General features: G+C 41.5%; 46 protein-coding genes and 1 pseudogene (2 of these 47 cut by a window edge). 22 read left to right on the forward strand and 25 right to left on the reverse strand.

The features are described 5' to 3' along the window. Positions 1 to 714 carry the 5' portion of a sugar MFS transporter gene (locus PAARA_RS05460; protein WP_062568040.1) on the reverse strand. The gene continues 558 nt to the left of window position 1, outside the view, so 714 of the gene's 1272 nt are visible here — the first part of the coding sequence; it begins with the start codon at positions 712 to 714; its stop codon lies beyond the left edge, outside the window. Positions 715 to 852: 138 nt separating this feature from the next. Here PAARA_RS05460 and PAARA_RS05465 point away from each other — a divergent pair, with 138 nt between their 5' ends. Both PAARA_RS05465 and PAARA_RS05470 read left to right on the forward strand, forming a co-directional pair. Beyond that, positions 853 to 2073, forward strand: coding sequence for an AGE family epimerase/isomerase (locus PAARA_RS05465; RefSeq protein WP_062568182.1), 1221 nt, complete (start codon positions 853 to 855; stop codon positions 2071 to 2073). Beyond that, positions 2070 to 3023 carry a carbohydrate kinase family protein gene (locus tag PAARA_RS05470; RefSeq protein WP_062568041.1) on the forward strand — a complete coding sequence of 318 codons (954 nt, stop codon included), beginning with the start codon at positions 2070 to 2072 and terminating at the stop codon, positions 3021 to 3023. The genes PAARA_RS05465 and PAARA_RS05470 overlap by 4 nt, the downstream gene beginning before the upstream one ends. 61 nt (positions 3024 to 3084) lie before the next feature. On the opposite strand, the gene PAARA_RS05475 is transcribed toward PAARA_RS05470, so the two are convergent. Next, entirely contained in the window at positions 3085 to 3684 is a 600-nt protein-coding gene (locus tag PAARA_RS05475) for a hypothetical protein (RefSeq protein ID WP_062568042.1), read from the reverse strand. A 399-nt stretch (positions 3685 to 4083) separates the two neighbouring features. After that, positions 4084 to 5769 (reverse strand): M1 family metallopeptidase, encoded by a 1686-nt coding sequence (locus PAARA_RS05480; protein ID WP_062568043.1) that lies wholly within the window; start codon positions 5767 to 5769, stop codon positions 4084 to 4086. A 204-nt stretch (positions 5770 to 5973) separates the two neighbouring features. Here PAARA_RS05480 and PAARA_RS05485 point away from each other — a divergent pair, with 204 nt between their 5' ends. The 3 genes and pseudogenes from PAARA_RS05485 to PAARA_RS20350 all read left to right on the forward strand — a co-directional run bounded on the left by PAARA_RS05485 (position 5974) and on the right by PAARA_RS20350 (position 8445). Further along, positions 5974 to 7710, forward strand: coding sequence for a hypothetical protein (locus PAARA_RS05485; RefSeq protein WP_062568044.1), 1737 nt, complete (start codon positions 5974 to 5976; stop codon positions 7708 to 7710). A 217-nt stretch (positions 7711 to 7927) separates the two neighbouring features. After that, positions 7928 to 8182 carry a type II toxin-antitoxin system Phd/YefM family antitoxin gene (locus PAARA_RS05490; RefSeq protein ID WP_062568045.1) on the forward strand — a complete coding sequence of 85 codons (255 nt, stop codon included), beginning with the start codon at positions 7928 to 7930 and terminating at the stop codon, positions 8180 to 8182. After that, a pseudogene (locus tag PAARA_RS20350) lies at positions 8175 to 8445 on the forward strand (Txe/YoeB family addiction module toxin). Before PAARA_RS05490 ends, PAARA_RS20350 begins: the two are co-directional and overlap by 8 nt. 30 nt (positions 8446 to 8475) lie before the next feature. Here PAARA_RS20350 and PAARA_RS05495 read toward each other — a convergent pair. The 3 genes from PAARA_RS05495 to PAARA_RS05505 form a co-directional block, all read right to left on the reverse strand. Next, positions 8476 to 9012 (reverse strand): RNA methyltransferase, encoded by a 537-nt coding sequence (locus tag PAARA_RS05495; RefSeq protein WP_062568046.1) that lies wholly within the window; start codon positions 9010 to 9012, stop codon positions 8476 to 8478. After that, entirely contained in the window at positions 9012 to 9509 is a 498-nt protein-coding gene (locus PAARA_RS05500; RefSeq protein ID WP_062568047.1) for a YcgN family cysteine cluster protein, read from the reverse strand. The genes PAARA_RS05495 and PAARA_RS05500 overlap by 1 nt, the downstream gene beginning before the upstream one ends. 343 nt (positions 9510 to 9852) lie before the next feature. Beyond that, the gene (locus PAARA_RS05505) at positions 9853 to 11676 is read right to left on the reverse strand and encodes a DUF885 domain-containing protein (protein ID WP_062568048.1); all 1824 of its coding nucleotides are present in this window, start codon (positions 11674 to 11676) and stop codon (positions 9853 to 9855) included. A gap of 147 nt (positions 11677 to 11823) precedes the next feature. Here PAARA_RS05505 and PAARA_RS05510 point away from each other — a divergent pair, with 147 nt between their 5' ends. Both PAARA_RS05510 and PAARA_RS05515 read left to right on the forward strand, forming a co-directional pair. Next, on the forward strand, positions 11824 to 13092 hold the full coding sequence (locus PAARA_RS05510; protein WP_062568049.1) for a Xaa-Pro dipeptidase: 1269 nt from the start codon (positions 11824 to 11826) through the stop codon (positions 13090 to 13092). Between the two features lie 198 nt (positions 13093 to 13290). Beyond that, a complete protein-coding gene (locus PAARA_RS05515; RefSeq protein WP_062568050.1) occupies positions 13291 to 15699 on the forward strand; it encodes a TonB-dependent receptor in 2409 nt (802 codons plus the stop codon). Positions 15700 to 15846: 147 nt separating this feature from the next. Here PAARA_RS05515 and PAARA_RS05520 read toward each other — a convergent pair whose 3' ends face one another. From PAARA_RS05520 to adhP, 3 genes are all read right to left on the reverse strand, one after another. Continuing rightward, positions 15847 to 16272, reverse strand: coding sequence for a hypothetical protein (locus PAARA_RS05520; protein ID WP_062568051.1), 426 nt, complete (start codon positions 16270 to 16272; stop codon positions 15847 to 15849). Positions 16273 to 16365: 93 nt separating this feature from the next. Then, the gene (locus PAARA_RS20970; protein WP_420806950.1) at positions 16366 to 17010 is read right to left on the reverse strand and encodes a potassium channel family protein; all 645 of its coding nucleotides are present in this window, start codon (positions 17008 to 17010) and stop codon (positions 16366 to 16368) included. A gap of 508 nt (positions 17011 to 17518) precedes the next feature. Further along, positions 17519 to 18529, reverse strand: coding sequence for an alcohol dehydrogenase AdhP (gene adhP, locus PAARA_RS05530; RefSeq protein WP_062568053.1), 1011 nt, complete (start codon positions 18527 to 18529; stop codon positions 17519 to 17521). A gap of 258 nt (positions 18530 to 18787) precedes the next feature. Between adhP and PAARA_RS05535 the strand changes: the two genes are divergently transcribed. Next, positions 18788 to 19342, forward strand: coding sequence for a GbsR/MarR family transcriptional regulator (locus tag PAARA_RS05535; protein WP_062568054.1), 555 nt, complete (start codon positions 18788 to 18790; stop codon positions 19340 to 19342). A gap of 172 nt (positions 19343 to 19514) precedes the next feature. Here the strand turns inward: PAARA_RS05535 and PAARA_RS05540 are convergent, their stop codons facing one another. Both PAARA_RS05540 and PAARA_RS05545 read right to left on the reverse strand, forming a co-directional pair. Continuing rightward, entirely contained in the window at positions 19515 to 20540 is a 1026-nt protein-coding gene (locus PAARA_RS05540; protein WP_062568055.1) for a lytic murein transglycosylase, read from the reverse strand. Next, the gene (locus tag PAARA_RS05545; protein WP_062568056.1) at positions 20533 to 20814 is read right to left on the reverse strand and encodes a YcgL domain-containing protein; all 282 of its coding nucleotides are present in this window, start codon (positions 20812 to 20814) and stop codon (positions 20533 to 20535) included. Before PAARA_RS05545 ends, PAARA_RS05540 begins: the two co-directional genes overlap by 8 nt. Before the next feature lie 155 nt (positions 20815 to 20969). Here PAARA_RS05545 and minC point away from each other — a divergent pair, with 155 nt between their 5' ends. Genes minC through minE form a run of 3 tightly spaced genes read left to right on the forward strand, consistent with a single transcriptional unit; the run spans position 20970 to position 22754 of the window. Beyond that, on the forward strand, positions 20970 to 21674 hold the full coding sequence (gene minC, locus PAARA_RS05550) for a septum site-determining protein MinC (protein WP_062568057.1): 705 nt from the start codon (positions 20970 to 20972) through the stop codon (positions 21672 to 21674). 5 nt (positions 21675 to 21679) lie between these two features. Continuing rightward, the gene (gene minD / locus PAARA_RS05555; protein WP_062568058.1) at positions 21680 to 22489 is read left to right on the forward strand and encodes a septum site-determining protein MinD; all 810 of its coding nucleotides are present in this window, start codon (positions 21680 to 21682) and stop codon (positions 22487 to 22489) included. 1 nt (position 22490) lies between these two features. Next, entirely contained in the window at positions 22491 to 22754 is a 264-nt protein-coding gene (gene minE, locus PAARA_RS05560; RefSeq protein WP_062568059.1) for a cell division topological specificity factor MinE, read from the forward strand. A gap of 40 nt (positions 22755 to 22794) precedes the next feature. Here the strand turns inward: minE and PAARA_RS05565 are convergent, their stop codons facing one another. Beyond that, positions 22795 to 23211: a GNAT family N-acetyltransferase gene (locus PAARA_RS05565; protein ID WP_062568060.1), complete on the reverse strand. Its 417-nt coding sequence runs from the start codon at positions 23209 to 23211 to the stop codon at positions 22795 to 22797. A 70-nt stretch (positions 23212 to 23281) separates the two neighbouring features. Then, the gene (locus tag PAARA_RS05570) at positions 23282 to 26071 is read right to left on the reverse strand and encodes a TonB-dependent receptor (RefSeq protein WP_062568061.1); all 2790 of its coding nucleotides are present in this window, start codon (positions 26069 to 26071) and stop codon (positions 23282 to 23284) included. Between the two features lie 387 nt (positions 26072 to 26458). Here PAARA_RS05570 and PAARA_RS05575 point away from each other — a divergent pair, with 387 nt between their 5' ends. Both PAARA_RS05575 and PAARA_RS05580 read left to right on the forward strand, forming a co-directional pair. After that, positions 26459 to 27187: a copper homeostasis protein CutC gene (locus PAARA_RS05575; RefSeq protein WP_062568062.1), complete on the forward strand. Its 729-nt coding sequence runs from the start codon at positions 26459 to 26461 to the stop codon at positions 27185 to 27187. A 2-nt stretch (positions 27188 to 27189) separates the two neighbouring features. Next, positions 27190 to 28059 carry a glucosamine kinase nucleotide-binding domain-containing protein gene (locus tag PAARA_RS05580; protein WP_062568063.1) on the forward strand — a complete coding sequence of 290 codons (870 nt, stop codon included), beginning with the start codon at positions 27190 to 27192 and terminating at the stop codon, positions 28057 to 28059. Here PAARA_RS05580 and PAARA_RS05585 read toward each other — a convergent pair. Beyond that, on the reverse strand, positions 28056 to 28781 hold the full coding sequence (locus PAARA_RS05585) for an AraC family transcriptional regulator (RefSeq protein WP_062568064.1): 726 nt from the start codon (positions 28779 to 28781) through the stop codon (positions 28056 to 28058). The genes PAARA_RS05580 and PAARA_RS05585 overlap by 4 nt on opposite strands. Before the next feature lie 162 nt (positions 28782 to 28943). On the opposite strand from PAARA_RS05585, the gene PAARA_RS05590 reads away from it, so the two are divergent. The 7 genes from PAARA_RS05590 (at position 28944) to PAARA_RS05620 (ending at position 36479) form a co-directional block, all read left to right on the forward strand. Next, positions 28944 to 30104: a Gfo/Idh/MocA family protein gene (locus PAARA_RS05590; RefSeq protein WP_062568065.1), complete on the forward strand. Its 1161-nt coding sequence runs from the start codon at positions 28944 to 28946 to the stop codon at positions 30102 to 30104. Between the two features lie 6 nt (positions 30105 to 30110). Next, on the forward strand, positions 30111 to 31163 hold the full coding sequence (locus tag PAARA_RS05595; protein WP_062568066.1) for a sugar phosphate isomerase/epimerase family protein: 1053 nt from the start codon (positions 30111 to 30113) through the stop codon (positions 31161 to 31163). A gap of 34 nt (positions 31164 to 31197) precedes the next feature. Continuing rightward, on the forward strand, positions 31198 to 32418 hold the full coding sequence (locus tag PAARA_RS05600) for an MFS transporter (protein ID WP_062568067.1): 1221 nt from the start codon (positions 31198 to 31200) through the stop codon (positions 32416 to 32418). A 24-nt stretch (positions 32419 to 32442) separates the two neighbouring features. After that, positions 32443 to 33135 (forward strand): 3-keto-disaccharide hydrolase, encoded by a 693-nt coding sequence (locus PAARA_RS05605; RefSeq protein ID WP_062568068.1) that lies wholly within the window; start codon positions 32443 to 32445, stop codon positions 33133 to 33135. 1 nt (position 33136) lies between these two features. Continuing rightward, entirely contained in the window at positions 33137 to 34816 is a 1680-nt protein-coding gene (locus tag PAARA_RS05610) for a GMC family oxidoreductase (RefSeq protein WP_062568069.1), read from the forward strand. Positions 34817 to 34818: 2 nt separating this feature from the next. Further along, positions 34819 to 35574 (forward strand): gluconate 2-dehydrogenase subunit 3 family protein, encoded by a 756-nt coding sequence (locus tag PAARA_RS05615; RefSeq protein WP_062568070.1) that lies wholly within the window; start codon positions 34819 to 34821, stop codon positions 35572 to 35574. Between the two features lie 74 nt (positions 35575 to 35648). Further along, positions 35649 to 36479: a sugar phosphate isomerase/epimerase family protein gene (locus tag PAARA_RS05620; RefSeq protein WP_062568071.1), complete on the forward strand. Its 831-nt coding sequence runs from the start codon at positions 35649 to 35651 to the stop codon at positions 36477 to 36479. A 131-nt stretch (positions 36480 to 36610) separates the two neighbouring features. Here PAARA_RS05620 and PAARA_RS05625 read toward each other — a convergent pair whose 3' ends face one another. The 5 genes from PAARA_RS05625 to PAARA_RS05645 all read right to left on the reverse strand — a co-directional run bounded on the left by PAARA_RS05625 (position 36611) and on the right by PAARA_RS05645 (position 48890). Further along, a complete protein-coding gene (locus PAARA_RS05625; RefSeq protein WP_062568072.1) occupies positions 36611 to 45148 on the reverse strand; it encodes an Ig-like domain-containing protein in 8538 nt (2845 codons plus the stop codon). 168 nt (positions 45149 to 45316) lie between these two features. Next, positions 45317 to 45928, reverse strand: coding sequence for a phage tail protein (locus PAARA_RS05630; RefSeq protein ID WP_062568073.1), 612 nt, complete (start codon positions 45926 to 45928; stop codon positions 45317 to 45319). A 131-nt stretch (positions 45929 to 46059) separates the two neighbouring features. Continuing rightward, the gene (locus tag PAARA_RS05635) at positions 46060 to 46545 is read right to left on the reverse strand and encodes a hypothetical protein (protein WP_062568074.1); all 486 of its coding nucleotides are present in this window, start codon (positions 46543 to 46545) and stop codon (positions 46060 to 46062) included. 136 nt (positions 46546 to 46681) lie between these two features. Then, positions 46682 to 47638 carry a formyltransferase family protein gene (locus PAARA_RS05640; protein WP_062568075.1) on the reverse strand — a complete coding sequence of 319 codons (957 nt, stop codon included), beginning with the start codon at positions 47636 to 47638 and terminating at the stop codon, positions 46682 to 46684. A 10-nt stretch (positions 47639 to 47648) separates the two neighbouring features. Further along, positions 47649 to 48890 (reverse strand): SAM-dependent methyltransferase, encoded by a 1242-nt coding sequence (locus PAARA_RS05645; RefSeq protein WP_062568076.1) that lies wholly within the window; start codon positions 48888 to 48890, stop codon positions 47649 to 47651. A 483-nt stretch (positions 48891 to 49373) separates the two neighbouring features. On the opposite strand from PAARA_RS05645, the gene PAARA_RS05650 reads away from it, so the two are divergent. Continuing rightward, positions 49374 to 49889 carry a hypothetical protein gene (locus PAARA_RS05650; RefSeq protein WP_062568077.1) on the forward strand — a complete coding sequence of 172 codons (516 nt, stop codon included), beginning with the start codon at positions 49374 to 49376 and terminating at the stop codon, positions 49887 to 49889. Positions 49890 to 50022: 133 nt separating this feature from the next. Here PAARA_RS05650 and rnd read toward each other — a convergent pair whose 3' ends face one another. The 3 genes from rnd to PAARA_RS05665 form a co-directional block, all read right to left on the reverse strand. Beyond that, positions 50023 to 51153, reverse strand: a complete 1131-nt coding sequence (rnd, locus tag PAARA_RS05655) for a ribonuclease D (RefSeq protein ID WP_062568078.1) — start codon at positions 51151 to 51153, stop codon at positions 50023 to 50025. A 48-nt stretch (positions 51154 to 51201) separates the two neighbouring features. Then, positions 51202 to 52863, reverse strand: a complete 1662-nt coding sequence (gene fadD / locus PAARA_RS05660) for a long-chain-fatty-acid--CoA ligase FadD (RefSeq protein ID WP_062568079.1) — start codon at positions 52861 to 52863, stop codon at positions 51202 to 51204. 117 nt (positions 52864 to 52980) lie between these two features. Beyond that, positions 52981 to 53832 (reverse strand): alpha/beta fold hydrolase, encoded by an 852-nt coding sequence (locus PAARA_RS05665; RefSeq protein ID WP_062568080.1) that lies wholly within the window; start codon positions 53830 to 53832, stop codon positions 52981 to 52983. Positions 53833 to 53942: 110 nt separating this feature from the next. Here PAARA_RS05665 and PAARA_RS05670 point away from each other — a divergent pair, with 110 nt between their 5' ends. Continuing rightward, entirely contained in the window at positions 53943 to 55232 is a 1290-nt protein-coding gene (locus PAARA_RS05670; protein WP_062568081.1) for an alkaline phosphatase, read from the forward strand. A gap of 68 nt (positions 55233 to 55300) precedes the next feature. On the opposite strand, the gene PAARA_RS05675 is transcribed toward PAARA_RS05670, so the two are convergent. From PAARA_RS05675 to PAARA_RS05685, 3 genes are all read right to left on the reverse strand, one after another. Then, entirely contained in the window at positions 55301 to 55624 is a 324-nt protein-coding gene (locus tag PAARA_RS05675; protein WP_062568082.1) for a hypothetical protein, read from the reverse strand. Positions 55625 to 55700: 76 nt separating this feature from the next. Continuing rightward, positions 55701 to 56393 carry a tRNA (adenosine(37)-N6)-threonylcarbamoyltransferase complex dimerization subunit type 1 TsaB gene (gene tsaB, locus PAARA_RS05680; protein ID WP_062568083.1) on the reverse strand — a complete coding sequence of 231 codons (693 nt, stop codon included), beginning with the start codon at positions 56391 to 56393 and terminating at the stop codon, positions 55701 to 55703. Positions 56394 to 56403: 10 nt separating this feature from the next. Then, positions 56404 to 57671 carry the 3' portion of a DNA repair helicase YoaA gene (locus tag PAARA_RS05685; protein WP_062568084.1) on the reverse strand. 649 nt of this gene lie beyond the right edge of the window, so only the last 1268 of its 1917 coding nucleotides appear in the window; the start codon falls outside the window, past its right edge; the stop codon is at positions 56404 to 56406.

Here is a 57671-nt window from a genome sequence, read left to right on the forward strand (position 1 = left end):
ATGTGGCGCTTCTTTAAGGCTGTGATTTTTTGCTTTGCAGTCTTGCTCTTCTGAATGCTCAGAAATCACTGGTAATTTAAAAAATGCAAATACTACTGCAATTGTTAAAAGCGCTGCAGCTAACATCAGATATGGGACTTTTACAGACTCAGCTGTTGCAGCATTCGCAGCTAATGTGCCCGCTGTACCGAAGAATAAAATCCCCCCTACATAAGGGCCAACAGTGGTACCTAATGAGTTAAGCGCTTGTGCTAAATTTAGACGTGATGACGCGGTTTTTTCTGGACCTAGCGCAACAACATAAGGGTTAGCTGATACTTGTAATACCGTAATACCCGAGGCTAACACAAATAATGCACCTAAAAATAACCAGTACTCATGCACAACGACTGCTGGGTAAAATAACATACAGCCAATTGAGGCCACCACAAGGCCTGTTAGTACGCCATTTTTATAACCAAGCTTTTTCACCAACATACCCGCAGGTAATGACACAATAAAATAAGCACCAAAAAAGCAAAACTGAACCAGCATCGCTTCTGTATAAGTTAAGTCGAACACCCCTTTTAAGCGTGGGATCAACACATCATTTAGAACTGTGATAAAGCCCCATAAAAAGAACAGGGTTGTCATTGCCGTCAGTGGTAGCAGATAGTTTTTATTTTGCTGCGAGCCATCGGCGACAAACGATTGGTTTGTATTAATTTCACTCACGTGGTTTTCACTCCGTTAACAAGTTGCGTTCGATTCTACACATTGATGTAAAAATAGCACAAGGATTTAATAGGAACGTTCCAATTATTAAATTTCCTGCTATGATTGTATTATCTTAAATATTTAGCTGGAGAAGATGTGCAAACCGTCAACTTCAAATCGCTGCCTTTTTTACAACAGCACATAAAAGATACGCTTGCTTTTTATCATCCTCATTGTGTTGATCACGCTTCAAACGGTGCGGGTGGCTTTTACCAGTATTTTAAAAATGATGGTGAGGTTTATAACAAACACACTCGCCATTTAGTATCTAGTACTCGCTTTGTGTTCAACTATGCAATGGCTTATATCGAGTTTAAAAACCCAGACTACCTAACACTGACAAAACATGGTCTAGATCATCTTGAAAATGTTCATAAACAACTCTCGGGTGGCTACGCATGGCTGTTAGAACAAGACGATGCCGGTTGCATCACTATTTTAGATGATACTAACCACTGTTATGGACTTGCATTTGTGTTACTTGCTAATGCAGTTGCTCTAAAGGCAGGAATATCTGAATGTGAGCAAACAATATCGCGAGTTTGGGATTTACTCGAAAAACATTACTTTGAACAACATCACAACGCGTATTTAGACGAGCGAACAGGTGACTTGAGTCAAGCAGATAGCTACCGTGGTCAAAACGCCAATATGCATTTATGCGAAGCTTTTTTGATGTGTTTTGAAGCAACGAATAACGCCCGCTATTTAGCACGAGCCAAGCTACTTGCAGAAACCTTTACAGTTAAACTGGCTGGAAATAGCCGACAATTTATTTGGGAGCATTATTCTCACGACTGGCAACTCGATCTTGATTATAACAAGAATGATCCTAAACACTTATTTAGGCCGTGGGGATTTCAGCCAGGTCATCAAACTGAATGGGCTAAACTGTTACTGATTTTAAATCGCCACATTGATGAGCCTTGGCTCGTTGAACGTGCCAAAAGTTTGTTTGATAAAACACTTACTGTTGCATGGGATAATCAGTATGGTGGTATATTTTATGGTTTTTCTCCAGATAAACAAATTTGTGATAGCGATAAATATTTTTGGGTTCAAGCCGAGTCGTTAGCCGCAGCAGCCCTACTCGCTGATGCCACAAATGATGAAACCTATTGGCAATGGTACGAAAAGATTTGGCAGTACAGCTGGCAACATATGGTCGACCATAAGTACGGTGCTTGGTATCGAATTTTATCTGTCGATAACCGACCTTTTAGCGATGAAAAATCCCCCGCAGGTAAAACCGACTATCATACAATGGGTGCCTGTTACGAAGTTTTAAGAACGATTAGATTGAGGAATGCAAAATGAGTTTAGTGTGTTTTGGCGAAGCATTAATTGACTTTCTATCAGATGGCAAACAGCCTGAGTCATTTACCAAATACGCCGGTGGTGCCCCTGCAAACGTGTCGGTGGCTGCTGCTAAACTCGGTTTAAAAACAAGCTTTTGTGGTATGTTAGGCGATGACATGTTCGGCCATTTTATAAAAGATGAACTGACTCAACATGGCGTAAATACCCAGTATTGCCAATTTACCGATGCAGCAAAAACAGCCCTTGCATTTGTTTCATTAGATGAAAGCGGTGAACGCTCGTTTAGTTTCTACAGGCCCCCTGCCGCAGACTTGCTCTATCGGGTTGATGATTTTGAACATAGCATGTTTTCTGAACACGCCATCATGCATGTATGCAGCAATAGCTTAACGGAACATAACATCTATCAAACAACTATTTATGGCCTAACACAAGCCAAAAAAGCGGGTGCTATTTGTAGCTTTGATATGAACCTACGTGAGAATTTATGGCCAAGCATGCGTCATACACTTGATCGTATTTGGCATGTCATATCGCTCTCAGATATTGTGAAACTTTCACATGAAGAACTGGAATTTTTAAATAACCGCAGTCACAAAGACCAACCATTCGAGCACACTATTAAAACCATTTTAAAAGCTGGGGTTAGCTGTTTGTTGGTGACCAATGGTGGCGAAGCTATTCGATATTACCATGCTGATTTTACAGGTGAAGTCACTCCACCAGCCACCAAGGTTGTTGATACCACAGCCGCAGGCGATGCATTTATTGGTGGTATGCTGGCTAAAATTGGCCAGTATTGCCCCAATAAACAGAGTTTTAAAGAATACTGTCAAACCCAAAGCAATATCGAAGAGACGATTGCTTACGCAGCTAAAGCAGGTGCTTTTGCAGTCAGTCGCTATGGCGCATTTGCGTCATTGCCAAGTGCTCAAGATTTAATCTAACCTAGTATAATGCACGGTATTAATTACTTAATACCGTGTTCAAAACATAACCTTTAGCTAATTATTTAACACCTATTTCTACTGTCATTGTACTTTCTTCAGATTGGCCAACATAATAAAAAACATAATCCTGCCATGCAGCATCAGAACGCAATTGCTCTGCAATCAGAATCGCTTGCTCAATTGATTCTGAGTCTTGCTCTGCCGTCAAATCTAAGTGGCAAAGTGTTTCTCTACACTCTACATTTATAAGGTCCAATTTGGCTAGTTGCTCATTTGAAGAGAAAAGGTCATTTAATTTAAATGTCATTTCATCAGCCCATTCATAGTTCACCTCTTGCTCGTCAAAAGGGACTTTCTCAATGTTCTTAGGGCTTTTATCTATAACAATATCACTGCTGGTAATGACTGGTTGCTCTCTTTTTTCAGTGCTATTGCTATCCAACGGCGTTGTCGTTTTCATATTAGTTGATTCTAACTTGCCATCATTATTTATGTTTGTAAGTTTTTTACTTTTAGCAGCTACATCTTTATGTTCAACTAAAACTGAGTTTTCATCTTTTTTATTTTCCTTTAACTTAGTGACTTCATCTGTTTGCCCAATAAAATAGATACATGTGAGTACTATCACCAGAAATACAATGACTAATTTAATTTTCATATCTCTCCCAGCCAACTCAAAATAAAGTTTTCACAATATATGATGTATTGATGTAAATTTTGTATGTTATTACTTTTATAATGAGTAATCTAAAAAGTCTTATTTAATACACTAACACCAATTAAAAAAGATAGTTACAAAATTATACGATAAAAGATCTTAGTGTAACCTTTTCAGTAGGATAGGCTTTCATTAAGAAAGCTTTTCTTAATGGTATTTATAAACATCATATTGTATTGAAACTTAGCTTCTATAAGCTACCTACGGAACACTGATTACAGTAATTACTTATCATTTCAGCCTAAAAATGTAAGCATTGGTATTTATTTTAGGGGTGAAAATAAAACGAATACCGTAAAGAAAAAGGGTATTAATTTATTTAATACCCTTTAAAGTTAATTAATCATCGTTTTTACATTTATCAATGATAGGTAGATAACGCAGTACTTTCATGTTTGGGTCAATAACGACATGATCACCTTCTTTTAATGTGATACGCAGCTCTCCTTTATCCATTTGGTATATTTTCTCTATGCCATTTATCGAAATAGGAACGGGCATTGGGAAACGTTCAGCTGCAATTTGTGGATGTTGCCAGCTCAATATTAACGTATCGCCGTTATATGTTTCTTTTAATACAGGTAATTCAGCCTGCTTAAGATACATATTAAAAAACCATTGATTGTCTTTTTTGGTTAAACGATTAATTATGGCAATAAACTCGTTTGTATTACGATAACGAGGAGCAATTGGGTATGTTAACGACGCTGTGTTATTCACACCATAAAGAAGCTCTCGTGTTGCTTGCCAAAATATGTCTTCACCCACAAGCCAGCGAAGAGTGTGTAATGTCCAACCGCCTTTGCCATATATATCGGAGTTAAACGCTTGGTCTGATGTAATTTGTCCATCAAGTACCACTGGTTCACAGTTTTTCAGCCCAAGGTAAGCTGAGTACATGCTGTGGTTATACGCTGCGTCACCAAATTTATATAAGCTGTAACTGGGTTGCATGTAAAAACCAAACCCCTCATGCAGCCATGCATCATTGAGCTTTTCATGGGTCATTAAGTTGCCAAACCATTCATGAGCCAGCTCATGTTGCAGTAACCAATCATAACCATTTGGATCACGCTTGTATTTTTTACCATACGCGTTGACTGTTTGGTGTTCCATGCCTAAGTGTGGCGTCTCAACAAAACCTAACTTTTCACCGCCCCATGGGTATGGACCAAGCATCTTTTCAAAAAACGTAACCTGCTGGCGTAAATCATTTTCGATAAGCTCTCGTGCTTTTTGCTCATTTTTTTTGAGAGACCAGAATTCGATAGGTACAGTCGCGCCATTCACACTGGTGTAATCCGTTTGAATACGCGTGTAAGGGCCAATATTAAGTGCAATGTTATAATCACTGGCAGGCACCGATAACAGCCAATCAAACTGTTGTTTATTGCCCCCAACTGGCTTCACTTCTTGTAATACGCCATTAGTCACCGCACTCAGCCCTTGCGGTACTGTTAGACGAATGCGCATACTGTCTGCTTTGTCTGCAAAATGGTCTTTACACGGCCAGAATAAGTCGCAACCTTCTCCTTGCACAGCGGTTGCTATCCAAGGTTCACCTTGCTCTGTTTTTGAAAATACGAACCCGCCATCCCAAGGGGCATTTTTAGCTATATGAGGAAACCCTTGATAGGCTACAGCAACACTTACCATGCTACCTTTTGCTTGTTGCTCACCTAAGTCAACACGAATTACACCGCCATCTCGCTCATATTTGAGAACCTCGCCTTTTGAGCTCACCTCATTAATTGTAAAACGGCTATCCAATTTTAATTCTACAAATTGAGTGGCTGCCAGCAGTTTAAACTCTGTTGTAGCAATACCTTTAATACGTTTATTATCAGGAAATACCTCAAGTGCCAAATCGTAGTGTTTAACATCACTTTTAAGTGCAATCGCCGATAAAGCTTGCCCTGTATCACCAATAACAGGATCTAATGCAATAGGTTTTGAACTACACGCGGCTAGCACAGCCGATGCTACGAGCGTAGTGGCTACTTTAAAAAATTGATTTACGTGCAAAATACTTTTCCTTATCGTTATTTTTATTGATTTAAAATGACATGAGCAATTATTTATTACTAAGATTTGCGATGAAATTCAGACCTATATTCAAAACAGATAGAGGTGATGCTCTGGATATGTAGAGTATCTAAACCTAGGACTTTTAACGGTAATCGTGGTATGTTTTTCAGCGTATCTAATTATTAAAAAGGAATTTATGCTATGAATAGCAAACTTCTTGCAGGAGGCGCAGTCGCTATTGTCGCTGGCGCGTTCCTCTATTCACAAAGTAATACAAGCATTAATGTAGAGTTGTCGCAACTTCAGCATGTCCCTGCCGACACGCCAATTTTTTACGGTCAATTAAAACCATTTCCGTATGCTAAATACTTTGAGCTTATGCCGAGTGCAATCAAAGGCGGCAACGATTTAACGCCCGTTGTTGCTCAGCTAAGAACGAGTGGCGATCCAAATGCCCTCTTTATTGCAGCGCTTTTAGAAAAGTACCAAACATCGTTAACGTCATATGACACGTTCAAGTCTACATGGGGGTTCAGCGATGACTCTATGGGGCTGTTTTACAGCCAAGGATTAATGCCGATATTTCGTATTAAAGTGGGTGAGCAAACCGCACTCTTAAATAGCATTAAAGAGTCTGCTGATGAAGCGGGTATTGCCTACTCTGATGAATCTTCACAAGGTATCACGTACACACAATTTGCACTCACTGTTGATGGTATCGATGATATTCATCTGATTGCATCTGCAACAGATAACTGGGTAACACTCACTTTGAGTAGTCCCTTAACAAACGAGCAAGACTTACGAATTGCTTTAGGGGTTGAAAAGCCTGTTAAATCATTAGCAGATACCGATAAACTGGCAACGCTTATCAATACTTTTTCATTGGATGGAAATTCTGTAGGCTATGTTGATCATCAACGGATTGCTAACGCCCTTACTGGTAAAGAAAATTCTCGCTTACATCAAATGCTAAAAGAGTTACTTAATAAAGCACAGCAAGGCAATGCATTAGCGGCTATTTCAACGCCTGAATGCCAAGATGACATCGCCAGCATTGCCGCTAAATGGCCTGCAACTGTGTCAGGAACGACAAAAACACGTATCACTACTGATTACGCCAACTTTGATGTAAAAGCTGTTCTACAAAGCACAGATCAAGACTTACTTAATACTCTACAAGCCGTACGTGGTTTTGTGCCAAAACATACCACTGGGCTTGACGGCCAAGTTTTAAGTGTTGCCTATGGTGTTGATGTCGCAAAAGTAATGCCGCTTGCCAATACACTAACGGGTGCAATTAAGTCAGCTGAGTTTAACTGTGGTCCAATTGTCGCACTACAAAATGAAATGCAAGATGTGAGTACCGCTGGGCTTGCTATGATGTCAGGCTTTGCAAATGGTGTGCAAGGTATGAGTGTGAGCGTTCAAGATGCTGCATTTACCATTGATGACTACCAAGGGCCACAAATTGATAAGCTTGATGCTATTGTTACCCTATCTGCTACCGACGCCCATGGTTTGTATTCGATTGCGCAAGGTTTTGTCCCACCACTTGCTAATATAAAACTGCCTGCCAATGGTGATGCGGTGCTGATCAACGAATACATTCCCTCGCCAGTGCCACTTAACTTTGATATTAAAATGGCGCTAAAGGGCAATCATATTGTGATTTTCACTGGTGATAAGTCAGCACAAATTGCCAATACCCTAGAGTCGCAAAGTGTCACTAAAAATGGCTTTGTGAACATGGCATTTGACGTTCAAAAAATTCTTTTACCTTTGCTAGATAGCGTTGCAGCAACCGGTCAATTAAGTGATGAGGAAATGGCTGAACTTGATTCACTACGTCATCAACCTGTTAGTGTTTATTTTGCCACAGACATCACTGATAACGGTATTAACATGGAAAGTAATGTACAAATCACGAAAGAGTGATTAATTTAATTAAATACACAAAGAGCGCAATTCAGCGCTCTTTTTTTACACTCTCTTTCAGTACTATAAGCCCCATTTCATTTAAAAGTGTATTAATGCAGCTCGCTAATGATGGTAAATCAGTTGTTCCTTGATTAACACTTCATGTTTAACTCACTGTATATGTAGATAACTAAAGACTATACTTGTTCCATTAAATGTACATGTTGAGGTTATTATGAGAATCGTATCTTTTACTGAAGCTAAAAATGATCTCAAAGCTGTTTTGGATGGTGTAGTTAATGATGCTGATACAACAGTTATTACCCGTCGTGATTCTGAAGATGCCGTGGTTATGTCTTTGGATTACTACAATAGCCTTATGGAAACAGTTCACTTATTACGTTCACCTAAAAACGCTGAACATCTAATCCGTTCGATTGCACAGTACCGTGCTGGTAAAACAACAGCACGAGAGTTAATTGATGAATGATAGTCAACGATTACTGTCGTGGACTGATGACGCATGGGATGACTACCTGTATTGGCAATACTCGAGACAAGAAAACACTCAAGCGCATCAACAAACTCATTAATGATGTTAAGCGCTCACCATTTGAGGGCATAGGAAAACCAGAGCCCTTAAAAGAGAACTTATCTGGTTTTTGGTCTCGTCGTATTGATGATACTAACAGACTTGTCTACATAGTCGATGAGCAAGCGATAACGATAATTTCTTGTCGCTACCACTATTAAATCTGGCGCTAACAAAGCTATTATGAGTGATTACTCAGTGTCGGCTTTCTCAGATTGATTTGGTTGCCATTTAAGTGAGTTGTTGGTGTCTCGACTATTACAAATGGTGTTGTTTGAGCTTTCGATGCCACCAAGTTTAGCAAGTCGGTCGTACAGCACAACATTACAGGTCGCGGCTAGGTTCATACAACCTATTGTTGGCACATACACCACTTCATCACACCACTTCAGCACGTCCTTACTGACCGAGCCATCTTCAGGGCCAAACACATAGAATGCGTTTTCAGGATGCTTAAATTCAGGCAGTGGCGTTGCACCTTCAACCAGCTCAATCACCACCGTTGTTGCACCTTCAGGCTTGGCTTGTTCTAGGCTTTCAACTTGGGTTAGTGGAATATGCTCAAGCACATTTTTGGTATCGGTATGGTACTTATTAGCGCGTAAATAGCGGCTACCAGTAAAAAACACTTGCTTGGCATTATAACACCCAGCGGCGCGTAGCACCCCACCCACATTCGTTGGGCTTTTTGGGTTTAACAGGCCAATGCTTGCTTTAAGGGCGCTCATTAATCAATGTCTCTGGTTGGCCACTCGGCCACGTATAGGTCAAAGTCATCTAGGTCAACATCACAGTCTTTCACTGTTTTGTCACGCACAGAAATACCTAGCTGATGCATCATATCTTTACTGCCACCGTTCAGTAATGGGTGCCAAGAAGCAAGGCCACGGCCTTCGTAAAGGCGGCGGTAGCTACAACTTTGGGGCATAAAAAAGATGTCTTTGAGGTTTTCTTTAGTGAGCTTTACACATGAAGGCACCAAGATTTGACGGTTCGCATATTCGCTACACCCACAGGTGTCGTTGTCTAGGTATTGGCAAACGATATTAGTGAAAATAAGTTCTTCACCCTCGCGTAGTTGATCCGTTGCGGTAAATTCATCTTCGTCTTCACTGTCAATAAATGTGTTTAAACAACATTTACCACAGCCATCACAAATGGCTTCCCATTCGGGTTGTGACATTTGCTCAAGCGAGCGCTTAAGCCAAAATTGATCTTCTAACATGGTATTACTCAAAGCCCCTAAACAGCGCGCATTCTAGCGTAAAGCCAGCATGCGCGCAAAGTTTAGCGAGTTTGGGCGATACCCAAGCCATCTCAAGATGCAGAATTCAGCGTTTCACAGGTGCCTTAATATCAAGGCGTTACTTTGCAAGAATGGCATTCCCTTTTAAGAAGTAACAACGATGAGAGTAAGTGCCTGTGAAGCGCCCAAAGGGTTGGTTTAAAAGCGATTTATACTGCGTTATTGATTTTAACAATAGAACCACTATTACTTGCAATCAATGCCTTGCCTAAATCGCTTTTAATTCCAACTGAAACTCGCACCTTGAGGTGGTTTGGGTATTTTACTTTTGCTCGTTAACCCAACGCTTAATTTTCTCTTCAAGAATAGGCATTGGTAATGCGCCATCAATCAGCACTTGCGTATGGAAGGCTTTAATGTCGAATTTATCGCCTAGCTCTTTGCTCGCGTAGTCACGTAGTTCTTGAATTTTGAACTGACCTAACTTGTACGACAGCGCTTGGCCAGGCCATGCAATATAACGCTCAACTTCGGCGATAATGTCACTTTCGGCCATTGATGAATTAGCCAACATGTAATCAATACCTTGTTGACGTGTCCAACCTTTCGCATGAAAACCAGTATCAAGCACTAAGCGCATTGCACGTAATTGCTCATCCGATAAACGGCCGTACCACATGTAAGGGTCGGTAAATAAGCCAAGCTCTTTACCTAAGCTTTCTGCATATAGTGCCCACCCTTCTGCAAATACCGTGTAGCCACCAAATTTACGAAACAGCGGTAATCCTTCAATTTCTTGTTGCAAGGCAATTTGAAAGTGATGGCCTGGTGCTGCTTCGTGAATAGACAGGGTTTCAAGTAAAAACTTAGGCTGTGCTTTTAGGTTAAAAGTATTGATATAGAAAATACCTGGGCGCGAACCATCAGGTGCTGGTGATTGGTAAGAAGCACCCGCCGCTGATTCTGCGCGGAAGTCTTCAACTGCTTTTACTATATATGGTGCTTTTGGCGCAATATCGAACATTTGCGGCAGCTTAGCGTCGATTTTTTCTTTTACTGCTTCGTACGCGGCTATTAGCTCTTCAGGCGTATCGTAGTAAAACTCATCTGAAGTTCTTAAGTGTTCAAAAAACGCTTTTAAATCGCCTTCGAAACCCACAGTCTCTTTGACTTTTTTCATTTCAGATAAAATACGCGATACTTCGCTTAAGCCAATGTCATGAATTTCATCGGCGTTTAGGCTAAGCGTTGTATGCTGCTTAATTTGATACTCATACCATGCTTTACCATTTGGAAGGTCGCTATAACCAATGCTTTCACGGGCATTTGGTATGTATTCGTTGGCTAAAAAGTCAGCCATTTTTTGATACGCAGGCACTAAACGCTCGCTTATCATCGCTGTGTATTCGTTTGTCAGCTGGGCTTTTTGTTCGTCGCTGAAAGACTCAGGTAACTGAGCAATTGGCCCCCAGAATAATGACTCTTCTGGTTTTTCTACAATATGAGTTTGAAATTGTGGTAATAGTTTTTCAGCAAGCGGTTTAGGTAGAACCACTTTATCTTTCATGCCTTGGCGCATTGATTGCTCAACAGTCTCTAACCAAGCAATAAAGCCATCGGCACGCTTTTCAAATACTTGGTAATCTTCAACCGTGTTAAAAGGCTGTGCGCTTTGCCCAGAGCCTAACGCTGCAAAGGTATTATGCGCACCGCCCATTTGATTAATTGGCATTAAGTAACTTGGAAACTGAGCGCCTTCAATCGCAAGGTCTAAATCGCGGGCTAGAATTTCGTAGCTTAATAATGACTGACCTGTTAATTGCGCTTTGTCGATATTTGCTAGTTTGTTTTTGTATTCTTTAACAAAATTAAGCTGCTCGTCACGGTTTGCTTTATTGATTGGTGCAATAAATTGGTCGTTATATTCGCTACGACCAATGTAAGTGCCGCCGATAGGGTTAAACTGTAAACCATCTTCAAAGTAATCGGCTAATAGTGTGTCGAGTTGTGCTGCGGGTGCTTCTGCTTGCGTCGTAGTTTGTGCGTTTTCAGTCGTCGGCTTTTCATTTTTAGAAGCAGGTTCGTTACAACCAACTAATGCAAATAGAACTGCCGAACTGATTATTGCTAATTTTATATTTTTCATTCTTTCCTTGCCCTGATAGTGATTACAGATAAATTATGCGGCTTTAGCTTGCTAATAAGCAAGTATCCCTGCAATTTATCGCAGTTTATTTACACTATGCAAAGTGGTTGCTAGAGTTGCGATTCGACTATCTAACTTTGAATAAAAATGAAAAAGACTCTGCTATCAATAAGCCTTGGCTTAACGGGCTTTATATCAATGAATATAAATGCTGCAACCTATATATCTGCAAAAGAAATGGTTGATGTTCATTCAGGAAAACTGATTAAATCACCACTTATTAGTATAGAAAACGGTCAAATAACAAGTGTAGATAGTAATAAAGAACCACGCCTAAAAGAGGGTGATAAACATATACAGTTGCCAGAACTAACCTTAGTGCCTGGTTTAATGGATATGCATGTGCATTTGACGAGCGATCCAACTGTGCCGCGCAGCGAGCGAATTGGTCAGTCTATTCCACGTAAAGCGATTAAAGCGGCACACTTTGCAGAAAAAACCTTATACGCTGGATTCACTTCTCTGCGTAACTTAGGTGCAGAAGGCTACAGTGTGATTGCTGTACGTGATGGCATAAACGCAGGCGACATTGTTGGCCCGCGTATTTGGGCAGCAGGGCCGTCTTTAGGTGTAACTGGCGGTCACTGCGACAACAACCGTTTACCACCAGAAATGAAATACACCGCCGAAGGCGTTGCTGATGGCCCGTGGGCTGTACGCGCTAAGGTACGCGAAAACATTAAATATGGTGCCAATGCGATTAAGTTTTGTGCAACAGGTGGGGTTTTCTCAAAAGGCACTAAGGTAGGTATTCAGCAATATTCACAAGATGAAATGAACGCCATTGTGAACGAAGCACACCTACGCGGCCTAACTGCTGCGGCACATGCACATGGTACGAGTGGTATAAAAGCCGCAATCATTGCTGGTGTAGACAGTGTTGAACACGTTAGTTTTGTTGATGACGAAGCCATTAAACTTGCTAAAAAACATGGTACTTGGTTCTCAATGGATATTTATAACACTGAGTACACGCTTGCCTTCGGTGAACAAAACGGGGTTGCAGAAGAAAACCTCAACAAAGAGCGCCAAGTATCTAAAAAGCAGCGTGATAGTTTCAGCCGTGCCGTTAAAGCGGGTGTGAATATGGTATTTGGTACCGATGCCGCAATTTACCCACATGGCGATAACGCTAAACAGTTTTCGCGTATGGTTGAGTTTGGTATGACGCCACTGCAGGCATTACAATCAGCGACTATTAATAGCGCTAAACTGCTAAAAGTGGATGATCAACTTGGTCAAATCAAAAGCGGCTTCTTAGCCGACATCATTGCGGTTAAAGGCAACCCGCTTGAAAACATTGCCGTACTGGAAGATGTAAAATTTGTAATGAAAGACGGCAAAGTCTATAAATAAATTGATTTTCTGGCTTCTTATTTAGAAGCCAGCACTCCCCTTTTTTAACAATTCACCGCTCACAAGTTAAATAAATTTTAACGAAACATCTCTTTTTTGTATTAAAACGAAAAAATACCTAATTTAGATAAATAAAACTTGAAATGAAAATAGCTCGTATTATCATTGCCGAAAATTTTCGACAAATTCCCCATAATAATGACATATAAATACTCAATTTTAGCCCTTGCCTGCTTAAGCGCATTCAATGCAAACGCCAACGATTTAGACTCAGTTGAACGAATTACCGTTTACGACAAACAAAATCGTGTGGTACTTGAATCTGGCCTTGCCACTAAATCAAATATGACCTTAATGGAAACGCCAGCCCCAGTTGTGGTTGTTGATCAAGAGCTTATCAACTCGCAAGGCGCTACAAATCTACAAGACTTAGTACGTAACATCAGTGGTGTAACCCAAGCGGGTAACAACTACGGTATTGGCGATAACTTAGTGATCCGCGGTTTAGGTGCTAACTATACCTACGATGGCATGTACGGCGGTGCAGGCCTAGGCAACACCTTTAACCCTACACGCTCAATGACCAATGTTGAATCTGTAGAAGTACTTAAAGGCCCTGCAACAGGCTTATATGGTATGGGTAGCGCAGGTGGTGTTATCAACCTAATTGAAAAGAAACCACAATTTACTGAAAAGCACACGGTTAATGCAGAGCTTGGTCAATGGGATAGCTACTCACTAGGCTTTGATAGCACAGCGGCATTAACCGACAACCTTGCTTATCGCGTTAACGCAAAAACCGCTCGCAGCGAGGGCTACCGCGACTTAAAAGACGACCGTGACGAAATTTATGGCGCGTTAAAATATGTACTAAGCGACAAACAAGACATCATGATTTCTGCCGCTTATATCAAAGATGCCATTGCCGTTGATTCAATTGGCCACCCTATTCGTATTTTTAACAGCGACTCAGTAAATGGTAAAACCGCAGGTGAAGTAACCGCTGCCGATTTAATTAACGATGCAACGGCAAAAGGCCTGCAACTAACCGATCAGCAACGTCAACAATTAGCAGACTCACTGGCAGCAAATGATGGCCTAACACCTTATACCTTTGGCCATAATGGTATTATTTCGCCAATGGCAAATGATAACGAAGGCGAAGAGCTACGCTTTAAGTTAACCCATAACTACTTCATTACTGATAATTTATTTTTAAACCAGCAACTACAATACCGTAATTACGAATCGAGCTTTGCCCGCCAAACGGGTGCTTATAACTACGTTTATTGGAACCGCAAAGGCGTGATCAATGCCGACCCGCGCGCTCCATTAGTGGTTGATGACGTACTTTACCCATTTGCCGCTCGTCGCCAAGAATACCGCCAAGTAGAAGCTGACGAAAAATCATGGCAATACTTTGCTGATCTTCGTTATGACTTTAGCTTTGCCGGAATTGATAACGAGCTACTGGTAAACGCCAACTACGAAGACCGCGATATTCGTTTTAAACAATACTCAATTTACGATGCCGACAAGATCATTAAAAACAAAGATGGTGAGGTTATTTACCAAGGTCAATTACCTTACATTTTTGATATTCGTAACCCGAACTGGGGCGAAGGCAGCTTTTACGATTACGACCCGCTAAAAACCAGCAATTACAACAAAAAAGTTCAAGCTTGGGGTGTGGGTATTCAACATGTTGCCTATATTCACGACACTTTCACAACCCGTGTAGGCGTTGCGTTTAACCGTATTAAACAAAGCTACGAACACTTTGGTGTTGATGCGCGCTATCGTGCCAGTGCAGCCGAGCCAACACCAGAAGCAGATACATCAGACAGCGGTATGACCTACAACCTTGGTGCAACCTACAAACTTAGCGATGATATTTCGTTCTTTGTAAATCACTCTAAAGGTCGTACAGCATACAGCGTACTTGGTAGTGTATCGGGTAACGAAGCTGACCGCGATGACGCCGAATCAGTCAGTAACGACATCGGTATGCGTGTAAAAGCCTTTGACGATCAACTACTAGCATCACTTGTGGTATTTGATAGTGCACGTACAAACCTTGAGTATATTAACCCTAGTTACGAGGATGGTGTATCTGATGCCTCAGTGCCAAAGAACTTTTACGATGGTGAAGAGCAAACTAAAGGTGTTGAGCTTGATTTAAATGCCGATTTAAACGAGCAATGGAAACTTAACGTAAACGCGGTATATCAAGACGCGCGCGATAAGAAAGATCCTAACTCATCAACCTTCGATGACCGTCAAAAAGGTGTGCCTTATGTAACAGCCAGCAGCTGGTTAAGCTATGACGCTAAATGGTTTGATTTAGCCGAGCCACTTACAATTAGCGCAGGCTTACAATATGTTGATGACCGTAGTACAAACGCTGACTCTTTTGGTATTCCTGATGGCTACGTACCGAGCTACACGGTGTACGACGCCGCAATTCAATACCAAACAGATGATTGGAAACTACAGTTAAACCTAAACAACTTGTTTAACAAAACTTATTACTCAAAAGCAATGTTCTTAGGCGGTATGCCAGGCGAAGAGCGTAATGCTAAATTAACCTTTAGCTACACACTTTAATTGTGAATTGATAGCAAAAAGCGCGGCTTAGTTAAGCTGCGCTTTTTTGTTTAGTAAGTAGTTTGAGTAGTGGCTTGCTTTTGGACATAAATGAGTTAGCGACGAAGGAGCGCAAGCCAAGCGTTTTGCGTCCTTTTGAGTAACTTGTTATACGTTTTTATGCCACTTTAATGATTTAATTACTATTAACGCTTCATTACTAACTTTTAAATGTTTAAATGACTCTTCGTTTTTTTGAGCGTTGCCAACCATTTTGAAGCGTTCATTTAGCAGATATACAAGTTCCTCTGACATTTTTTTGATATTTTCATCTGAGGAATCTTCAATATTTAGCTTATTTTGTTGAATCAAAGCTTCTAGGAAAACGCTACAAGTTGCTCTTTTATTTTGAAACGAAGCTTTCTGCCACGCCATAGCATTTGCTGATTGCAAGTTGCCACCAACTTGCCAGTATCCAGAATCAAATTTAACAGATTTCTCATGAGAGATTTCTACAGCTAATTTTTCAAACTCGGGAGTTGCTTCAGAGCAACCTGTAATTAATAGGGTAAGTATCAATATCCTTAAATTCATAGTCATTCCTTGATAAACGTATAACGCCAGCCGTAACCGGCGTATTTGTAGTGAGCGCAGCGAACGGAAAATGCGTCCGAGTTTACGGCCTTGTTAGCCATTTTTTTCCTTCTGCAAGTACACTGCGAAACAAACCACGATTAATGCGAAACCACACAATACCTCAAATACGGTAAGAAATTGAGGGAACCAATGAACCGGAGTGATATCTCCATAACCAAGTGTGGTTATCGTAACCCCACTAAAATATCCAGACTCCCAAATACCTTCGGGATTCTTGCAATCTTTCCAAAATGTTTCCGGTGTAAGCAAATACAAGATCGCGAAATTCACTATCAGTTCGAAATAGCTACGAAAGGATAATGCCAACCTATCGTGGTTTTGCAACGAACTCCCTTTAATATGACGAGATATCCACTGATGGACAAAAAGCTTATTTTTTATTCTTACTAATGATCGTGGCCACCACTTCCCTCTACTTTCGGACTTTTTTTCCGATACCTTGTCGAGTGCATCTCTAAGAAATGCCACATATATTTCACTGCACCTTGAGAGTAAAAAAATGCTCCAAATTGCAATTACCCAATTGGACGAAATGAAATCTTCCCAACCAGCGGTTAGTGATACCTCTATTATCAGAATAGCGAGTACCGACAATAGAGCAAAAAGAAAATAGACCCAGTTGAGCAGCCTTATTACTTTCGCCTTATTCACGTCTTGCTTGAGAAGAGATGCCATCCAATACGTTGGTGAAATAAGGCCGATTATCAAGATGCCTATTTGCAATGCTCAACTCCGTTTTTATGGCTAACAATTTTATAGTGCGCCCGTCGCGCATCTTTCTGCCGATGTTACGCGCAGGTATTAATAAATCTATTTTTAACAAATAACGTAATGCATTGCCAATTCTAATTTTTTATTGGCACTAAAGATATTCTGAAAAAGAAAATGCGCTCGTCGCTCATTTTCTTGAATATGGAAGCACAACAACAAAACTGTGTATTAATACAGTTATTTATGTCATCACCAACATAAAAGTTAGTGGAATATCAGATTGTGGAGTAGAGCCAATATCATTAGGTGAATCACTGTATCTGATAGCTCAAAGGTGATCTATAGAGTAATTACGTTAACTCATTTTGGGGCAATAACGAGTCACAGCTCCCTGCTTTTTAACAAACGAAAAACTGTCAGATTCAATTGAATCATTCAACCAAACCTGACAGTACTTGTTAAAAAGCTCAACTTAAAGCGTCATCACAATTCGGCCTGTGATATCGCCTTTTAGCATGTCATCAAAAATATCGTTGATATCTTCGAGGCGTTTTTCTTCAATAATGGCTTTAACTTTACCTTTGGCTGCAAAGTCCAGGCATTCTTGTAAGTCTTTACGCGTACCAACGATTGAGCCCACGACAGAAACACCATTTAATACAGTGTCGAAAATCGGTAGTGGCATCTCTTCTGGTGGTAAACCAACTAAAACGCATTTACCACCACGGCGTACACTTTTGTAGGCTTGCTCAAAACCTGGTTTTGATACGGCTGTACACACAACACCATGCGCACCACCCACTTGCTCAAAAATGGTTTCTGATGGCACTTGCTTCATAAAATCAATAGTGATGTCTGCACCAAGCTCTTTAGCAAGGTTGAGTTTACTTTCACCAGTATCAACGGCAATTACATTAAAGCCCATCGCTTTTGCGTACTGCACCGCTAAGTGGCCAAGGCCACCCACACCAACTATAGCAACCCAATCACCTGCTTTTGCACCCGTTACTTTTAATGCTTTGTACGTCGTAACACCGGCACAAAATAATGGCGCAGCTTCTGCAAAGCCTAACCCGTCTGGTACTTTTACGACAAAGTCACCATGTGCAACACAATACTCAGCGTAACCACCATCTATTGAATAACCTGTATTGTGCTGCTCAAGACACAAGGTTTCTTTACCTTCTAAGCAGTAATCACAATGCCCGCATGCACTATACAGCCAAGGGATCCCTACTCTATCGCCCACAGATAAGTGCTTTATATTAGCCCCTACTTTTTCAATTGTACCGACCCCTTCGTGACCAGGTACTAATGGCATTTTAGGTTTTACAGGCCAATCTCCATGGCATGCATGTAAATCAGTGTGGCACACACCGCACGCCGCTATTTTAACTAACACGTCGTTTATCCCTACCTCAGGGCATGGAATATCTTCAATAGTCAGCTTACCTTTGTATTCTTTATTAACTGCAGCTTTCATAACGTTCCTCCTTTGTTTTATTTTAATTGAGCACTTTGAGCCTATACGATAACGCAAACTATTGTCACCAATATTGATACAGATCAAACTGTTTATTTTTTGTTCGATTTCAATTTTCCTGTTTAACACTTAGTAAAATCAACGGACTAGCTCAAAATTTAGACTTTAGTCGCGTAACATCGAATAGTGGCTATTTCTTTTAGTTATACCAACACCGTGCTAGCATTAAATTTCTGAAGTTTTTGAATACAAAAAATTATGAGCCTATCTGAAAAAAATTTAGCTTTTGTAATGCACTGCGGTGAAATGGGTAGCCGTTGGGGCTTTAATCGCACTATTGGTCAAATGTGTGGTTTACTCACCATTACTAAAGAGCCCATGACCGCCAATGAAATTGCCGATACCTTGAGTATTTCACGTGGTAACGTGAGTATGGGCATTAAAGAACTTCAGTCTTGGCGTTTAATCAAGGTGCATCATATCCCTGGCGACCGTAAAGAATACTACGGCCCTGCTGGCAGTATTTGGGACATGGCCAACCGTGTATTCGAAGAGCGTAAAAAACGTGAGATAGACCCAACCCTTAGCTTACTTCGCGATAATATTTTAGAAGAAGCCCACAACGATGATGAGCGCTTTGCCCAGCAGCAAATGCAAGAAATTCACGACCTACTTGAAACCGTTACAAAATGGTCGGCAGAGCTACAACGTTTAAGCCCTGAACAACTCCAAAGCCTAATGAAACTCGGTTCAGGTATTGGCAAGGTACTCGATTTTAAAGACAAAATTTTGAAGAAGCCTGGAAAAGAATAAGTTGCGAGTTTGATATTGTAGGCGTGAAACTTGTTTCGCGCGTTTGCTTGAAGGCAGTGCTTTAGCGCGCAGTGGGTATGGATATTTATTGTAAAAAGTGACAACCTCACACCCAAAACCTTCTATTTCATTAACCACCAAGCTTTGATAAAACTTGGTGGTTAAAAATCAATTACTTAACCGCTGGGTAACCGATGCGATCTGATAAGTAACCAACACTGGTTGCAAAGTAATACGAGCGATTCCAGTGCATCAGTGCTTTGTAGTTATCGTAGGCTAGATACATACGACCGTTTACATCATCTGGCATTACCATTGCGGCGGTAACATCAACGTTTGGTAAGTCGCTACCATCCATTTTACGAACACCGATTGCTTGCCAATCAGCAAGGCTGCGTTCTGAATCTTTCCAGTACTCTAGCCATTGGCTGCGCGTTTTAGTGCCACGTTTAAGAATGTTTGCGTTATCAAAGCCTTCAGGTAATTTAACTTGACGACCCCAAGTTAAATCATCGTTCCAACCTGCTTGCTTTAAATAATTAGCGATTGAAGCAAATGCGTCTTCTTCTGTGGTCCAAATATCTTTGCGGCCATCACCGTTGTAATCAACAGCGTAAGCGTTAAATGAGGTTGGCATAAACTGCGTTTGACCCATTGCACCAGCCCAAGAACCTTTGAACTTATCAAGGGTAATGTGACCCTCTTTTAAGATATCAAGCGCTGCCCAAAGTTGATTTTTGTACATGGTTTCGCGGCGGCCATCAAAAGCAAGTGTGACTAATGATGCAATCACACTGTGACCACCTTGGATTTTACCAAAGTTACTTTCAAGGCCCCAAAGTGCAACAATAAAGCGCGCTTGAACGCCGTATTCTTTGGCTACTTTTTCAAGAACCTCTTGGTTTTCTTTGTATAGTTTACGCGCGCGGTCAATTTTCCATTGCGGCACACGTTTTGGTAAATAGGTTTCGAGGGTTTCTTTTACTTCAGGCTGATTTTTGTCAGCTGAAATGACCTTCTTTTTAAATTTAGCCGTTGCGAATGCTTGCTCGATTAAGGCTTGATCATAGCCTTTTTCTGTCGCTTCATTTTTTAATGCAGCAACGTATACGTCGAAGTCAGCTTGTGTTTTTTCCTCTGCCAATACAGATGTGCTTAATGAAGCACTTAGTAGAACTACGGCAAGTTTTTTAATCACTCTCAACTCCCTTGTCTTTTTTAAATTGGGTTAACAGGTTTTCTTCTGGCGGTGGTAATTGCAAGTAGAAACCTTGGTCAATTAACGCTTGCTTAACCGTTTCTAAGTCTGCCAAACCTAACTTTTCACGACTAGCAAGATTAATTATCATCACATACTGTGGTTGACCAAATGTGTCCATTAAAGGTTCAGGAACACGCGTAAAATCATCTCTTTTTTCTACAAAAAGGTAGGTATCCGCTTTTTTCTTACTTTTATACACCGCAGTTAGCATTATGACCCTATAATATCTTGCTTAACGAGGGCGCACACTATAACATGACTCTTATAAGAAGATTAAAAATTTCGGTTAGATTTTTACTGTATACGCCTTGTTCAGCCTGCGTTTATTTAAAAAAGAGCTAACCAAGACAATTCAATTGAGCATGTATGTCGGAACAAATTTTTGAACTAAAAGGGAACCTTTTTACTTTATCTGTGTTGCATCTATTTTCAGCAGATACCTCTCTTTTAAGTAAGCAGTTAGATGAAAAAATAGCCCAAGCACCTAAGTTTTTTGCTGGCGCGCCTATCGTAATTAACTTAAGTGATGTACAAGGTGACTCGTTTGATTTTTCTTTCTTAAAATCAATGCTTACCAGTCTATCGTTTAACCCTGTTGGTGTGTGTAATGGCAGCCAAGAGCAAAACGAAAACGCCAAAGCGGCAGGCTTATCAGTCCTAAATTATTCACAGGACGTTAAGGGGGCAACCGCTAAACAACAAACAAATACATCTATCGTTGAGAAAACCGTTCACCTACCTGCACAAGTGATTCACGGCACTGTTCGCTCTGGTCAGCAGGTCTATGCAAAAGATCGTGACCTTATTGTTATTGGTGCGGTTAGTCATGGCGCAGAGGTGATCAGCGACGGTAATGTTCATATTTATGGCACATTGCGCGGACGTGCAATTGCAGGTGCTAAAGGCTACAACGAAGCACAAATATTTTGCCAAAAATTAGAAGCAGAACTTGTTTCAATTAATGGTAGTTATTGGATCAGCGATTCCCTACAAGGTGAACACTGGGGCAACGCAGTACAAATCCAACAAAAAAATGATTCATTAGAAATTTCAGCTTTGGTTAAAGGATAAATCTCATGGCAAAAGTAATTGTCGTTACTTCTGGTAAAGGTGGTGTTGGTAAAACCACATCGAGTGCTGCAATTGGCACAGGTTTAGCGCTTAAGGGCTTTAAAACCGTTATTATCGACTTTGATATTGGTCTACGTAATCTTGACCTTATTATGGGTTGTGAGCGCCGTGTTGTTTATGACTTTGTAAACGTAATCAATGGTGAAGCTAACTTAAATCAAGCCCTTATTAAAGATAAGCGAGTTGATAAGTTACACATTTTACCTGCGTCACAAACACGTGATAAAGATGCCTTAACCCGTGACGGTGTTGAACGTGTACTAAATGATTTGAAAAAAGACTTTGATTACATCGTATGTGATTCGCCAGCGGGTATTGAAGCGGGCGCAATGATGGCAATGTATTTTGCTGATGAAGCAATTATAACAACAAATCCTGAAGTATCATCAGTACGTGACTCCGACCGAATTTTAGGTATTTTGCACAGTAAGTCTAAGCGTGCAGAAGAAGGCCTAGAAAGCGTTAAAGAACACTTATTATTAACACGTTACAACCCTGAGCGTGTTGAAAAAGGCGAAATGCTATCAGTTGAAGATGTGCAAGAAATTCTTGCGATTAAACTTTTAGGTGTTATCCCTGAATCACAAGCGGTATTGAGTGCATCAAACTCTGGTCAACCAGTGATATTAGACGGTGAATCAGATGCAGGCCAAGCCTATACTGATGCAATTAATCGTCTACTAGGCGAAACTGTCGATTTCCGCTTTTTAGATGTAGAGAAAAAAGGCTTATTTAAACGGATTTTTGGAGGTTAATGTGTCTTTACTTGACTACTTCCGCTCAGAGAAGAAAAGCAGTGCGTCATTAGCAAAAGAGCGATTGCAGATCATTGTCGCACACGAGCGCTCACAACGTGGTACACCTGATTATCTGCCACAGCTAAAACAAGATATTCTTGATGTGATACGCAAATATGTGAATGTAAATACCGATGCTGTTCAAGTTCAGTTTGATCAAAATGAAGATGACTTAGCAGTACTTGAGTTGAACGTGACTCTGCCAGAAGAAGAAAAGAAATAGTCAAAATTGGGCGCTTTGTTAATGCTAACAGCGCCCTTTTTTATTTCCGCCACTGCATATGAAACTCATAGTCGTCTGCACCTAGCGTTTTGAATCCTGCCCGTTGATATAACCCATACGCTGGGTTTGCTTTTAGCACCGTTAAATTAATTTCTGATGCTTGTGCTTTTAGTGCATTTAACACCTGAGTGCCTAGCCCTTTGCCCTGCTGTTTGGGTGCTATTTGTAGCTGTAATAAACTGATTGCTTGGTCACTGACGATGAACTTGGCAGCGCCTACACATTGCCCATCATTTAACACTAAGTGGCTGTGTTCAAAGTGTTCTGCCACTCTTGCTTGATGTTGTTCAAGTGATAAAAATAACCCTTGGTTCTCAAGGTGTTCAACCATGGTTTTTAACCTTAAGTCGAGTAAATAGGCTTTGTCTTGCTCGGTAGCCGCTACAAATTTAATCATTCTTGTCTTAAAAAAGAAAAAGGTACTTTAGTAAAAGTACCTTTTTAGGTTGCAACAAACAACATGTCGGTTAGAAGTTATAATTTGCGCCTAAGTAAAAACGACGACCCGAATACTGGTTATAAGTAAAGCGATTACTTTGTTTCCAATAACCTTCTTCAAGCTCTTCTGTTAGGTTTACTACAGATGCAGTAAATGAGAGCTGCTCAGTTAGATTATATGATGCATTCACATCTAGCTGACCATAGTCTTTGGTATACAAGTTGTAGCCTTGGTGAATACCGTTGGCACGGTCATCTTTCCAGTTATAAGAGGCGCGAACGCTAAAGTCATCGTTCTCAAAATACACTGAAATATTATATTGATGCTTAGCTGTACCTGGGATCTCAGCATCTGTTTTTTGCCCGTCTGTTGAGACTTCGCTGGTGCTGGTATCAGTGTAGGTGTAGTTAGTTAAAATACCAAAACCATTATCAAACGAATGCTGGAAGAACAGTTCTAAACCCTCTGATTTTGCATCGCCGCCCCCTACTTTGGTGTTCATTTCAACTTCAATTGGGCCATTACAACAATCGTGTTCACGCTCTACTATTTCTACTGTCGAAATTGGTAAGTTAGAAATATCTTTAGAGAATAAAGTCGCACCCAGTGCAGAACCATCGCCGTAATACCATTCAATACCTAAATCGAATTGGTCAGATAACATAGGTTCAAGCCCTGTGTTTACTGAGGTACCATTACCACGGCCTGTCCATGAATCTGGCGAGTTAATGTTAACTGGAGGACCGTATGACTCTGCTTGGCTTAAGTCTGAATAACTCACTCTTGCCATGGTGCGTGCTGCTGCAAAACGAACAACAAGGTCTTCGGTTGCATCCCATGCAAGGTTAAAACTTGGTAATACTTCGCTGCCATCACTACTACGCTCATTCGGATCAGTATCGTCATCGTCTTGACCAATGACATCATCGTAGGTCAAGGTGCTAAGCTCTGTATTGACATAACGCACACCCACATTGCCGCGGAAATCTTGCCATTCAAAATCAGCTTGGGTGTAAACAGACCAAATTTTCTCTTCAAGGGCATAAGTACCCGAAAGCGTAGGCACAACTGTTTGGCTAAAGTTTTCTTTTAGGTAATCATCCAGTGCCCTGAAATCAAATGCTAAAAAGTTAAATGCGCCTGTATCCCCAGCGCTATTATCCACCACATGATCGCTCACCAGTGTTGGTGCATCTGGATGAAAATCAGGATTATGGAACCACTCTGTACCTGGTAAGTAACCACGGTAACCGCCATTGTCAGCTATGCCATCATCCCAACGAAAATCATTACGCATCCCTTTAATTTCGTGGTCGCGATATTTGCCCCCCACATACACACGGGTAAAAAAGCTGCCATCAAGGTCAAATTTTACGTCTGTTTGAATGTAATCTTCAGAGTCTTCATTTTCAGATGAGTAAGAGTCAAACCAATCATAGTATTGATACGCTTCTTTATCGGTGGCTAAATCAGTCGACACTTCATAGCTTGGTTTTCCGTTTTCAATTGACCATAACCAACTGTTCACTGAGCCTTGCCGTGCATCAATGTTGGCGTAGGTTTCTTTTGATGTACCGCCCTCTGCTTCTGTATGACCAAGTTTTAACGTAATGCTATATGCATCACCATAATAAGTGCCTTCAAAATCATAAGTATTTGATTTTGATTCACCAAAACGCTCACGCCCTGTTAGCTGCGGCGATAATAAACCACGGCGAACCGGCACGCCGCCGTTTACATCGGCATCACCCCAGTTATTATCATTGAGTAAACCGTTATCGGCATTACCGTAGGCAACTACGGTATCGCCATCAAGTACTATGCCGTAATACGGGTTGTGGTTATCGTTCCACTCTGCAAAGGTAATGCTTTGCCCTGTTTGGTCGTAGCCTAACTTGGCACCAAAATAGTTAAAGTTTAAATCAAGTCTGTCACTCGGTGCCCACTGAACAGCCACTTGATAACCATCTCGAGTGCGGTCTTGGTTTGAGTTGTTAACACTCATCGCACGCGGTGCCCACACATTGTTGTACACTTCCCCAGTGGCTTGGTCTACTAGAGCTGGACGCTCTGCCCCTTCAACAGTATCTGAATGAAAGCGCCAATGTGACGCATTGTTAGTGATAGTTGTTACGGTGCGGTCTTGGCGTGTGAAGCCTGCTAAAATACCGAAGTTTTCCTCATCGTTTTTCCATGAGTACAATACATTCACTTGTGGTTTTGTGTCTTCAGACACATCATCGTAAGTCACCTCAGCACTTAACGCCCCTGAATTTACTTCCATTTCAAGTGGTTTACGGGTGTGTAGTATAACTGTGCCGCCAATACCGCCTTCATCAATACGTGCCTCAGCACTTTTGTACACTTCTACACTTTTGATCATGCTTGATGGCAATAACGTGTAGTTAAAACTACGGGTAGGGGCACCTGAACCTGATGATGCAATATAGTTACCGTTTAATTGAGTAAGTGTCCAATCCGGTGACGTACCACGAATACTGACGCGGCTACCTTCACCGCCATCGCGATCAATGAGTACGCCTGATACACGTTGTAATGAATCAGCGACGTTTTTATCAGGAAATTTACCAATATCTTCTGCGGTAATTGCATCAACCGTGGCAGCTGAAAGTCGTTTTATTGCTAAGTTCTCTGCGGTTGATGAACGAATACCACGTACTTCAATCACTTCTACGTCTTCATTCGCTTGTTCAGCGGCGTAACCTGTGTTGATTGCCGAGAGTAACGAAATCACAATTGCATTACGTTTAAAATGCCGTCCTTGCTCTTTTATTTTTATTACACTTTGCTTGCCCATGCTCATCTCCAGTTGTGTGTTCTGCACGCTTTATGAGATCTATACATCTCATAAAACATTTTATTGTTATCGGTTTAAACTGATTATTGGGAGTTAATAGCTTGTTAAACTCAGTTTCAGAATAGGGGGAGCGGTCAAAAAGTGATAATAAAAATTCGGTGACCGATATAACAAAATCGGCGCAAGGAATATTTTATATTCATTTTTATATATTCTACTTTATAGTTAACCTTATGTTTTATGTGCGTAAACCAAAGTTTCAAAGAACACACCGTAAAATATAAGTAATTGATAAAAATAGATTAAAATACATAAAATACTTTCTGATAAAACAAGTGAAATAAGTGACTAGAAACTAGGTGTAATAGATATGGTAAAAACACAACTATGAACAATGGTAAAATCCTTGAAGTCTGTCTAAATGAAAGCGACTTAAAGCAACTTGCAAACAACGTTTTTACGGCTTGCAACTTAGGCGCAAAGCGCTTTGAGCTATGCAGCAATTTACACCTAGGAGGCTTAACACCCAGTATTTCAGCAATTGAATGCGCATTGAAAAGCCTGACCAGAAATACCGAGCTATTAGTAATGATACGACCAGAAGCTGGCAATTTTACTGTTCGTACTGAGTGTCATAAATTAATGGAAAAACAGATAAAACTCGCAGCTAATCTAGGGGCACATGGGGTAGTATTGGGTGCAGTCAAACAAGGAAAACTTGATTTAAACGTGACTCGCTCTTTAGTTGCCACAGCTAAACAGCATGGCTTAATGGTGACCTTTCACCGTGCATTCGATACCCTTACAAACCCGTTATGCGCACTTGATACACTCATTAGCTTAGGAGTTGACCGTATATTAACATCAGGCACGCCGTGGCAAAGCGGGCAAAGTGCCGTTGATGGTCTAAATCAGCTCAACACATATTTAGCGCAGAGCGCCAATCAAATAGAAATTGTTATGGGTGGCGGCGTTACCCTAGAAAACGCGGAAGCTTTTTGGCAATTAATACAAAATTATTCAGCAAATGCATCTGTGCATGTACACTCTTGCGTGCATAACGCACAAGGTGCAATTAACGCTGAGGCTATCTATAAGCTACTTTCAAAGGATTAAGCATGGCGAAAAAAGCAACGTATTTTTTAGGTATTGATGGCGGTGGCAGTAAGTGTAAAGTTCGTTTAGAAAACGAAAATGGCTCTTTGCTTAGCGAAGCCATAAGTGGCTCAGCAAACGTGGCCACCAGCTGTCAACAAAGCCAAGACTCAATACTGCACGCCACTGAGCTTGCTTTTCATGAGGCAGGGCTTGCCTTAAGCGAGCTCAAAAACACCTATGTGCATGCTGGGCTTGCCGGTGCCAATATCGACTCTGCCTATCAAGCCATGACCAAATGGCAGCACCCTTTTGCTAAGTTTACTCTTTCAACAGATATGCTGATTGCGTGTAAAGGCGCACACCAACACCATGATGGCGCGGTGATTATTATTGGCACCGGCTTTTGTGCAGGCTACCAACAGCAAAACCAATTTAGTGAATTGGGAGGCTATGGTTTATTGTTGAGCGATGGTGCCAGTGGTGGTTGGTTAGGCTTACAACTTTGCCGTAAAGCATTTGAAGTACTTGATGGTGTTGCGAAAAGTTCCGCTGCTGTAGATACCCTGCTCACCCAGCTTAACTGCAACTCAAGCCAAGCGTTAAGTCAGCGTTTAATATCAGCACGCCCTGTTGAGCTCGCCAAATTTGCACCGCTGGCTTTTAGCTATTCTGATGACGCTTTTTGTCAGCAATTAATAAATGAAGCGTGCGCATACATTACCCGCTATATCGCTTACTTTGAAAAACAAGGTATTGAAAACGTTACCTTGATGGGCGGCATTGCCAGTGCCATCACGCCTTATTTAACTGATGCCAGTAAAGCGCGTTTAACCCCCGCCCTTGCCAGTGCTGAGCAAGGGGCTATTTTAATGGCAAGAGCGGCAATTTAATCGCCGAGTTGTGAGCGCATTTGTGAGGGAATTTCACCAAACAAACGCCGAAATTGTTTGCTGAAGTAACTCGGTTCAGAAAACCCACACTGATAAGCCACTTGTGAAATAGGCAGTTGCGTTTCAATGAGTAGCTTGCGGGCATTTTCGAGGCGCACTTCGTTAATAAATTGATTGGGAGTTTTTGCTAAGTGCTTTTTAAAGCGGCGCTCTAAAGCACTTACCGACAAGTGCGCAAGCTCTGCTAATTCATCAATGCTGATCTGACGATGATAATGCTCGCGAATAAATTTTACCGGCTCTTCAATTGCCCTTACATGAGAAAGTGCTTTTGAGGTTTTTTGTAGATGTCGAGTCACTCCATAAGTACCAATCACATTGCCATCGTGATCTTTTAAAGCATGCTTTGACGTTGAAAACCAACCAAGCTCACCTTGTTGAGTTTGGTTGAGCTCTAAACGGTCAGTCACTATGAAGCCTTCCATCACTCGCTTATCATCATTGACGTATTGAAACGCCAAGTGTTTTGGGGAAAAATCGAAGTCTGTTTTTAACAATATTTGCTCAAGTGTTTTATAACCCTGATGCTCAATAAAATGTTGATTACAATGCAAGATTCTACTGTCTGTGTCTTTTACCCAAAAGAGAATATCTGGCAATAAGTCAAATGCAGCAATCAACTGATTTACACCAGCTTTTTTTATTATTTCTTGTATATCCATCGCTCAATTTTGTCTCTTTCCCGAATAATGCTATATATTTTAAACGCCGATTTTGTTGCATTGTCAACCGAATTTTTATTATCACTTATTGCTCAAGCTTTCCTATTATCAATAACATGAGATTAACAGTAGCTAACGCTATTTAAATTAGGAGCGCTTAAGATGAGCAAAGCTAAGATCCGCATGGCAATGGTAGGCGGTGGCGATGGTGCCTTCATTGGCGCTATTCATCGAATTGCAGCGCGGTTAGACGGGATGATAGAGCTTGTTGCAGGCGCATTCAGTTCAGATGCAAACAAATGTAAAGCAACTGGCGAACTACTCGGGCTTGATAGCAGTCGTTGCTACGACAGTTACCAAAGCTTATTTATCGAAGAAGCAAAATTACCCGCTGATGAGCGTATCGACTTTGTGGCTATTGTAACACCCAACCATTTGCATTTTCCGGTCGCAAAAATGGCGCTTGAACATGGTTTTCATGTGCTATCAGATAAACCCGCAACGCTCACTCTCGCAGAAGCAGAGCAATTACAAGCCATCATTGCAAAGCAGCAGGTTTTATATGGGTTAACCCACACTTACACAGGTTACCCTATGGTCAAAGAGGCCAAACATCGCATTAAAGCCGGTGAGCTTGGCACTATACGTAAAGTGATTGTTGAGTACACCCAAGGTTGGTTAGCACACAGTGAAGACGAAGGCTCAAAACAAGCTAGCTGGCGTTTAGACACCAGTAAGTCTGGCATTAGTTGTTGTATGGGCGACATTGGCGTGCATGCAGCTAACTTAGCCGAGTATGTCTCTGATCTCGAAATCACCGAGCTTTGTGCCGATTTAAATCATGTGGTTGAAGGTCGCGCCCTTGATGACGATGGCACCGTGCTACTTAGATTCAATAATGGTTGTAAAGGCGTTTTACTGGCAAGCCAAATCGCTATTGGCGATGAAAACAACTTACGGCTACGTATTTACGGCGACAAGGCAAGCCTTGAATGGTCACAGCTTGAACCTAATAGTTTATGGCTGCGTGGTCACAACCAACCCTCTATTTTACTGCGAGCGGGTGTGGGTGAATTACACCCTGACACACAAAACGCACTGCGCGCCCCTGCAGGTCACCCTGAAGGTTACCTAGAAGCATTTGCTAATATCTACAGCAATTTTGCAGCACAAATTCACGCATTTAAACAAGGCGATAGAGCAACAAACTCAGCATTTGATGTGCCTGGCATCAATGAAGCTATACGTGGTATGGCATTTATTGAGCACGTAGTTGCTTCATCGAAGCAAGACATTAAGTGGCACAAATTACAGATTGGATAATAAAGAATGAATAAAATCAAAGGGCCAGCAATTTTTTTGGCGCAGTTTATTTCTAAAGAAGCCCCCTTTAACAGCCTTCGTGGCTTATGTAAGTGGGCAAGCGGTTTAGGTTACAAAGCGATTCAAGTACCTACCTCTAACCCTGAAATTTTCGATTTAGAAAAAGCCGCCCAAAGTCAGCAATACTGCGATGAAGTCACTGGTATTGCCACAGAGTATGGACTTACAATTTCAGAGTTATCAACACATTTGCAAGGTCAGTTAATTGCTGTGCACCCTGCGTACGATGAAATGTTTGATAACTTTGCCGCAGAGCATGTAAAAGGTAACCCTGCAGCACGTACAGAATGGGCAACAGAGCAACTGATGCTAGCTGCTAAAGCCAGTAAGAACCTGGGGTTAACAACTCATGCGACTTTTTCGGGTTCTTTTTTATGGCATACCTTTTACCCGTGGCCACAACGCCCACAAGGACTCGTTGAGCAAGGTTTTAATGAGCTTGCTAAGCGTTGGTTACCTATTTTAGATTGCTTTGACGAGCATGGTGTAGATGTCTGTTATGAATTACACCCGGGTGAAGACCTACATGATGGTGTGACATTTGAGCGCTTTTTAGCGGCAACTGATAATCATCCGCGCGTTAATATTCTTTATGATCCGAGCCACTTCGTATTGCAACAGCTCGACTATTTAGCGTTTATCGATATTTATCATTCGCGCATTAAAGCGTTTCATGTCAAAGATGCCGAATTTATCGCAAATGGCCGCTCAGGTGTTTATGGCGGTTTTCAAAACTGGCAAGACCGACCGGGTCGTTTTCGTTCTTTAGGAGATGGCCAAGTAGATTTTAAGCAAATCTTCAGCAAGTTAACTCAATATGGGTTTGATGGTTGGGCTGTACTTGAATGGGAATGCTGCTTAAAGCACCCAGAAGATGGGGCAAGAGAAGGCGCTGAGTTTATTAAAGCCCACTTAATAAATCCAACAGACAAAGCCTTTGACGATTTTGCCAGTGGCACAACAAACACTGAGCGTAATAATCGAATTTTAGGTTTATAAAACCGACAACAATTGAACACACAGGACACACAATATGGACAACAATAATTATAACCGCATTGTCTTTCGGCTTTGCTGTATAGCACTGATTGTGACCTCTATGACCTTTGCCATTCGTGCTGGTATTTTGGGTCAACTTGGCAGTGAGTTTGGCTTAACCGACACCGAATTAGGTTGGGTTAATGCCATGGCATTTTTAGGCTTTCCGGTTGCGACTATGGTCGGCGGTATTATTTATAATGCCATTGGCGCGAAGAAATTAGTGGCGTTAGCCTTTATCTGTCATTTACTTGGTCTTGTTTTGACGATAACAGCTGATGGTTTTTGGGGCTTACTGGTTTCTACTTTTTTGATTGGTTTTGCCAACGGCGCTGTTGAAGCGGGCTGTAATCCACTGATTGCAGAAATGTACCCTAAAAACACCACCACCATGCTAAACCGTTTTCATGTTTGGTTTCCAGGTGGCATTGTGATTGGCGCACTTGCCTCTAACTTTATGTCGGGAGCGGGTTTAAACTGGCAATGGCAAGTGGCGTTAATTTTAGTTCCAACCGTTATTTATGGCGCGATGCTAATTAAAGCGCAGTTTCCTAGCTTTGATACGCGTGCTCACTCAACCAGCAGTAATATTCGCCACTTATTCACGCCGTTATACCTCTTTTTAATTGCCTGTATGACACTCACAGCAACCACTGAGTTTGGCACGCAACAATGGATTGAGCGTATTCTAGGTTCATCGGGTGCCTCTCCTATGGTGGTATTAGCCTTAATCACTGGCCTGATGGCGATTGGTCGCTTCTTTGCTGGCCCCATTGTGCACAAGCTCAACCCTACCGGTGTATTACTTGGTTCAGCCATTTGTGCAAGCTTAGGTATATTTATGATGAGCCAAGCCGAGGGCAGCATGATTTATCTAGCAGCCATATTATTTGCACTTGGCGTTACCTACTTTTGGCCAACCATGCTTGGCTGCGTTGCTGAATACATTCCAAAGTCAGGGGCGCTGGGTATGTCGTTAATGGGCGGTGCAGGCATGTTTGCGATGAGCATTTGGAACCCTGTAATTGGTAGCTGGATAGATACAGCACGCTCATCGGCAGAAGCAAGTGGCGCAAGTGCTGAACAAATTGAAATTTTAGCCGGACAGGCTGTATTACAAAACCTACTGATCTTCCCAATTATTTTAATCGTCGCATTCATTGGGTTGCATTTAGTAATTAATAACAACAAACGCACCGAAAAATGTGCGTCTTAAGCAAGTAAATCGTCGAGGAACACTATGTTTAAATCTCTTAAAGCACTGACTTTAATGCTCACCGTTAGTAGCTGTGCACTCGCTAATGCGGCTGACAATCAGCTTACACAACAAGAAAAGCAAGCTGGCTGGCAGTTGTTATTTGACGGTAAAGATATGTCGCAATGGCGCAATTTTAAAAGCGAATCTTTAAACCCTGCATGGGTCGTTGAAGATGGCGCTATGACACTAACCAAAGGTGGCGGTGATCTGCTCACTAAAAAGCAGTACCAAAACTTTGAATTAAAGATTGATTGGAAAATCTCTACCAAAGGCAATAGTGGCATTTTCGTACTGGCTGATGAAACTGGGCAGATGATTTACTCTCATGCGCCTGAAATTCAAATTATTGATAACGAAGAACACCCAGATACTGAAATTGACTCGCATTTAGCGGGGTCAATTTACGATTTATTTGCTGCGCCAGTTGCAGCGCACAAACCAGCAAATAGCTGGAACCATGTACGTATTAAGATGCAAGACAACCATTTACAAGTTTGGCAAAACGGTATTAGCACCACCAGCATTGTGATTGGTAGTACAACCTGGAATACCCTTGTTAAAGGCAGTAAGTTTGCAACCTGGCAAAACTTTGCAACGGCTGAACAAGGTCATATTGGGCTTCAAGACCACGGCGACAAAGTGTGGTTTAAAAATATAAAAATCAAGGAGCTATAAGATGTCTGATTTTAAACACAAGGTATTAGTAGTTGGCTCTGGTGCTGGCGGTGCCATGGCTGCTTACACGCTGACCAAACTTGGCCACAAAGTGTTATTACTTGAAGCCGGTCGTAATTATGACCCGAAAACAGAAAGCCCGATGTTTCGTCGTAACAACGAAGCCCCACTTATGGGTGCCGGTAATAAAGACAAAAACTTTGGCTTTTACGACGCAACTGTTGATGGCGGCTGGCAAGTGCCTGATGAGCCATACACTAGCGCAAAAGGGAGCGACTTTTATTGGTGGCGCGCACGTATGCTAGGTGGTCGAACAAACCACTGGGGCCGCTATTCATTACGCTTTAGCGAGCACGATTTTAAAGGCAAAAGCCGTGATGGTCACGGTGCTGACTGGCCTTTTGAATACGCTGATTTAGCACCTTGGTACGATAAAACTGAAGAACTTGTTGGTGTATGTGGCACCAATACAGGCCATGAAGATATGCCAGATTCATCGCCAGGTATTTTACAGCCACCACCGAAGCCGCGTGTTCCTGAGCTTTTAATTGCCGCCTCTGCAAAGAAAATGGGCATCCAAGCAGTGCCTATGCACCGCGCGGTATTGACCCGCCCGAAAGATGACCGCATGGCCTGTTTTTATGCAACGCCTTGTGGCTCGGGTTGCTCGATTGGCGCCGCTTTTCAAACGACGACATCATTACTGCCAATGGCAAAAGCTACCGGTAACTTAAAAGTCATTACCGATGCCATGGTGAAATCAGTCAAGGTTGATGAGCAAGGTAAAGTAACTGGCGTAACCTATGTTGATAAACATACGGTCACTGAGCATGCCATTGATGCTGATGTGGTTATCTTAGCAGCCAGTGCCTGTGAATCAGCGCGTATCTTATTAAACTCAAAAAATAAAAAGCACCCTAAAGGCCTTGCTAATTCAAGTGGCCAAGTAGGTAGAAACTTAATGGATTCGACGGGTGCATGGTTAGGTGCACAAATTCCAGCACTTAAAGGCCGCCCACGCTATAACGAAGATGGCCATACCGCTAACCACTTATTTATTCCTTGGTGGGGTCATCAAGCACAAGCTAACAATGAATTAGATTTCCCACGTGGTTATCACTTTGAAATTGGCGGTGGCTTTAGGCAACCAGGCTCAGGTGTATCGGGTGATAAACAAGGTTATGGTCCTGCCCTTAAACAACAAATTCGTGATGCATATGGCTCTTACGTTGGCTTTGCTCTACGTGGCGAAATGTTACCGAACAAAGATACCTATATGGAAATCGACGAAAAGGTTAAAGACAAATGGGGTATTCCGGTATCAAAGTTCCACTTTAAGTGGTCTGACAGAGAGTTAAAGCAAATCGAACATGGTTTAAAAACCGCGAAGCAAATCTTAGAAAACATGGGGGCGACCGTTGGCGAGCTCCCGCCTGCAGAAAAAGCCATTTCTAAAGGTGGCGAAATCATTCACGAAGTGGGCACGACTCGAATGGGGAGCTCAAAGAAAGATTCGGTCACCAATCAATGGGGTCAAACATGGGATTGTAATAACCTATTTGTAATGGATGCCGGTGTATTTGCTTCTAACCCCCATAAAAACTGTACGCTCACCATCATGACACTGGCAATGCGTAATTCAACTTGGCTTGCTCAACAAATTGATAACGGGGTACTTTAATTATGCATCATCGTAACGAACATGACTCATATAACTATGTTTCTAACATGAGCCGCCGTGAGTCTTTAAAATGGCTTGGCCTATTAGCTGCGGGCTCGGCGGTTGGTTTAACTGCTGGCTGCACAAAAGCACTTGAAGATGACGGTGCTGTCTCTGCAAAAGAGCATTGGCCTGATTTAGATATTAAGCCTGTCACCGCTAAAGGCTATGGCCAAGATCCTAATTTGGTGATGCCACCAGAATCACCTTGGCCGCTGACCTTAACAGCGGACGAGCTTACGTTAGTAGCGCTTTTATCTGATTACATTGTACCGCGCGAAGGAGAAATTCCTTCAGCCAGTGAGCTACAAGTACCGGCAGTTATTAATGAGTGGGTAAGCGCGCCTTATGAAGGCCAACAACGCGATAGAATTAAAATTTTAAATTCACTCGCGTGGCTTAACGATGAAGCACAGCTTCGTTTTAAAAAGCAATTTGTTGCGCTTAACGAAAAGCAACATCGCGCGATTTTAGACGATATTGCGTTTTTAAACGAGCAGACACCTCTGCAATTTCAGCGTATTGGTAAAGCCTTTTTACGCTTTAAAGAGTTAGTGCTTGCTGCCTTTTTCTGTACCCCTGAAGGCTGTAAAGACATAGGTTACCTTGGTAATGTACCAATTGCTGGTGATTACCCTGGCCCTTCTGATGAAGCAAAAGCTCATTTAGATCAGGTTTTAGCTGAGCTTGGTTTAAGCGAGTACGCCTATACCGATTAACTTTCCCCCCTTGTGTTGTTTTATAACACAGTTTAATGCAGGGGAGCTCTCCCCTGCTTTTTTAGGATTTAAGTATGTTTAAAACCCGCATTTTATTGCTCATTTTTAGCCTTGTATTTAGTGGTCAATTATTCGCAAAACTGCCAGTGAGTGTGCAGTTATGGTCAGTCAAAGACACCTTAAAAAATGACTTTCATGGTACGCTTAAGTCTCTTGCCGAAATGGGCTTTGACGGTGTTGAGTTTGCCGGAGATTTTGGTCCATACTCAAATAACCCAGCAGCCTTAAGAGCAAAGCTCAGTGAATTTGGCTTAGTTGCTAGTAGTGCCCATATAGGCTTTGATGCGCTCAGTGAAAACACAATTGATAGCACCCTGCTGTTTTACAAGACCCTTGGTGTGAACACACTTTATATACCTTGGGATGAGCGAGCATGGCACCCAGAGGGTGTTAAATCTCTGGTTAAAGAGCTCACTAAAGTCAGTGATTATGCAACCCGCTTTGATATGAAGATCGGTTTTCACAATCATAATAAAGAGTTTAATGCATTTAATAACGCAACGTTTTGGGATTACATTGCCACTAATACACCCAAGACCATGCCATTGCAGTTAGATATAGGCTGGGTCAATTACGCAGATAAAGATCCAATCTACTTTATTAAAAAGTACCCTAACCGTACACTTGCAACGCACATTAAAGTACGCACGATTAAGGGCAGCAACATGAGCCCGATTATTGGTGAAAACAACATTGATTGGTCTGCCATCATCGATACGTTAGAATCGCACGGCGACACCAAGTGGCTAGTGATGGAACAGGAAGAATACCCAAACGGACTAACCCCACTACAAAGCGTTGCTAAATCAAAACAAAACTTAGATAAGATTTTACAGCATCGCTAAAGAGTTCAGCATTATAGGTCCACAATTTTTGTAAAAATAAGTATGACCTTGCTAATTCAACTCCAAGTGTTTTTGCTCTGTCGGCTAACTCTAATAAAAAAGCCAGCACAAAAGTGCTGGCTTTTAAATAATTAAAATTGATAGCTCATTGAAAGAGCAATTTCATTTATATCATTCTCAGAGACAAAATACCGCGTATAGTCAACACCTATACTAACTGAGTCAAGTAGTTGATAATTTATACCTGCGCCAAGAAAAAGATCAGTTCCTTCATCCCGTTTGACAATAGTATTTGAATTATCTCTGCGACTGTTTATTTTATATTTCCAATGATACGCACCTAGAAACAGCTCCCCTTTGAGCGATGAGGCTAAATCAACTAAATAGTTAGCTTGAATTGCCAAGCCAGTAGGTAAAGCAGGCGCTTTGTCTGAAAGTTCTGAGTGCGCTTGCTCAGGGTTACTCGTTTCTTTAGAAAAATTAACACTCGCTTCGCCTAAATCAATATATCTAATACCCAACTTCCAATTAGGTTTTAAATTATAAAAAGCACCAACGGACCAACTAATGCTTTCATCATCAATCGCCGTTTGTACCCATTGCTCAGATGAATATGAACTTTGAGCTGTCGCTTGACCTAGGGTTGCAGACACTTGCCAATCTTCCGCGGCTGCTGAACTTGCTAACACACAACTAGTGGATAGGAGAGCAAAACTCGGTAACCGAGACACTCTACGTCTTACTACAAAAGCAGAAACGACGAGTAAGGTGATCATGCCAAGGCCACCACCTGATGATTTATTGCTCACATTAACAGTTTGTTTTAACTCAACGGTTACTGAAACGCTTCCCTGTGATTGCGCACCTTGTGCATCTTTCACAATATAGTTGATCGTATCCATCCCTTCAAAACCAGCCGCGGGGGTGTAGCTCAACGTACCATCGCTGTTAACAACGGAGGTACCAAATTCTGTGGTAGCCGAAACTAAGAACAGTTCACCTTGTTCTGGGTCGCTGTCATTAGCTAAAACATCAATCGTGATGGTTTCTCCATTGCTAGATGCGCTATCATTTTGTGTCACGGGAGCTTGATTAACTTTAATAGTCACAATTGCAGTACTATTAGCCGTTCCTCCCATCCCATCAGTGATACTGTATTGAATAGTCGCATCCCCGATATACCCGACTATAGGCGTGTAAACAAGCTGATTATTCTCGATAACAACAGTACCGAAATCAACCGTTGCACCGGTAATGGTAAGGGTATCATTATCGATGTCTTCATCATTGGCTATCACATCAATAACGACAGATTCCTCAGCCATAATTGTCACAGCATCTGCATTCGCAATTGGGGCGTTATTTCCTGTGGTTGGCACAGCAACACCACCTGGGTCTACAATACTACCATTGGCAACACCATCATCATCATTTGGACCACCGTCAACAATACGTAGTTGTACACACCAGTCCCCTTCAGATAGCCCTGTTGTCCACTCATTACTACCTGGCGGAGGACAGAAGCCTGGTTCACCTTGCGCTGACAGTACTTCATTGCCGTCAACAATTACAAAGTTCTGCCAATCTCCATTAATTAATTTCCGATAAACAGCATTTACAGGAATAGGTTGTCTCTGCGGTAAAACAATACTGTAGGTATCACCAACTTCTGGTAAACCCGTTGCTATAAAGTCGAATAGCCCTCCAGTATTGCTTGCAGTTGGATCTTCCGGTAATTCTGTTTCTAGCAACTGCAAACCGCCCGTATTATTTTGCGGCACTGTAGCCCCTTTGCGCAGACATACTCCAGGGTCACCTTCTACTAAAAATTGTGACGACTCTAATGCTTGCTCTTGCATTACGTTACAATCAGAGATTGCATCCATAAAATCAGGAATACCGTCACTGTCAGAGTCTACATACCCTTCTTGATCATCAGGTATTAAATCGCCATCGCTATCAACCGCAGTCAGTTCAGGTAGTGACGGTATTACTTCAATATAAACATCTTTCATAGTCGACAAACTTGGTACTGCATTATCTTTTGCAGTAACACGTACCTTGTAAATGCCAGAAGCTACAGCGGCTGGATTAAACTCAAAAATGAACGGATCATTTGAGGTGTTCACAAACTCTAGCGCAGCATCCCACTCAACAGTTACTTCATCCGTTGGATTTGGATCTGATACGTTTGCGGTAATTGTCACCAATTCACCTGAAGCAGTAATAGTGCTGCGTTGTTGATTATTCTGTAAAACTAAGGTCTCAATATTCGGCGCGACATTGTCTTCGACAATTGTCACCGTTGAAGTAGATTTTGCGCCCTTATTTACAGAGTCACCAAGGGTTATAACAATAGTTTCGTTACCTTCATCACTACTGTCGGCAAAAATCATTAGTGGAATACTCGCCGACACGCCAGCGCTTATAACCAATTCGCCAGATTGTAAATCATGATCAGCGCTGTCCGCTGTACCAGATACAGTGTAAGGAATTACCACAGGATAACTTGGAGCAGGTCCGTTTAAATACACTTTGACGGCATGCTCTTTATCTTCAGCAACTCGACTATCTTTTTGTAATGATACAAGAGGATTAACATTTAATTGCTGAGTTGTCGTTACTTGTTGACCTTCATTATCCACGGTTTGCCAGTACACCAAGTGTTTACCCGGTGCAAAAATAGGGGCTCCACGTACGAGCGAAACAGGTAGAGGATTACCTAAGTTATCAAACGCCATTGCCACTCCCAGATCAACTTTGGTGAACAAACCTGTTGCATTGACAGTTAAATCTGCAGGTGCCGTGATGACTGGCACTTTTGAAGAATCATCACTATTAATAGCAATCGTTGCAGTCGCTTTAGCTCGAGCTTTATTCTCGTCTTCGATAATATAATTAACAAGAATTGGGCCTTGAGTATTCTCAATTGCTTGATAACTCAACGTGTTATTGTTAATAGATACTGTACCTATCGACGCTTTTGCACCAATGATACGCAATGCATCGCCATCAGCATCGGTGTCATTTTCAAGTACTGATAATGTATATTGATTATCAGATACGGCTGCAAAATTAAAGTTATCGTTATTCGCCACAGGGACATCATTTACCGCACTTACATTTATCACCACTGAAGCGTCATTAGATGATAATTGTCCATCAGAAACACGATAAGTAAATGTATCATTGCCATTAAAATTTGGGCTCGGTGTATAAGTAAAAATCGTCCCTTGTACTTGTACGTTACCATTTTCAGGTTGCGAGATAAGTTCGATAGCTAATGAATCATCATTGGCGTCTTGAACATCTGCCACAAAGCTCGTTGTCCCATCTTCTTGGACATTTCTCTGCATGTCATTGGCTACTGGCGCTGCGTTAGTCGCATTAACAAGGATAGAGAACCCTTCTAAACTTGCTTGTAATGAACCATCACTGACACTAATGACAATATTTTCATAATTACCTACGTCAGTAATATCAGGCGTGCCTGACAGTCTGCCCGTAGAAGTATCAAAACTCAGCCATGCAGGTAGATTAGAGACAGAAAAGCTGAAAGTGTCTGAATCAACATCTTCAACGGTAGGCGTGAAACTATAGTTTTCACCTTGCTTCACCTCGATAGGCGGTACACCGAAAATAACAGGTGCATCATTCACTGGATTCACAATAATATTAAATGCTGGTAGAGCTGATTCAAGTTCACCGTCAGAGACAGTAATAACAATATTATCGTAACTACCACTTTGTCCCTCAATTGGTGTACCTGAGATTGTTCCCGTCGTATTATCAAAACGAGCCCATAATGGTAAGTTCGTAATACTGAACTCCAAGCTATCGCCGTCTGAATCTGTCGCAGAAGGAGTAAAGCTATAAAGCGTGTCTTCATCTATTGAAGTAATAGGTTGACCTGAAATAACCGGTGCATTATTCGACGGAACACTTGGAGGGACAATTGTTACAATAGCCTGATTGGTGCCCGTACTATCTATCAGCCCATCATTAAAAGTATAGTTAAGCGTGACTGTTGAGGCAGGGTTATTAGCATTATTAATGTAGCCAATTGCCTGCAACACACTATCAACGAGAACTGAAGTCGCATTACTGTTGAAAGTAAGTTGTAATGTTCCTGCTGAATTAGTGGTTACCGTTCCCACCACATTGCTATTATAGCTTAGCGCACCGCCTTGAGTTAACACTCCCAGCAACCCTGTGTTAGTAAAGAGATCGTTACCGTTGGCTCCACCCGCTCGCGCGATAGTTACAGATGCACCATCATAATTACCATTGCCGCTATTAAGTGCGTCTAGTTCACTATCTGCGACTGTGACATTGGCATCAATTACGATCGCTGAACCGCCCTCAGTAAACGTGCTTCCTCCATTCAAGCCACTAAAAACAGGGCCACTATTTGAAGATCCAAAAGTAATCACAGTATCACTGCCCGAGTCAGCGACTGTATACACAAGATCACTCGCTGGAGCATTTGTAAGTGAGAGTGATATTTCAGGACTTGAGAAGTCAGTAGCATTGGTATCAATCTCTAGGATACTGCTGCCATTAAAACGCACATTACTGGTTGATAACCCAGTCATACCAGTAATCGTTATTACGTCACCAATACTCAGTTCTGTTAGTGTATCGCCATTCAAATCACTTGATTCACCAATGAAGTTATCACTTCCACCATTACCTGTGATGGTATCTGCTCCCCCACCTGGGCGGATAGTATCTGCACCACTACCACCAATCATCGTGTCTGATCCATCTAAGTCAGCAGCGGTAATTTCAAGAACATCGCCAACAAACGCTGAAGCATCAATTACTAGATCAGCAGTTATTGCACTGCCAGTGGTATTAGTAACAGACACTGTTTGTGTATCTGCATTGAAGTTATCAGTTAAATTAATCGTTGCTACATTATTAGTGCCAATTGAGATCCCTTCGATTCCCGTAACATTAGTTGTAGCAAAGTCAAAGGTTCCCCCATCCATAAGGTTTAGTGTTTCAATGCCTGTACTGCCAGTAATGCCAGTTGTAAAATCATTTAAATTTTCAGCATCAACAGCAACACTTGCACCACTCGCTAAGCTGAGCGTTCCTATACTATTAAATACACCACCACTGACGTCTGCACCATCAGTTACTAATAGATTATCAGCAACACTACTATCGCCAGTTAATATGCCACTGTAAGCACTTCCGCCGATAGCAAACGTGATGGCATCTGAAGTTGAATTAGCTGTGACAGATGTCGTACCGCTTAAAATTGTGATGGTTCGAGTATTAGAACTATCATCACCAATCAGATAGTTTTCGATACCTGTTAGTGCTGTTATATCCCCGTCACCACTTAGCGTAATAGTTTCCGAACCACTGGCAGTCAATGTACCGTTAAAGTTTTGGTGCTGGCTGACTGTCATTGCAACATTGGCACCCGATTCTATCGTTAAATTACTTACTCCATTGATAGTTGCAGCAGTAATATCAGCACCAGAACCCAAAGATAATGTGTCCGCAGTCGTATTGTCACCCGTGATTGTGCCTGTGTAAGTAAGCGAACCTAAATCGAAGGTCACTGCATCTGAAGTTGAAGTAGCTGTAACAGAGTGGTTAGTGTTGCTTACTGTCACTGTTCGTGCGTTTGTAGAATCATCAGACAGTGTATAACTTTCAATTGCAGAAATAGTGGTAATATCACCGTCACCTGACAGTGTTAAAGACTCACTTCCACTACCAGAAACTGTTCCGGTAAACGACGATAATTGCGCTACCGAAATTGTAGCTGAACCATTTTCTGCTACTGATAAATTTTCAAAACCACTAACCGTTGCGCCAGCAATATTCCCACTATTGCTGAGTATGAGTGTATCTGTTCCACTTCCTCCAGCCAGCGTTCCCGTTGCATTCAATGTGCCTACATTTACTGTATCGTCACCACTGCTCCCTGTTAGGTTCTGCGCTGCATGACCCAAAGTAAAAGTGTTAACTGCTGAAAGTATGTAAGTTTCAACTGCACTATTACCCCTTAAACCATCACTTGAATCACTGATAGTGATACTCTCAGTGCCAGCAGCAGTGATTGTTGTGAAGTTATCATGCTGTGCTTCGGTCATCGTCACTGATGCATTATCACTCAAGGTCAATGACTCAAAGCTGCTAAGCGTTGCACCACTGATGTTTGCGCCAGTATCCGCTCGTAACGTATCTGTACCCGCACCACCTGCAAGCGTACCTGTTGTCGTAAAACCTGCAACATCTATAGTATCAACTCCAGTGCTTCCCGTAACACTCTGCGCAGAACTAGCCAGTGTAAAGCTCATTGCCGCACCCAGCACATAAGACTCGATATCGCTATCACCGATAAGGGTTTGATCTCCATCAGCACTCGATATTGTAAATTGGTTAGTACCTGAGCCATTGATCGTTGTAAACGCATCATGCTGCGTTTCTGTAAGTGTCAAAGATCCATCAGTTTCTGGCGTTAATGTTTCGAAATTAGTTAATGTCGTAAAATTAGCTAGATTAGAGCCTGTTGCTACAGACAAGGTATCTGTCCCCGCGCCCCCATCTGCAATTGAACCGACAATATGGCTGGGATCAGCAATAGTCAGTGTTTCATCGTCACTGGTGAAGGTAATTGCTGGAGATAAATTCGTGCCGTTTGTTGTATTAAAACTGGCTGCAGTACTGCTCGCCGCTGTGAGATTACTCACAGAAATAGTCGCTGTGCGAGAAGTACTATTATTTGTACCGTCATTTATGACAACGGTTACAGTTCTAGAAGTTTGATTCGGTGAACTGGAAGTATTGTTGTAAGTGATGGCTTGTAGAAATGTTTGTACTTCTGCTGCAGAAGCAGTTGCGCCAGTTATAGATATTGTATCTTGTAGCGTAATATCAGACGATCCTGAAACTCCCGTCAATGCATCTTGGGCTGATGCACTAATATTTAACCCTTCAGATACACCATCTTGATCGTTTGTAAGACTTACGGTAATGGTTGTTAGCGTGTCGCCATCTGCTTCTGTCACAGCCGCATTCGCTGCAATATTGACCGCACCAGCCCCTTCAGAGAATGATACACTGCTATCGTCACTGCCGCTCGTTGAATCTAAGTCAACTGCAGGTGCAGTGTTACCTGTCGAGAAATTAAAGCTTGTATCATCATTAATACCTGGAAAGCTGTTTCCCGCAGAATCATCAACAGCAGTTGCGTCAATACGAATAGCGTAGTTACGATTACCCGATAAATTATTGCTAGGGTTTATATAAATTTTATCATTTGTAATGCCTATACGACCGGCACTTGGGCTTGTCGTCGTACCATCGCTCTCAGTTGCTACATTAAATACTTCAAAGTCACTATTGCTACTGACGTCACGAATAGTAATGTTCCCCGTTCCAAGGGATATATTTTCATTAAAGTCGACAACGATATTGGCATTTCCTGCAACACCTGTGGCATCATCACTTGGCGTCGAATTTGCCCCATCAAACGTAGGCCCTATACTGTCAATTGTAAAAGCACTTATTGCCAATGGCGTATTAGCATTACCCGCAGCATCCGTTATTGTAATCGTACAATTACTGTATGTACCATCGACGAGCGGTGTGCTGTTATCGGTTTGCGTCAGAGTAATGGTTTGGTTACCTATTGAACTAATCGTTGTTGAGCTTGAGGTGCCACAACTCCCTCCTACTGATAGTGTGCCCGTTTCAGTGGTACTAAATGTGTGGCTCGGAGTACTGTCACTCCCTGGAGTGGTCACTGCGGTCACTTCTGCAACCGCTGGCGCTGTAGTATCCACTGTGAAACTGGTTATATTCAAAACTGAACTAGGATTATTCGCTGCATCGGTCACAGTGATAGTACAGTTGCTGTAGGTGCCATCAGCCAAAGCTGTTGAATTATCAGTTTGAGTTAAAGTTATAGTTTGATTACCTGTACCACCGATAGTTGTTGATGTCGACGTACCACAGCTACCTCCTACAGACAAGGTACCAGCCTCATCGGTAGTAAAGGTGTAGTTAGGCGTGTTATCGTTCGTTGGGGTTGTAACGGGTGTCACTTCACTAATGAGCGGTGCAGTGCTATCTGAAGGCGTGAGCATAAACTCAATATTGTCAATGCCTAAATTGTGTCCATTGAACCCTCCACCCACATAACTAACAACAACCGTTGATACAGAGGTCCAGTCGGATGCCGTTAATGTTGCTAAGCTGTCACCACTCCAGTCAGGGTCATTATCAGAAATTGTAACTGCCGTTCCACTATCTGGAGTAAACGTATAGGTTCCACCAACTCCACCACCACTAAACTGCCCGAGATCAAATTGCGTAATGCTAATATTCGAACTAAAGGACATCGTCCAAGTTTCTCCGGACTGAGAAGTAGTTGGTACCATAAACCCCGATAAAACATTTTGGTAACTAATTGTTCTACCTGCAGATTGAGTCGCTGTCAGCGTCACACCGTCAGTGGTTGAAGTGAACGTAGTCGAGCCATCCCCTGTATTATTTGCGCTATTATCAAAAGTAAATGTACTTGCTATTGCACTAGTACTAAAAACCGCAGATAAAAGCAAAGTAAGTTTCGTAAAGTTAAACTTACCATTCAATAGGTGATATCGCCCCCAGTTAGAGCTTAAAAGATGCTTACTATTCATAACTCGACCAAACATTTATATTTACACAACAAAAAAGAGACATTAAACAATCCCATCTACGTGGTAGGCACATTAATTTTTATAACGGCACTAAAATCAAATAATTTTTTTCAACCCACAATGCATAAAGGACTAACTCTGTTGGAGAGCTAGTCCTTTAACAAACAACTATGCACGAGAGGGATAAACTCCCTGCAAAGCAATTAACCAATTGAGCGGTAATACTGGGTTAACTATATTAACTGGCGAACTAGAGCCAGTATCAAGGTTTGTAACCGTTCCCCCACCAGAACCACCGTCTTGAATATTTAGCCCTTTGATCTCAACTAAATCGGCTCCCCCCAAACCTGGTTTAAAGAAACCTGGACTAGTATTTGCGCCTATATACGTGTCTGATGTTGGTGTTCCTGTCGACGCAGGATTAGTCGCTACCTGTAAAGAGCCACTCGCAGCAGTACCACCACTAGCTGTAAAAACAGCGGTGTGGGTATGCGATGGCATTTGTGGAACTGTCAAAGTGATAAACTCGCGACCCATTTTAAAACCTTGCCTATAATCCTGCCCGCCAGGCATTTGCCCATGTCCAACTGGACTACGCCCACGCAAGTCAGGCAAGCCAAATGTGCTGCGAGCATCACCACCATACTGGGCTCCAAGTAATGAGAACAGCGCCGTGTTTTCGCTAATTGCTTGGATTTGGCCGACACACATTGCCCAGTTCTCAATCGTGAATGTGCCGCCAAAAGTTGTCATAGTGCCAATAAAGGGTTCAGTAGCCATGTTGATTCCTCTAAATAATTTACATACCTTGTTGTGATTGTGTTGTTACTAAATCAGTGGCAACACAAGCCTTTTAGTTACTCTTTTTTTACTGCTTACTACTCATTACTTAAAATTTTATATGAATCAATTTATTCAGGATCGGCGTTTGTTGTACCTGGTAACCCTGCATTAAATACTGGAGGAATAAAAAACTCTGGTAACGAAACCTTAAGCGCCTCACCGGAAAGTACTTTATCTAAACAAACCGTACCTAGTTCATTAACACTTAATTGCAACTGCGCATCGTCGTCACTGCTTGGAAAACGCCAATATAACTCTGTCGTTTTGTAGCGTATCAAAGCCATTTGTTCATACTTGTCGAAGTTACTCGGCTCCTCACAAAACCGATCGTGAATGTTTTCCAGTCTTTGTTCTCCTAAAAACTGCACCAGCAGTGAACCCATTCCGGGTATATCAACGACGCTACACTCACCGCTTTTAACCACAATCTCCCCCCTTCCCTCTTTAGGGGCAACCTTCTGTGCATCATTTGCACGTGGATAATTGCCCCCATTAAATGGGTAAATGAGCAACTCAAAATTATAACGATTAGTTAGATTGATCTTTATATTCATACCTATCTCGCTTCTGAGGTTAATGTCAGCGCATAGTTAGAATGCAGAATTGATAAATACTCCAGACAAGCCACTATCAGTTCTATCTTAACTAAGCCTCTAAAAATTAGCTTATATTTATCAATACGTTTTGATCTTAAATAACTCTACTTTCATAATTAGCACCGCAGCAAAGCTCCATACCTGGTTCAAGTGAAAATAACAATGCGAAACGATAGCCATCAAATACACCTTGTTGCGCGCCTATGATGTCTAAGCGCACGGCGCAATCATCGGTTTTAACAACAAGCCCTGCATTTTTATCTAATTGCACAACCGTTCCTGCTTTGACACCAACCAAATTACATTCAACAGGCGTCGCTTGCAGTAACTGAAATACACTTTGGCGATATTGGAACAATGCACACGCAACGTCTGTATTACCCGCTCGTGCCATATTAGCTATTTCTCTTGCACTATGTTGTCGCCAATCTACCAATAAGTCTGAGTGTATAATTTGTGGTGCAGCCTTAAGACTTGCTCCTTGCTCTTGTGGTCGCCATACGGCCCCACCACTTTGCTCGGTTTGGACAAACTGAGAAACTAAGTACGGCAAGGCTTGAGCCATTTTTTGGTGAAGACACTTATTAGTCTCAAAAGGGTGAATATCTATTTCGACTTCGCAACCAATATCCCCACAGTCTAATTCTTCATTTACTTTATGAAGAGTCAGTTTCGTACTACTTTCTCCATTGCGGAGCTGCCAATATATCGGTTGGGGCCCTCTATAATCCGGCAGTGGACTTGGATGAATATTGACTAAGTGTTCTTGAAAATACTGGATGAGTGTTGTCTTAATTTTATGTCTAAACAAATAAATGACACCGCACTCCACGCCCATGCGATCTAGCTGCATAATGAGAGGCTTGTCATCTTTTTTGTTATATTTCAGCATGGTTATTTGCTTTTGCTCTAACCACTGTTGTAATTGTAATAGGTCTGGGTTTGCATCGGAATCTGGCAACACAACACATGCCAGTAGTCCAGCTTGGTCTAAATACTCAATCGCAGTAGCGCTAAGACAACTCCCCGTAAACACCGCATACTTATTCATCAGCATATCCCTATAATTTTACAGGCACAAAACCCGGTAACCCTGTCAGTTGATAGTAAAACTGAATCGTATCCCCGCTACTAGCAACAAAGTGAGTATGTTCGATGTCTTTAGGTTTAAGATCTATGTAGACGCTATTGTCTGGTCTTGGATGTGTGATCCCTGAATCATATTGGCCAACCTCTTCTTGCGCGAAGGTTTCTATGTGAGCATAGACCGCAAAAATACGTTTGCTCATATCTTCGACACCCTTAGGTAGTACAATTTGATTAGCAGGGATCACTTTTATACCGCCTTCAAGTTCAAGCTCTTGCATTTCTAACAAAGTAGACTTATTGATCTTAAGGATTTCGCCTAGCTCCACGCGGTCTTGTTGTGCCTCATTAGCTACATTACTTGAATGACTAAACTCTTGAGTTTTCCATTGTTGATTAAACTCAGTTTCCCCAACAACCATCATGCCTTTTACCGACACATTTTGCGGGATCATCCAACCGTCTATGGATAAGTATTTTACTAAATGTTTAGCAATACTTAATTGGCCCTCTTTCGTAAAACCATGTTGCATCGCTTCTAACACTAAAAGATCAATCGCATTTTCTGGCTCAAATATGCTCGCATCGGCCTCTTCAATAAGTGATATATACTCTTCTAGCTGCAAGTCACTCACGAGCTGTTTAAGGGTTAATATTGCACCGGGCTGAATATCCACAAGTGTCACTTGGATTTGACTCGGCTTATAAGTTTGAGTCTCTTTGTAATAACTAAGTAAAGGTAGTAATAAAGGGGCGAAAGGGCCGCATGCTGGATACAACACATTAATTGAGGGTTTATTTTTTAACTTACCTTGAATTGCTTTATCAAGCCCGCGTGCATATCCCTTTATTCGGTATATATCCTTTATTGTATGCTTACAGTTATAGGGTGACATAATCAAACCCGTCGCTGAAATGTACTGATGTGTAAGTTGCTCTTGGCTTAATCCCGCAACAGCCATAGACAGCACTGCTTGGTCATACATATTTTCGAATGTTTTCACTAATTGAGTGTGAGGGGCAGTTATTTCAGAAAGTACCAACGTCATAGCTTCAACAAAACTTTGTTGCAATACAACGAGCCTTTGTTCAACACTAATAGAAGTCTTCAGCAATGATTCCAACTGTGTTCTAACAGAGTGTTTTAGTAACACGTCTATCTCAGGGTTAGCGTAATCGTATAAAGTCTTACTGTTTGTACCGTCTATTCTATCCATGTAATAAAAACTCAGATTTGTTAAATTGCTAATACCTATAGTTATAGATAATTTTATCTTTAACTAAACAATGTCACGCTGTTTTAGATCAAAGCGAATTACATCAGTATAGTTTTAATACTGTTATTTACAATTTAAGGGTACACTTAAAACAACAAATTATTTATTACACTTTATTACAGCTCATTGCATTACCAATTACCTAGTGCTACTTTGAAAAAATGGCATAAAATAAATTGATAAAATGAAAATACTATCGAGGTGTGGTAAATATTATTACCCGTATTTATTTGCCTAGGGTTCGACCAATATTTAAAGAAAAAAATCACAGAAAAGCTTGCCAAAAAAAATTTGAAAAATATATTTCCAGATGGAAAAGAGCGTGTTATTTCATCCTCGAAAATAAACTTTCGAGATCCACGTTTATAGCATTCCAAAAAGTTTTCAGTGTTCATCCCTCATTTTTTAGAGAGGATCTCTAATATGAAAAATTATATTGAGACTATTTTAAATTTTTTAACCGAAATAAAAATAGCTTATGAAATGACTGATCTTAAAAATAAAACCCTTTTGCCTGGGTTATTTATTCAAAATGGAATTCTTCAAATAGATATAAATAAGCTTAAGTATCCAGGAGATATTTTACACGAAGCCGGCCATATCGCAGTGTGTGAACCTATTTTTCGAAATCAGCTAACGGGTGATGTTTACAAACACGGTCTATCGATTAAGAGAGAGCCTCAAGCGATGCATGGTGAAGAAATCGCCGCTACAGCTTGGTCAGTTGCTGCTGTAAAACATTTAGGCTTACCTATGGAGCTCATTTTCCATGATAAATCCTATAAAGGATCTGCACAAAACCTTTTCGATTTATTTGAAAATGGTGGGTTATTTGGTCAACCGTTATTGCAAGCGTGGGACATGACTTGCCCAAACTCTGGCTTTCCCATTATGCGAGCATGGATAAGAAAAACAAGATGGGTTAATTCGCTTTCTTAATGAGCGACTAAGCGCTTAGTAAAGAGCTAGCTTCTAACAAAAACACTTTATAATAATGGACTTATAGTGCTTGAGCAGGCTCTGTCGCATATAAGACAAAGCCACAACAAAGCTCTTTTAAACTAAACGAGCCTTATTTTTCCCAAGCAGAGAGTACATCTTTCACCAACTCATAGCGCCATGAGTTAAAAAGGTCTGGTCTTGATGCCGCTTTACGTTCTTCATCATCGAGCTTCCAATTCCAGCTGATCAGTTGATTAATCTGTTTTTTAGAGGCCAATACATCTTCAGGAATCCCCTGCTCTTTTGCAGCCTTGGTAATTTTTTGTTTAATGTCTTTAGCGGCTTTTTTATAAGCCGGAAAATCAATTAAACGTTTTAATTGTGCTGGTTGCTCGCTTACAGGGACAGCTTTACCACGTTCAATACATTTTAAAATTTCGACGCCTGAGCGGTTAACTTCCATCGACTCAACACCTGGGACACGGCGAAGTGCATTCAAGCTTGTTGGCTTACGTTTGGCAATTTCGACCATGTTATGCTCTTTTACCACAAAGTTAAGAGCAAGGTTTTTGCGCTCTGCTTTTTCACGGCGCCATGCTGCAAGTTCGCGTAATACAGCTAAATCATGCGGTCGTAATTGCCATGCATTTTTAATGTCTTTGTAAAGCTGATCGGCAGGGGTTTGATAGGCACGTTTTTGCGCAACTAACTCGCTTTCGCTGATCACTATGTCAAAAAAGCCGGCTTCATCAATTTGTTTTTTAATGATTTCAAAACAAGGCAGTAAATGAAAAGTATCGGCAGCGGCGTAATCTAACTGTTTTTCAGTTAGCGGACGCTGTAACCAGTTAGTGCGTGATTCGCTTTTATCAATTTCGATATCAAGCAACTCTCTCACCATGTGCGCAAAGCCCATGCAGTTACCATGACCTAAAATTTGCAGTGCAAATTGGGTATCAAACAGCGGTGTTGGTACAAAGCCAGCATACTTTTGAAACACTTCAATATCTTCTGATGGTGAATGCAGTACTTTTAACACTTCTGGGTTTTTAAGTACTTGCCAAAAATCAAAAAGCGACAACTCAGCCAGTGGGTCAATTAATGCTAAATGCTCACCATCATATACTTGAATAAGTGCAACTTCAGGATACAGTGTGCGACGACGCATAAACTCGGTATCAATTGCCAGTACCGATTTACCTGTAATTTTTTCTACAAAATCATTTAATTGGTTTTGTGTTTCGATCAGTTGATATTGCACTTACACTCCTATAGGAAACATAAAAAAGCCGGCTGATGCCGGCTTTAATTATTTCTTTTCGTCCTTTAAGGCTCTTCTTAGAATCTTACCAACGTTTGTTTTTGGTAATTCATCTCTAAACTCAACGAGTTTAGGTACCTTATAGTTCGTTAAATTATCACGACAGTGCTTTATTATATCTTTTTCAGTTAAAGATTGATCTTTTTTCACAACAAAAACTTTAACTTGTTCACCACTTACCTCATGAGGAACACCAATCGCTGCCACTTCAAGCACGCCATCGTGCATTGCAACAACTTCTTCAATCTCATTTGGGAAAACATTAAAGCCAGATACGATAATCATGTCTTTCTTACGATCAACAATGTAGAAGAAACCTTCATCATCGTAAGTTGCAATATCACCTGTTGCAAACCAACCATCTTTTAAGCATTCGGCTGTTGCATCAGGGCGGTTATAGTAACCTTGCATAACTTGTGGGCCTTTAACCCAAAGCTCACCAGGCTCACCTTTCGCTGCTTCTTCACCATTTTCAAGCATTAGCTTAATATCAGTGCTTGGTGCAGGTAAACCAATGGAACCGTTATAACCCTCAAGGTCGTATGGGCTCAGTGTTACAAGTGGTGCACACTCAGTTAAACCATAACCTTCCATTAATTTGGTTTTCGTTACAGCTTGCCATTTTTCAGCAACGGGACGCTGTACAGCCATACCACCGCCAAGTGACATTTTTAAGCTTGAGAAGTCTAGCTCAGCAAAGCTAGGGGTATTTAGTAAACCGTTAAATAAGGTATTTACCCCCGTCACCGCAGTAAATTTGTGTTGTGCTAACTCTTTTACAAAACCAGGCATATCGCGAGGGTTAGTAATAAGCACGTTCAAACCGCCATATTTCATAAAGGTTAGACAGTTCGCTGTCAGTGCAAATATGTGATAAAGCGGTAATGCCGTAATAACGACTTCTTTACCCTGCTCTAGCACTTTATCTAAGCAGCCTGATACTTGTTCAAGGTTACCAACCATGTTGCCATGCGACAGCATTGCACCTTTTGATACGCCTGTTGTTCCACCTGTGTATTGTAAAAACGCTAAATCGTTTAAATCAATATCAGGCTTTTTATAGTTTGCTTCATCACCTGCCAATGCATCTGAAAACTTGATTACATCTGGTAGTGAGTAACTTGGCACCATTTTTTTGATGTGTTTAACAACAAAATTAACAATGTGCTTTTTAAGACCACCTACCATATCACCCACTTGGGTAACAACAATGTGTTTAACATTGGTTTTTGGAAGGGCTTTTTCTAGCGTATCGGCAAAATTAGCAAGAATGAAAATTGCAGCTGACTCTGAGTCATTTAATTGATGCTCTAATTCACGTACGGTATAAAGTGGATTTACGTTAACCACCACACAGCCAGCACGAAGAATACCTAAAATTGTTACAGGTGTTTGAAGCAAGTTCGGCATCATCACCGCAACTTTATCGCCTTTTTTTAGACCTAGGTCGTTTTGAATATACGATGCCACACGTTTTGTCGCACTGTCTAGCTCACTGTAGGTCAACTCTTTACCCATGTTGGTAAAGGCTGGAAGGTCACTATAGTCAGCAAAACTTTTTTCAAACAAGTCGAGTAACGAGTGATAATGCTCAGGGTCGATTGTTTCAGGCATACCTTCTGGGTAGCGCTTAAGCCAGATTTTTTCCACTCTTAGCTCCTGTTTATAATTATATTTTTTAATAACCTTAATCTAACTAAGGCTGTTTCACAATGGAGTAAATACTCTAATGGTGCAGATAATCCCACATTTGGTGCAATTATACAATTAACTTGCTTTATAGTGCTTAATAAATGCATGAATGTGCTCTAAGGTTAATGCAGGATTTTGCATATGGCAATGGTGACCGCCAGGTATCTGATGAATTTTTAACTCCTTGTAATATTTGCCATATGCTTCTAAGTTTTGCTTAACGAACGGGAACCCTTGCTCGCCAAGGATTAGCTGGCATGGTGCCTGAATTTGTTTGATGGTTGCAATACATTGTGCTTCATCAAAACGAAAACCTGAGTGATTTTTAAGCTTAGGGTCCGTTGTTAAATACCACTTACCTGCTTTGTGGTAGCTATTTCTGTCCATCAGTAACTCTGCTTGTGGGTATTCAAGGTCACCACTGGCAAGTCTTGCACTAATAATGTGCGCTTTAGACTCAAATGCTCTGAGCCCTTTAGTACTGACTCTTGCTCTATTTAAAATTGCTTTGCGAAGCTGACTGCTCACATCATTACTGTTTGTTGTGACGCCCCCTATTCCCTCAATAAAATTCACCGATGCCACTTTTTCAGGGAAGCTGCTGGCAAAAACACCTGCAACCATAGCGCCCATTGAATGACCCACTAAATGCACTTTATTCACTTCAAGTGACTCAATAAACTTATATACGTCATCAATGTAGTCAATAAAGTAATAATGAGCATCGCTACTTCGCCAATCAGATAAACCATGGCCTGGGAAGTCTATACAGTACCAAGTATTATCGAGCTTGGCATTCTCTAACATAGGAATGTAACTATGTGCATTATCAAGCCAGCCATGTAAGGCAACAACAGCCTCTTCACCATGGCCAAAGGTTAGGCCACGTAATGTCTGAGTACCAGTTTGAAAAGAAAAAGGTTGCACAATTACTCCTATTTATTAAGCGTTTCAACTTAAAGGCGTTTATTTATCGTCTAGCTAGTATACAATAATCCTCGCAGTATAAATAAGGGCACAATAATAAGGTTACATCAATGAAATTAAAATTAAGTCTTTTAGCATTATTATGCTCAGCAGGCTCAGTAATGGCTGAATCAGCACCAAAAAACATTATTTACATGATTGGTGATGGTATGGGCCCAGCATATACAACTGCATATCGTTACTTTAAAGATGATCCAAATACTAAAGTCGTTGACCCAACTGTATTCGATACCATTTTACGTGGTATGGCACATACTTACCCTGATGATCATACTTATGTAACTGACAGCGCAGCGGGTGCAACAGCACTGAGCAGTGGTCATAAAAGTTATAATGGCGCAATTGCTGTTGATACTGATAAAAAACCAGTAAAAACCATGCTTGAAGTTGCTAAAGAGCGCGGTATGACAACAGCATTAGTAGCTACTTCACAAATCAACCACGCAACACCAGCAAGCTTTGCTTCACACAATGAATCACGCCGTAACTACGACGAGATCGCTAACGACTATATCGATAACAAAATCGCGGGTAAGTTACCGGTTGATTTAATGTTAGGTGGCGGCACTAAATATTATGTTCGTGAAGACCGTAACCTAGTTGAAGAATTCAAAGCAGCGGGTTATCAGTACAGCGATGACTTCGCAGCAATGAGTGACTTAAAACAAGTTCCAGCACTTGGTTTATTCGCTGAAGTGGGCTTGCCTTTTGCACTTGACGAAAATCCGACTCGTCTTACGCAAATGACAACTAAAGCACTTGATTTACTTGATGGTCAGAACGACAAAGGCTTCTTTGTGATGATCGAAGGTAGCCAAATTGACTGGTGTGGTCATGCCAACGACATCGCGTGTGCGATGGGTGAAATGGATGACTTTGCTAAATCGATTGAACAAGCAAAAGCCTATGTAGATAAAAACCCTGATACTCTCCTTGTTATCACAGCCGATCACTCAACAGGCGGTTTAACACTGGGTGCTCATGGTCAATATAAGTGGGAAACTGACGTTGTTAAGGGTGTCAAAGCAACGGCGGGTACCATCACAAAAGCCTTGCTTGAAAGCGAAGATTTAAAATCGGTATGGCAAAAGTATTCTGATATCGAGTTTACTGAAGCAAATGCGATTAAGCTCAGCGAAGCGAAGAAAATGGGCGATAAAACTTTAGTACTCGCCGTTAAAGATATCATTAATCATGCAAGTTTTACTGGTTGGACAACCGGTGGCCACACCGCTATTGATGTGCAAGTTTTTGCCTATGGTAAACGTGCTGAAGATTTCTACGGCTCGCAAAACAATACTGCGATTGCCAATAAGTTGATTGATTTTATTAAAGAGTAAATCTTCTGATCATAAAAAAGCCTAAACACTGTTTAGGCTCTCTTCATTTAATTCATTTATTTTATTAATTATGCGTACACATCTACGCCAATTAAACTTTGCACTTCGGCACGGCGATCCAAATTAGCAAACTCAGTGTAGGTGGAAATAGCACGGCTAACTTTCACACTGCTAGGTTTATCATAAATTGTTTGCTGATAGCTTTGCGACTCAGCTTTAAACTTATCGGCAATAACAACAGCTTGAGGGCTCGATTTAACATACTCTGTTGACGATTTTTGCTCAGCCGTTCGATCTGATATCGCCTTGGGCGTATCAGTAACGGTATTTTTACGGCTATATTGACCAGGGATGTCACCGGTATAAAAGCCTGAGCCAATAGGTAAAGTCAAACGAGTATTCCTACATCAAACATGACTAAATTATGTGCCATAACTGACGGGCACGCAAGTCCCGTCGCTCTTTCAGTTACTCTCGGCCTGGTAGCTTTTTCCAAGTCACTGTATCACGGACATATTTAGGCTGTGCATTCGCAGCTGTCACCGTTTCACTGTTAGCGAAAGCTGTGGCAACAGATGCCAGCATGTATTTCGCATCAGGCAATAAGATGTTTTCATGTAAGCTTACATTTGCAAGGTCTGTAACAAGCTCAGGATAGGTTTTCCAACCAGTGCCCACCGCGGTTGCAGTTGTGTCAGGTAATGTTAACAACTCAGGTTTAATGACTTGCTCTTCATCAACAAGTAGCATTAAGCCATGTTCATTTGCTTTATAGTGAGCGTAATAAATTTCACCCATACGCGCATCAATCGCAGAAAACACATCACTTAATTGGTGTTGCTCAAACGCCTGTTGCGCCATCATTTGTAATGTTGATACGCCAACCAAAGGCAAGCGTGCGGCATAAGCTAAACCTTGTGCAATCGCAACACTAATACGCACGCCCGTGAAGCTTCCTGGCCCTTGACCAAACCCAATCACATCTAAGTCGGTTAATTTACATTGTGCCTTTGCGAGTAACTCATCAATTAAAGGCAAGATCTTTTGGCTGTGCTGCTGTGGGCACTCTTCAAAATGATGAAATGTTTGCCCTTGATAATGTAGCACCAGCGATAAAGCTTCAGTTGATGCATCTAAGGCAAGAATATTGTGTTTAATCATCTAAGTTACTCTAATTGATCTGTTCTAAAAACGCGTTTGCCATTGCTAAATCACGCGTGCGGCGCATGGGTGGCAAACTTTTTAAAAATACTTGGCCATAATGGCGCGTTACTAAGCGATTATCGCAAATAACCAGCACACCTTTATCTTTACTATCGCGAATCAGTCGCCCTACCCCTTGCTTTAATGCAATCACCGCTTGGGGTAATTGAATATGTGCAAATGGGTCTTTACCTTGCAACTGACAATCTTGCATTTTTGCTTGCAACAATGGGTCATCCGGCGCGGCAAACGGCAATTTGTCAATGATAACACAACTTAATGTGCTGCCTCTAACATCCACGCCTTCCCAAAATGAGGCGGTACCGAGTAAAACGGCATTACCGTGACGGGTAAACTTTTCAAGGATAATACGCTTTGACATTTGCCCTTGCATATAAACCGGGTAATCCATTTGTGTGGTTAAACCTTCCGCCACTAAATGCATCATACGATAACTTGTAAACAGCACAAAACAGCGACCTTTTGCTGATTTAATCAACTCAAGGGTCAGCTTGATAATAGCATGGGGCATATTATTCGCATGAGACTCAGGTAAATAGCGCGGTAAACAAAGTAGCGCTTGTTGTTGATAATCAAACGGACTTTCAACAATCATGCTTTGCGCGGGTTTTAGTCCAAGACTGGCATTAAAATGCGCTAATTCATTATCAACCGATAGAGTGGCCGAAGTAAAGACAAAGCCAGCCCCTGTGTCTTTCATCATTTGCGCAAATTTAGCCGATACATTTAGCGGTGTAATGTTTACCGTTAAATAGCGCCGAGTTGTTTCATACCAATAGCTATAGCCCGTTTGTGCAGTATCAAATACCCGCTCTAACTGGCCTTTAAAGGCGAGTGTACGCTCAAACGGGTGCTCTATTTTTTCGCTACGGTCTAAACATAATTTCAACACTTGATATAAAAAGTCGAGGTCGCTTATCACGCGGTGCAGGGCTGCACAGATATCTTTATCGGCTAGCTTTTCACGCCAGTCACCGCGACTGCCATCTAAGCCAAACTGCAAACGTAAATCTGCCACGCTGGTTTCTAACTTATTGAGGGTTTTACCTAATTGCAGCATATCGGGGATATCTGCACGGTAAATCGCGCGTAAGTCATTGATTAAATCCATCAGCTTTTTAGTACTAACACTTTCACCAAAATAGTCACTGGCTATTTCACTTAACTGATGAGCCTCATCAAAAATGTAGGCATCAGCAGTTGGCATCAATTCAG

Origin of the sequence: Pseudoalteromonas arabiensis, assembly GCF_001550155.1 — a bacterium.
GTDB lineage: Bacteria > Pseudomonadota > Gammaproteobacteria > Enterobacterales > Alteromonadaceae > Pseudoalteromonas > Pseudoalteromonas arabiensis.

Excerpts from the sequence above, each read along its gene's own strand:
- tsaB (WP_062568083.1), bottom strand. The coding sequence starts at position 56,393 with ATGATTAAACACAATATTCTTGCCTTAGATGCATCAACTGAAGCTTTA.
- adhP (WP_062568053.1), bottom strand. The coding sequence starts at position 18,529 with ATGAAAGCTGCAGTTAATAAAGAATACAAAGGTAAGCTGACTATTGAA.
- PAARA_RS05565 (WP_062568060.1), bottom strand. The coding sequence starts at position 23,211 with ATGATTAAATTTGTAGCGGCTACCGAGCAAGACAAAGCCTATTTACTC.
- PAARA_RS05620 (WP_062568071.1), top strand. The coding sequence starts at position 35,649 with ATGTTTAAAACCCGCATTTTATTGCTCATTTTTAGCCTTGTATTTAGT.
- PAARA_RS05515 (WP_062568050.1), top strand. The coding sequence starts at position 13,291 with ATGACATATAAATACTCAATTTTAGCCCTTGCCTGCTTAAGCGCATTC.
- PAARA_RS05570 (WP_062568061.1), bottom strand. The coding sequence starts at position 26,071 with ATGGGCAAGCAAAGTGTAATAAAAATAAAAGAGCAAGGACGGCATTTT.
- PAARA_RS05545 (WP_062568056.1), bottom strand. The coding sequence starts at position 20,814 with ATGCTAACTGCGGTGTATAAAAGTAAGAAAAAAGCGGATACCTACCTT.
- PAARA_RS20970 (WP_420806950.1), bottom strand. The coding sequence starts at position 17,010 with ATGGCATCTCTTCTCAAGCAAGACGTGAATAAGGCGAAAGTAATAAGG.
- PAARA_RS05630 (WP_062568073.1), bottom strand. The coding sequence starts at position 45,928 with ATGGCTACTGAACCCTTTATTGGCACTATGACAACTTTTGGCGGCACA.
- PAARA_RS05650 (WP_062568077.1), top strand. The coding sequence starts at position 49,374 with ATGAAAAATTATATTGAGACTATTTTAAATTTTTTAACCGAAATAAAA.
- PAARA_RS05615 (WP_062568070.1), top strand. The coding sequence starts at position 34,819 with ATGCATCATCGTAACGAACATGACTCATATAACTATGTTTCTAACATG.
- PAARA_RS05485 (WP_062568044.1), top strand. The coding sequence starts at position 5,974 with ATGAATAGCAAACTTCTTGCAGGAGGCGCAGTCGCTATTGTCGCTGGC.
- PAARA_RS05585 (WP_062568064.1), bottom strand. The coding sequence starts at position 28,781 with ATGGATATACAAGAAATAATAAAAAAAGCTGGTGTAAATCAGTTGATT.
- PAARA_RS05625 (WP_062568072.1), bottom strand. The coding sequence starts at position 45,148 with ATGAATAGTAAGCATCTTTTAAGCTCTAACTGGGGGCGATATCACCTA.
- PAARA_RS05605 (WP_062568068.1), top strand. The coding sequence starts at position 32,443 with ATGTTTAAATCTCTTAAAGCACTGACTTTAATGCTCACCGTTAGTAGC.
- PAARA_RS05610 (WP_062568069.1), top strand. The coding sequence starts at position 33,137 with ATGTCTGATTTTAAACACAAGGTATTAGTAGTTGGCTCTGGTGCTGGC.
- PAARA_RS05640 (WP_062568075.1), bottom strand. The coding sequence starts at position 47,638 with ATGAATAAGTATGCGGTGTTTACGGGGAGTTGTCTTAGCGCTACTGCG.
- PAARA_RS05475 (WP_062568042.1), bottom strand. The coding sequence starts at position 3,684 with ATGAAAATTAAATTAGTCATTGTATTTCTGGTGATAGTACTCACATGT.
- PAARA_RS05590 (WP_062568065.1), top strand. The coding sequence starts at position 28,944 with ATGAGCAAAGCTAAGATCCGCATGGCAATGGTAGGCGGTGGCGATGGT.
- minC (WP_062568057.1), top strand. The coding sequence starts at position 20,970 with ATGTCGGAACAAATTTTTGAACTAAAAGGGAACCTTTTTACTTTATCT.
- PAARA_RS05490 (WP_062568045.1), top strand. The coding sequence starts at position 7,928 with ATGAGAATCGTATCTTTTACTGAAGCTAAAAATGATCTCAAAGCTGTT.
- PAARA_RS05495 (WP_062568046.1), bottom strand. The coding sequence starts at position 9,012 with ATGAGCGCCCTTAAAGCAAGCATTGGCCTGTTAAACCCAAAAAGCCCA.
- PAARA_RS05645 (WP_062568076.1), bottom strand. The coding sequence starts at position 48,890 with ATGGATAGAATAGACGGTACAAACAGTAAGACTTTATACGATTACGCT.
- PAARA_RS05500 (WP_062568047.1), bottom strand. The coding sequence starts at position 9,509 with ATGTTAGAAGATCAATTTTGGCTTAAGCGCTCGCTTGAGCAAATGTCA.
- PAARA_RS05520 (WP_062568051.1), bottom strand. The coding sequence starts at position 16,272 with ATGAATTTAAGGATATTGATACTTACCCTATTAATTACAGGTTGCTCT.
- PAARA_RS05580 (WP_062568063.1), top strand. The coding sequence starts at position 27,190 with ATGGCGAAAAAAGCAACGTATTTTTTAGGTATTGATGGCGGTGGCAGT.
- PAARA_RS05505 (WP_062568048.1), bottom strand. The coding sequence starts at position 11,676 with ATGAAAAATATAAAATTAGCAATAATCAGTTCGGCAGTTCTATTTGCA.
- PAARA_RS05595 (WP_062568066.1), top strand. The coding sequence starts at position 30,111 with ATGAATAAAATCAAAGGGCCAGCAATTTTTTTGGCGCAGTTTATTTCT.
- PAARA_RS05600 (WP_062568067.1), top strand. The coding sequence starts at position 31,198 with ATGGACAACAATAATTATAACCGCATTGTCTTTCGGCTTTGCTGTATA.
- PAARA_RS05670 (WP_062568081.1), top strand. The coding sequence starts at position 53,943 with ATGAAATTAAAATTAAGTCTTTTAGCATTATTATGCTCAGCAGGCTCA.
- PAARA_RS05470 (WP_062568041.1), top strand. The coding sequence starts at position 2,070 with ATGAGTTTAGTGTGTTTTGGCGAAGCATTAATTGACTTTCTATCAGAT.
- PAARA_RS05575 (WP_062568062.1), top strand. The coding sequence starts at position 26,459 with ATGAACAATGGTAAAATCCTTGAAGTCTGTCTAAATGAAAGCGACTTA.
- PAARA_RS05510 (WP_062568049.1), top strand. The coding sequence starts at position 11,824 with ATGAAAAAGACTCTGCTATCAATAAGCCTTGGCTTAACGGGCTTTATA.
- PAARA_RS05535 (WP_062568054.1), top strand. The coding sequence starts at position 18,788 with ATGAGCCTATCTGAAAAAAATTTAGCTTTTGTAATGCACTGCGGTGAA.
- minD (WP_062568058.1), top strand. The coding sequence starts at position 21,680 with ATGGCAAAAGTAATTGTCGTTACTTCTGGTAAAGGTGGTGTTGGTAAA.
- PAARA_RS05635 (WP_062568074.1), bottom strand. The coding sequence starts at position 46,545 with ATGAATATAAAGATCAATCTAACTAATCGTTATAATTTTGAGTTGCTC.